We start from the raw sequence: 57671 nt of genomic DNA, 5'->3' as shown, positions 1-57671 counted from the left end.
TTAAGCACAAAAGCGGGTGTGATCCTTGCCCAAAGCGACACCACCATAGGTTTTTTTAGCCCCGATTGTCATCGCCTCAATGCCGCCAAACACAGCCCCAAAAACAAGCTCCTTTTGCAAGTGTGCCCCCATTTTTTGGATCTGCCAAGAGTGCCGCTCAAACAACGCCCCTTAGTGCGCCGCAAAAAGGCAACCTTTGTCTATAAGGGTAGAGAGCATGGGCGGGCTTTTAGAGTGGTGCAAGACCCTAGCGTGTTGGTGTTTTTAAAGAGGCTGGGCGTGGTATTTAGCACTTCAGCGAATTTGAGCGGACAAGACTACACACCTGAGATTGCCCTCGATTTGGCAGACACGATCGTAGAAGACGAGCGGGGCCTAACCCCTAAAGAGCCCTCCACCATCATTAAGTTGGGACACGCCCACAAAAGGCGGTTGCGTTAACCTCGCTTAGTGTTTTTTCTTGGCGCTAGCAGGTAAATTGAAGCCGTTTTTCTGTAAATCATCGTAGAAACTGCCGGATTGCAAGAGTGTTTTCCAGTGGTCCACGTAGTTATACTCTTCTTGGATCTCGGCCTCTAGATTTTTAATGCTGTCCTCTCGTTCCACCAAAGCCTTTTCTATCATGTTGAGCTCTTTTTTACGCTGAGAGGGACTCAATTTGGAGATGTTTTTGGCCAAAATGTCTTGGAAGTGTTTTTGGAACTCAGCCTTGTGCTTGGGAGTCATTTTGTTGTAGCGGTTTTTCATTTCGCTCAAGTAGATGATCATCTTTTTGGCCTCCACTTTGCCCGCCATGTCGAGCATTTCCTGATCGGGTTTGCTTTGGTATTCGGGGAAGACATTCAGCCCGATCGTTTGGGCATTGAGTGCGGCAAAAAGCACCCCTGACATGGCAACTAAGCGTAACAATTTCATAAGCATCCTTTTTATAAAAATGATAGACCCCCATTCTAGCCTTGAAAACCTAACAATTACTTAATGTGCATCGTGCGCATAGAATTTGCTAGGGCAATTAAAGTTACTCCCACATCCCCAAAGACCGCTTCCCAAAGGCTCGCCTCCCCAGCGACCCCTAAAATTAAAAACAACGCCTTCACGCCCAAAGCAAACACGATGTTTTCTATGACAATGCGCCGTGTCTTTTGGGCGATTTTAAAGATCTGCACAATGGAGCTTAGAGCGTTGTTGGTGATGACGATGTCCGCGCTCTCTTTGCTCACTTGGCTCGCACTGCCCATGCCCACACCCACATCCGCCATCGCCAAAGTGGGCGCATCGTTGATCCCATCCCCCACAAAGGCACTCAATCCCCTATGTGTGGCTTTAAAGTCCTCAAAGGCTTGGGTCTTTTGCTCGGGCAACAGCCCCGCATGGTAGCTGCAATCTAAGGCTTTAGCCACGCTTTTTGTGGCGTGCTCGTTGTCCCCGCTGAGGATACAAAAATGCTCCAGCCCCTCTTTTTTCAAGGCCTCTAAACTTTCTTTAGCATCCTCTTTGAGTGTGTCGGCGACCACGATGTAACCGACATACTCCCCATTGGCCGCCACATGCACGATCGTCCCCTCTAGGCTGCAACAAGGGTGGGGGATGTTGTATTTATGCAAGATTTGGTCGTTGCCCGCCACGATCAAATTTGCACAGCATTTGGCTTGCACGCCCATGCCACCGATTTCGTTAAATTCCTTGATGTTGTGTTCACAGAGATTTTGGCATGCCTTTTGGATGGACTTGGCAATCGGGTGTGTGGAGAGAATCTGCGCACAGCTAGCAAAACGCAAGACATCATCTTGGCTAAAATGGGGTTGACTCACCACATCCACCACCTCAAATTCTCCCTTGCTTAAAGTCCCCGTTTTGTCAAAGGCGATGTTTTTCACTTTGGTGAGGGTTTCTAAGGTGTGTACGCTTTTAATCAACACCCCCAGCCGGCTTGCCGCCCCCACGCCCCCAAAGTAACCTAGCGGGATAGAGATCACCAGCGCACAAGGGCAAGACACCATCAAGGCGATGAGTCCGCGATACACCCATTCGCTGAAGCTCCCATGCCCTAAGAGCGGGGGGAGTGTGGCGATGGCGATGGCGATGGCAAACACAGCGGGGGTGTAGTATTTGGCAAAGGTGGTGATGAATTTTTCTGTTTGGGATTTTTGGCTCACGGCATTGCTCACCAAATCCACGATTTTAGCCACAGAAGAGTCGCCATAGACCTTGCTCACCTGCACCTCTAGCACGGCTTTTAAATTAATGCTCCCCCCTAAAACGCCGCTGTTCTCACGCACATTCACGGGCATGGGTTCGCCGGTTAGTGGTTTTTGATCTAACAAGCTCTCGCCATTTAGCACCACCCCGTCTGTGGGGACTTTCTCCCCCACTTTAACGACCACAATGTCCCCGACTTGCAGCTCTTCAGGGTGCACCTGCTTTAAGCCCTCTGGAGTCTTGACAAAGGCAAAATTGGGAGCGACATCTAGCAGGGCCTGCAAAGACTTTTTAGACCGCTTGATGGCTAATTTTTGCAAAAACTCGCCCGTAGAGTAAAAGACCATCACCGACACCGACTCTTCATAAGCCCCCACACAAAAGGCGGCAATGGTCGCACTCAGCATTAAAGTGTTCTCATCAAAAAAGCGTCTATTTTTTAGGCTGTTAAATGCCCCGATAAACACCTCTTTACCCGAAAACAAATACACCCCCGCTAAAAGGGCGTAACAAAGCCCCCTTAAAAGGGGTGTTTGGGTGAAGTGCAACACCCCCACAGACACCAAAAACAAAACAATGCACGCCACAAGGGGCAGGGGGCTTAACACCTCCTGCTCCTCTGTCTGCTCGGCCAAAAGCTCCATTTCCGGCTCTAGCCGTTGGATGAGTGCTAAGACCTTAGAAAAGTCTTGGCAATCCAAATACAAGGTGTTCGTGTTGAAGGACACCTGTGCCGCCTTGACATAGCTTTGTTTATTGAGTTCCGCCTCTAATTTATTGGCGCAATCGGGGCAATCCAGCCCCTTAAAATAATATTTCTGCATGTTCACCCCACTTTTCTAAATTGCAATGCTTTGAGCATGTGTGCTTTGTTGATGGTGTTACACCTTTGTAAATCCGCAATGCTGCGCGCGACTTTTTTACTCTTGCTCACCGCCCGTTCGGACAAGCCAAAGCGCAACGAGGCTTGCTCTAGTAAATGCGCCGCCTCGGGCTCTAGGGGGCAAAAGGTGTCGATGTCGCCCTCTTGCAATTTGCCATTTAAAACCCCCTGCCCGCGCATTTTTTGCATTTTAAAGGCCTCGAGCACCTGCGCGTGCATGTCGGCTGAGGTGCGTGTGCTTTTGGCATCTTCGTCAATGAGTGCCATTTGCACGAATAAGTCTATACGGTCTAAAAAGGGCGCGCTCAAGCGGCTTTTATAGGCCAAAATTTCCCTTTCTTGGCAACGGCACACCTTAGAAGAATCCATTAAATTCCCACAAGGGCAGGGGTTCATCGCCCCCACGAATAAAAACGAAGTGTTGTACTCGATCTTGCTATGCACTCTTGAGATCACTAATTTATTGTTCTCCATAGGCTCTCTTAAACCCTCTAAAACTTCTTTTTTGAAGTGGGGCAACTCGTCAAAGAACAACACCCCATTATGCGCAAGCGCGATCTCACCCGGACTAGGCACACTGCCATGTGTAGAGCCTAAAATGCTGGACTTAGATGCGCTTTGATGCGGGTTTCTAAAACTCCTTAGGGGGCTGTAATTGCCCTCTTGGTGGCTTAAGATGTTGAGCTTCACCGCCTCGATCATTTCAGCCAGCGTGCTTGGGGGCAAAATGTAGCGCAAGCGTTTGGCGATCATGCTCTTGCCACAGCCAGGAGAGCCCTCAAAAAGTACATTGTGCATCCCTGCTGCGGCGATCAAAGCCGCCTCCTTAGCGACCTGTTGCCCCCGCACTTCTTTAAAATCTAGGGCAAAATCGGTACTGTAATAGTAACGCTCTTTGCCTAACTCTAGGCTGGCAAATGGTAGGTTTAAAGGGGGTCTTGTGGGGATGGTGGCGGGGTTTCTTAGCACCTGCAGGGCTTCTTGTAAATTTGCCACAAAGTGCAAATGCAAATTAGGAATCAGGCTAAAAAGCTCTTTGCCTAAACTTGGCACGAGCACATGCGCACCGGGCTCTTGCAAAGCGATGTCCAAAAGCATGGGAAAGATCGCCTCGTTGTGTTTGATGCGCCCATCTAGCCCCAGCTCGCCAAAGGCAAACCACTTGCCCTCCAAAGGCTGCTTTTGCAAGGCGACAAGCAGTGCCATGGGCAAGTCAAAATGACTCCCACTCTTGGGCAAGTCGGCGGGGGATAAATTGATGGTGATCTTTAGAGGGGGGAAGGTAAAATGGTTGTTTTGCAAGGCGGATTGTACCCGCTGTTTGGACTCTTGGATGGCGTTGTTGGCAAGCCCTGAGATGACAAAGGCGGGCAGGGCACGGGTGAAAGTGGCTTCCACTTCTACGATTTGGGCATTTGCTCCCGCCATTGTGGCGCAATAAAGCGCATTGACGACTTGCGTTTCCATTACGGGCTCTTTAGGTTTCTCTTAAATTCCTTTTCAAATTTTTTGCGCTTCAACATGGACAATTTATCCACGAACAACACCCCGTTTAAATGGTCTATTTCGTGTTGGATCGCCACGCTTAAAAGATCGCCAGCTTGCAACACCTTGGCATGGCCAAAGCGGTCTTGATAGCCGAGCGTGACGTTGGCGTGGCGCACGACCTCCTCGTAAAACTCCGGCACGCTCAAGCACCCCTCCCGCCACAACACCTCCCCCTCTGTCTGCATTAAAATGGGGTTGATGATCTCTAGGCAGTCCTCGGGGGGCTGGGTGTCGTCCTCTCGTGGCAAATGCACGAGCAAGACTCTTTGAGGCACGCCCACTTGGATCGCCGCCAGCCCGATGCCCTTGTTGGCAAGCATGGTTTCGTGCATGTCGTCTAAGAGTTGGTGCAGAGCCTCATCAAAAACCACGACCTCTTGAGAGTGTTTTCTTAAGCGTTTGTCCGGGTAGCGCACCAACTCCAAAAGAGCCATTAGCCTTGCTTTTGGCTTTTAGTGAGCACCGCATCGATCAAGCCGTAATCCTTTGCGTCCTCTGCGCTCATGAAAAAGTCGCGGTCGCTGTCTTGCTCGATTTTTTCTAGGGGTTGGCCGGTGTTGTCTGCCATGATTTGGTTGAGTTCGCTTTTGAGGCGCAAAATCTCTTTGGTGTAAATGGCGATGTTGGTGGCTTGCCCCTGGGTGCCGCCGATGGGCTGGTGGATCATGATCCTTGAGTGGGGCAGAGAAAAGCGTTTGCCCTTCGTGCCACAACTGAGTAAAAACGCCCCCATAGAAGCGGCTTGCCCCACGCAGATGGTGCAAATGTCGGGGTGGATGTAGTTCATGGTGTCGTAAATGCTAAGGCCGCTGGTAACAGAGCCCCCGGGGGAGTTGATGTATAAATTGATGTCTTTTTCGGGGTCTTCGGCCTCTAAAAACAAGAGTTGCGCCACGATGGCTGCCGCCACCGCGTCATTGATTTCGCCACTAAGAAGCACGATGCGATCTTTGAGTAGGCGGGAGTAGATGTCGTAACTGCGCTCCCCCCTGCCTGTTTTCTCAATGACGATGGGGACATAATTCATGCATTTGCCTCTTGGGGGAGTTGTTTGTCTAACAAGAAGGTCAAAACCCGATCTTCGACCATCGCCATTTTCACAGCCGGGAGCATGTTGTTTCGTTGGTACACCTCTAATAGCTGTTGGGGGTTTTGGTTTGCCATCATCGCCTCGTAATAAATGGCTTGGAACACTTCATTGTCCGCCACTTGGATGTTCTCTTGGCGGGCGAGCGCATCAATGATGAAGGTTACCTTCACGCTGCGGCGGGCTTGCTCCCTAAAACCATCGCGTTTTTTCTTGACCTTTTTGGGGTCGTCTTGTAATTCTTTGATCTCTTCGGGTTTCATGTTTTGCAGGGATTGGCGGAAGGCCAAATCTATTTCCTGTTCAATGATGGTTTCGGGCAAATCAAAGGCGAGGTTTTTATCCAGCTTGTCGATCAAAGTTTCTTTGAGTTGCTGGTTGTAGAGCTTGGTTTTTGCCTCTAAGAAGAGCTGATTTTTAATGCGCTCTTTAAGCATTTCGAGCGTGGGCTCTTTCTCTTGGTTTAAAACCATTTTGACAAACGCTTCGTCAATCTCAGGGATTTGGCGCAGTTGGATTTTATGCAATTTCACATGGAAGGACACTTCTTTGCCGGCAAGTGTGGCGTTGGCGTAGTCTTTGGGGAAAGGGACGGAAAAATACTTTTCATCGCCCATTTTCATGCCGACTAATTGCTTTTCAAAGCTAGGCAACAGCCGCCCCTCACCCACGACAAGGGCGAAGTTTTGCGCCCGATTGCCCTCAAAAGGTTGGTTGTCAAGCAAGCCCTCAAAGTCAAAAACCACGCCATCCCCATTGGCGGCGGCTTTGTCCTCGGGAGCGTCTGTGAAACTCGCCCTCTCTTTGGCTAAATGTTGTAAGCGTTCCTCAATCGCGCTCTCTTGAATTTCCTCTAAAGAGAAGCTAGGCACGCACTCAAACACCCCTGAAAGGTCGATTTGGGGTTTAAGCCCGATGTGCATTTCAATGTCAAAATGCTCGGCTTGCTTTTCAAATTTTTGGACCGTGGGGCTACCGATCATATCCTGTGGGGTGATCTCCAGCGCCTTGCTCCCCTCTTGCAAAATCGCATCCAACATTTCTTTTTCGCTCTCTTGTTGGATGTGTCCTTGGTAGCGTTGTTTGATGATGTCTAGGGGGACTTTACCTTTTCTAAACCCGTCTAACTTGGTGTTTTTGGCAATTTTTTGGGCGATGCTGTGGGACCTTTTTTCAAAATCCTGCACCGAAGGTTTGGCGCTGATAGACGCATTGGCGCTATCGAGCCGCTTGGTCGTTAAATCCATATAAAACTCCTTGGGGTTTAATGAAGTATAATAAACCTTGCATTCTACCTAAAGCTGTGTTAATCTAAAATTAAGCCTTAAGGAGAGTTTATGTCCCTAGAGATTTTACGCTCAAGATTGCAACGCCCAAGAGATTTGTCCCCCCGCTATGGCGTGGTGGTGAAAATCCTGTCCAACATGGTCTTTGTGAGCGGATTTTTGCCCTCTGTGGGGGATGTGGTGCAGGTGCAAAAGGCGGATGGGTCGGAGTGTTTAGGGATGGTCATCCTCGTGGAAAAAGAGCAATTTGGCTTCACGCCTTTTTCTTTTGTGGAGGGGTGCAGAGTGGGCGATCGGGTGTTGTTTGTGCGTGAGGGACTAAGCTTTCCGGTGGGCGAGGGGCTTTTAGGGCGGGTGCTTGATCCTCTAGGCAACCCCCTAGATGGGTTGGGTTTCGTGCGCGCAGATGCTTACGCCCCTGTGATGGTCGCCCCCATCAAGCCCTTAGATCGGGGGATCATTGATGAGCCTTTTGGCGTGGGGGTCAAAAGCATTGATGGCTTACTCACTTGTGGCAAGGGGCAAAAGCTAGGCATTTTTGCCGGCAGTGGAGTGGGTAAAAGCACTTTAATGGGGATGATTGTGCGGGGCTGTGAAGCCCCGATTAAAGTGATCGCCCTCATTGGCGAGCGCGGACGCGAAATCCCCGAATTTATCCACAAGAATTTACAAGGCAATTTAGACAACACCGTGTTGGTGGTCGCCACGAGCGATGACGCACCCTTGATGCGTAAATACGGGGCGTTTTGCGCCATGAGCGTGGCGGAATACTTTAAAAACCAGGGGCATGATGTGCTGTTCATGATGGATTCGGTTACCCGCTTTGCGATGGCCCAGCGCGAAATCGGGCTAGCCCTAGGCGAGCCGCCCACCAGCAAGGGCTACCCCCCCTCTAGCCTAACCCTCTTGCCCCAGCTGATGGAGCGGGCGGGCAAAGAGCAGAACAAGGGGAGCATCACGGCCTTTTTCACCGTGCTTGTGGAGGGCGATGACCTGAGCGATCCCATCGCCGATCAGAGCCGTAGCATTTTAGATGGGCATATCGTGCTGAGCCGAGAACTCACCGACCACGGCATTTACCCGCCGATCAATATCCTAAACTCCGCCTCAAGGGTGAGTAAGGAAGTGAGCAGCCACGAGCACATGCTCGCTGCTAGAAAGTTCCGTAAACTTTATGCCATGTTGAAGGAAAACGAAGTGCTGATCCGCATTGGATCTTACCAAAGGGGTTTTGATGATGAATTAGACGAAGCGATGGATAAAAAAGGCGCGATGGATGCGTTTTTAGCCCAAGAGGAAGAAGAGATCATCTCTAGCCAAGAGAGCATACAAATGTTGCAAGAAATCATGCAAGCCCCGTAAAATAGGGTCAAATCTAGCAAAAAGAGAGAAAATGCCAAACCTTAAAGTAAAAATAAAAGAGTTTTTAAAAAAAACACCATGGAGTTTAGCTTTTTATGACACATGCGCGCATGTCTACCACCGCTTTTTTAACCCAAACCATTTGGAAAATTATGTAGATGCACGCCTAGAAACTTACCGCTTTGGCAACCAAGTTTACACCGACCTTCTAAAAACCTACCAAAAAGAGTGTGCCCATTACGCGCATTACCCCCCCCACAGAGGTGCAAGCCTTGCTAGAGCAAAGGGGATTTAACGCCGCCTTTAAAGAAAAATTTAAAACGAGAAAACCCTTTGTGCTCTTTGCGGGCAATGACGAACACCAAGACAAGAGCGGGTTTATCCAAGATTTGGAAAAGCTGTGCGAAAAGCTGTATCTATTTACCAAAGCCGATGGGAGTTATGGATCGTTTCATTACGGCTATCAAAACGGCACCTATCGGTTTTACCACACCTGCGAAGCCAATTCTTATGCTAACACCACAAAGATTTTAGAGATTTTAGACGCTGCCCCCGCAAATGCCAAGCCCGATTTACTCATCATCCAAGGCTGGGGGTGGAACTACACGCCTAGAGATTTATTAAAGCTCAAGCACCGCCACCCGGATTTAAAAATCCTCAATTTGCAAATGGACGATCGCTTCGATTGGCATTTACATAAGCCCATTGGCACACACGCCATTTTGCCCTACATTGATTGCGCTTTAAGCACCGCTCCCGAGCGTATTGGGTGGATACTCAAAGAGGGCACGCCCGCTTTTTACATGCCCCTAGCCAGCAGTTTGGATTTTTACCACCCCCTAGAGGGGGTTGAGCGCATTTATGACATTGGCTTTGTGGGCGGTGCAAATGTGAGCATTAGAGAAGAGATTATTAAAGCCCTAGTGCAAGAGGGCTTTAATGTGAAGGCCCATGGCTATGGCTTTGGGGGGCGGCTGCCTTTGGAGGAAACGAATTTGTTTTTTAACCAATGTGAGCTGGTTTTAGGCGTGGGGCTTGTGGGCGTGGGGGATTTGGTCAACATGAAACTTAGGGATTTTGACGCGCCCATGAGCGGGGCAGCCTACATCACCAGCTACAACAAGGACTTAGAACCCTTGTTTAGCCCAGCTAGCGTGATTTTTTACAAAGACACCAAGGACCTCATCCAAAAAGCCCGCTATTATTTGGCACATAAAGAGGAATTGGTGAAAATTAGAGAAAACGCCTTTAAAGAGGCGAGTCAAAAACACACCTACCAACAACGCCTCAAAGAAATTTTTGAAAAACTAGGTTGCGCCTACTAGTTTATAAGAACTTTCGCTACAATCAGGCAATTTCTATAAAGGATTGCCTCTTGAGCCCACCACATGTCCCCATCGCAGTGGCCTTTGATAGAAACTATTTGATCCCCGCCGCTGTGGCGCTTTATTCTCTCTTTGAATGCTTGCAAAAGAGCAAAGTAGGGGGCAAAGAAACGACTTACACCATCCATATTTTTTACGCTGGGTTACAAAAGACGGATATGCAAAGACTGAAGGACTTAGCCAAGCCCTATGCCGATTTTGTGGGGTTAGACTTTATTGACATCGAGGGCTTTTTAGAGCAGTTCCATAACCCCTTTTCAGACGCATTTTTGGCCCGTTTTTCTAAAATGGTGTTGGTTAAGTATATGTTAGTGGATTTTTTTCCCCAATACGACAAGGTCATTTGGACTGATGTGGATGTGCTGTTTTTGCAAGACCCGACTTTGGATTTTATCAAAATGGATACAGCTCAGTCTGTCTATTTGCACGCCGTGTTGATTAATGAAACTAACCACGCCTTAGAGGGGTTTTGGTTTTGTAATTTAGCCTACATGCGCACACATCACTGGGTGCAAAAAGTCTTAGAGTGCATCCAAAAGCAGCAACGGCACTTAAATGAACCCGATTTGATCACCTTTGTTTGGCCAAATGAGATTGCCCAATTACCCCTAAAATATTGTGTCATGCCCTCTTACTATGAGGGTAGATGTATGGAAAACATTGATGCTATGGATTTATCTAACTTGCAAGAGAGTTTAGAACACCCCATCATTTTACATTATTGCGATTTTCAAGGGGTACCTAAACCTTGGGAGTTGCCCTTCAGCGCAAAGTCTGGTCTGTGGCTCGCCACCTTGTCTAAAACGGCTTTTGCTCACGATTTTTTTCTGGAGTGGGACAATCGCGACAAGCAGACTTATTTCATCCAAGAGATGACACATCTCAATTACTTTTCTGGCAAGCACAGCACCGCGAATTTGTTATTTAGGACCCCTTGGTGCTTTTTATGCGACCACTACAAAGCGGTTAAAGCTAGACTCTTTGCTAAAGGTGTGTTGGATTTGTTGCGCCGGGTGCAACACAAGATCTTTAAGAGGGGCTGATTGCCCCACAAAGCCCCACACCATTTAGCAAATTTAAAGGATAGCATAGTATCATCTTTATCCCTATGAGAAAGCGATTTAAAAACTTTTCCTCGCAAACTTTCATGCAATCGAAGGATTTTAACCATGTCTAACAGGATTTACTTAGACAATAACGCCACAACCAAGGTCGATCCTCGGGTGCTGGAGCTGATGCAGCCTTATTTTTGCGAGCACTATGGCAACCCCAATTCTTTGCATAAATTCGGCACAGAAACACACCCGATGATCACAGATGCCCTAGAAAAGCTTTATGCAGGCATTAATGCCCACGATGAGGACGACATCATCATCACCTCTTGCGCCACTGAGAGCAATAATTGGGTGCTTAAAGCCATCTACTTTGACGCGTTTTTAAAGAAGGGCAAGAACCACATCGTTACGACAGAGGTTGAACACCCGGCTGTGAGGGCCACTTGTGAGTTCTTAGAAAGTGTGGGGATGGAAGTAACCTACCTGCCCATCAATGCCCATGGCACCATCACCGCCGATCAGGTGAAAGAGGCGATCACGGATCAAACCGCTTTGGTGAGTGTGATGTGGGCAAACAACGAAACGGGCTTGATTTTCCCCATCGCCCAGATTGGGCAAATCTGTAAAGAAAGAGGGGTGTTATTCCACAGCGATGGGGTGCAAGCGATCGGCAAAATCCCTGTGGATGTGCAATTAACCCAAGTGGACTTGCTCTCCTTTTCGGCGCATAAATTCCACGGACCCAAGGGCATCGGGGGGCTTTACATCCGCTCAGGTGTGGAGCTCACCCCCTTATTCCACGGGGGCGAGCACATGCGCGGGCGGCGCAGTGGGACCTTAAATGTCCCCTACATCATTGGCATGGGCGAGGCGATGCGTTTAGCGGTGGAGAATCTAGCCTATGAAAAAGAGGTCGTGGGGGGCTTAAGGGATCGCTTAGAGGATGCGCTTTTGGAGATCAAAGATGTCTTTGTGATCGGCGATCGGGTGCATAGAGTGCCCAACACGACTTTAGTGAGTGTGCGGGGCATTGAGGGTGAGGCGATGCTATGGGATTTAAACCGCGCCAACATCGCCGCTTCTACGGGGAGCGCGTGTGCAAGCGAGGATTTAAAAGCCAACCCCGTGATGGTCGCCATTGGGGCGGATGTGGAGCTCGCCCACACAGCGATTAGATTGTCATTAAGCCGCTTCAACACCGTTGCAGAGATTGAGCGCACCATTGAGGTTTTTAAAAAAGCTGTGAAGCGCCTACGCAACATCTCAAGCTCTTACAGCCACTAAGGAGAATACATGGGAAAAAATAATTTACTAGGTGGGGCTTTATGGGACGCTTACTCTAAAGAAGTGAGCCGACGCATGGACAATCCCACACATTTAGGGGTACTCACAGAAGAAGATGCCAAAGTTAGGGGGGCAAGGCTCATTGTCGCCGACTATGGGGCGGAGTCTTGTGGGGATGCGGTGCGCCTTTATTGGCTCATTGACCCCAAGACCGATCAAATCATCGATGCCAAGTTTAAAAGCTTTGGGTGTGGTACAGCCATTGCCAGCTCGGACATGATGGTGGAGCTGTGCCTAGGCAAAAGAGTACAAGAGGCGGTGAAGATCACCAACTTAGATGTGGAGAGGGGGCTAAGGGATCACCCCGATGTGCCCGCTGTGCCCGGGCAAAAAATGCACTGTTCGGTGATGGCCTATGATGTGATCAAGCAAGCTGCGGGGCAGTATTTGGGCAAAAACCCCGAGGATTTTGAGGACGAGATCATCGTGTGTGAGTGCGCTAGGGTGAGCCTTGGCACCATCAAAGAGGTGATTAAATTAAACGACCTCAAGAGCGTGGAGGAGATCACCAATTACACCAAAGCGGGGGGCTTTTGTGGGAGCTGTATACGCCCCGGTGGGCACGAGGCACGGGAGTATTATCTGGTAGATATTTTGCAAGAGGTGCGCTCAGAAATGGAGGCAGAGAAACGCAAAGAAGTGGCGCAAAAATCTTTAGAGGGGGATTTGAGTTTTATCGAGATGACCATGGTGCAAAAGGTCAAGGCGATCGACAAGACCATCGATACGCACATCCGCCCCATGCTGATGATGGATGGGGGGAATTTGGAGGTCTTAGACATCAAAGAGGGTGGGGGGTTTGTGGATGTTTATATCCGCTACATGGGGGCATGCGATGGGTGTGCGAGTGCAGCCACAGGGACACTCTTTGCCATTGAGGGGGTGTTGCAAGAGCATTTAGACGAGAACATCCGGGTGTTGCCCATTTAGTCAGATTTATTTAGGAGGGGTTAATATTTACCAATCCATGCTAAAATGAAGCCTTACATTTTATTCTTTGGAGGTAATTTTATAATGCATAAAAATCTTGTTTTGTTAGGGAGTTTGGCGGGCTTGCTGATCACAGGCTGTGCAATGGATAGTGGTAACACCAGCGGTGCCAATGCGCCAGAAGCACCCAAAAAGCACAGGGTGGTGGCAAATAAGGGCGACACGATTTTAAATTTTAATTACCCTGTCAACATCGCTCAAGAGCCCTTGAATCACCACACCGTGGGGATTTTAGCCCCCCACATCCAGGTAACAGACAACCTAACGCCCTACATTGATCAGTTCCAAGACGCTTTGATCAACCAAATCGCAGAGATTTTCCAAAAACGGGGCTACCAAGTGGTACGCTTGACGACTGAAAAGGCCATGACCCCTGAGCAAAAACACAAAATGTGGTCTGTGCTCGACATGGGCGGCTGGATCGGGATTTTAGAAGATGTCAAAATGAACACTGACAATCCGGGGAAAGACAATGTGGATGTTTTTGTGGATCAAAGTTCAGGATCGGTGTGGTTTAAATTCTTTGAACCTGAAACCGGGCGCATCATCCACAACTTCGGCGTGGAAGTGGGCACAAAACAAGCCTTCACCCACCGCTACACTTACAAAACCACAAATTCCGGTGGGTTTTCTGGCCCTAACATCGCGAGCCAAACAGAATTAGATAAAAACAATGACGATGCCATCCGCAAGATCCTTAACGAAATGTACCCCTTGGTCATGAAAAAATTGGTTAATGAGCTCTCCGATGCCAACATCAACCGCTACCGCCAAGCGATCGAGCAGATCAAAAAATAGCCTTGACCTACCCGCTCTAGGATAGCCCTTTAAAGATAAGGAGGAGCTGATGGATGATCGATGACAGGTTGAGTGTTTCTCAAAAGCTTTTTGGGGGGTTTACCATTGTCATCATGTTGATGGTGGTGGTGGCTTGTGTGGGGACTATTAGGGTGCGTAGCATCAACAGTATCTTAACCGAGCTCACCGACTACAACGCTGTGAAGCAACGCTACGCCATCAACATGCGTGGCAGTGTACACGACCGCTCCGTTGCCATTAGAGATGCAATCTTAGCCCAAAATGCTGCTTATTACCAAACCCAAGTAAGTTTGATCCAAAAACTCAATGTAGATTATAGACAGAACAAAGAAAACATGGCAGACATGTTTGCACGAATCCCCGAAAAGGTGAACGATCGCGAACGGCAATTAGCAACAAATATCAATGTCATTGAAGCCCGTACCATGCCCAAAATCCAAGAAGCTCTCATTTTAGCGCGCAAGGATGAACGGGCGGCTGCAAAAATCTTAGAAAATGGTTTGGCTGCAGACTTCACAAATTGGCTTGCCGCCGTGAACGCTTTCATTGACTATGAAGAGTATTTAAACCAACAGCTCACCCCTAAGGCGCGCAACATCGCCAGCCGCTTCAGTTTTTTAATGTTTGTGCTCACTTTTGTGATGACAGCGGCGGGGTTTGGGATCGCCTTTTTGATCGCCCGCAACATAAGAGGCTCTTTGGGAGCCGAACCTACCCAAATCCGTAAAGTGGTCGCGGCCATCGCTAAGGGCGATTTGTCTAAAGAGGTGCAGACTCGTTTTAAATACAGTGCACTGGATGCGATCGGCGAAATGCAAAGCTCTATGGTGCACATCATCAAGCAAATCAGCCAATCCTCTAGCGACATATCCAGAAAGTCGTTGCTGGTGTCGGATTTGTCCAAGGTGTCTATGGACAATGCCAACAAACAAGAGGCCATGACCACCCAGCTCATCGCCAACATGCAAGATGTGCAAAGCAGCATTCAGGATGTGGAAGCGATTGTGGAGCAGACAGAGGCCAACTCTACACAGAGTGTGGAGCTGAGTAAAAAAGGCAAAGAGGCGATGGAGGACATGGCAGCGGGTATGGCACGAATCACCAGTGGGGTGGAGAACTCGGCCGCGCAAATCCAATCCTTAGATCAGCACGCCCAAAACATCGGGCACAGCACCGAGCTCATCCAAGGCATCGCCGACCAAACGAATTTATTGGCCCTCAATGCCGCCATTGAAGCCGCCAGAGCCGGGGAGCACGGCAGAGGCTTTGCGGTGGTCGCCGATGAGATTCGTAAACTCGCCGAACACACGGGCGAGGCCACCAAAGAGATCGATCACATCATCCAGCTCATCCAAGAGGAGACCAAAAAATCTGTCGCCAGCATGGAGAATATGGTGACAGAGGTGCGCAAGGGGCAAGAACATGTGAACGAGGCAGTGGGGGCACTAGAAACGATTTATGACAAAGCGGCAAACTCCCTAGAGGACACTAAAAAGGTCGTGGCACACTCGCACAACCAGCACAGCCAAATTGAGGAGATCGCCAAAAAGGTCGCCCAAATCGCCCAAATGGCGGCTGAGGTGTCCAAATCAATGGTGGGCAACACCAAAGAAGTGGGTGCGCTAGAAGAAACCGCCCAAAATTTACAAAAACTTGTGCATAACTTCACACTTTAGGTTTGGCGTGGGGCGGTTTATGCTATAATCAAGCTCTTATTTTGAAAGGAGTTCTTATGAAAATTCTTGTCATTCAGGGGCCTAATTTAAACATGTTGGGGCACAGAGACCCTAGGCTGTATGGTCCCGTAACCTTGGAGCAGATCCACGAAAACATGGAAAATTTTGCCAAACAAAATGAGTTAGAATTAGAGTTTTTTCAAAGCAATTTTGAGGGTGAAATCATTGATAAAGTCCAAGAGTGCGTGGGCAGCGATGTGGAGGGGATCATCATCAATCCAGGAGCGTTCTCCCACACTTCCATCGCCATTGCCGATGCGATCATGCTCGCTGACATGCCCGTGATTGAAGTGCATTTGACAAACATCTTTGCCCGTGAAGAATTCCGCAAGGTATCCCACACCGGTGCCGTGAGCGCGGGTGTTGTGACCGGCTTTGGGGCGTTTGGTTACCATGTCGCCATGATTGCGATGATGCAAATTTTGGCTGAAATTAAAGCGATTAAAGAAAGCCAAGCCAACCAACAACTTGAGGCAAAAGAGTAGGGTTTGGCGCATTTCACCACCGATGAAAACGCCCAATACTTCGCTTGCGGCTACAGTTGCGACCATGCGGTTTTTCTACAGCTTAAGGGAGAGGCGTTTTTCATCACCGATGCCCGCTACACTTTAGAGGCACGCGCAAACATTAAAAACGCTGAGGTGATCGAGGCTAGTGATTTGTGGCGGGCGGTGGTGGAGAAAATCCCAAGCAGTCTTAAAGAGCTTTACTTCGACCCCGCCCAAGTGAGTGTACAAGCTTACAGACACTTGCAAGAGGCACTCCCAAATCTTAAGCTTGTGGGCGATCCAGACCACCACCGTAAACAAAGGATCGTCAAGACTCCCGAGCAGGTGGCTTTGCTGAAAAAAGCGCAAGAACTCAACAGAGGGGCGTTTGATGCCTTTGCTAAATATCTGCACACCGCGGATACACCTAGCGAACATTTTTTACAATTCAAAGTCAAAGAGTTTTTAACCCACAGCGGAGAGTTTGACTTGAGTTTTGAGCCCATTGTGGCGGTGAACGCCAATGCCGCTAAACCCCACGCCTTGCCCTCAAAAGACCCCCTAAAAGAAGGGGATTTGCTCTTAGTGGATGTGGGCTTGAAGTATGAACGCTACTGCGCCGATCGCACCCGCACGGCACAATTTAACAAGGGTTTTGGCTTTTCAAAAGAGCAAAGATTTAAAGACCAAGAATTGCAAAAAATTTACGCTGTGGTGCAAAAAGCGCAAGAATACACCATTGAAAATTTAAGAGCGGGCATGACAGGCAAAGAGATCGACAGCTTAGCTAGAGGGGTGATTGAAAAGGCCGGTTATGGGGCGTATTTTGCGCACAGCACAGGGCATGGGATTGGGCTAGACATCCACGAATTGCCCTTCATCTCCCAAAGAAGCCAGACCATCATAGAGGAGGGCATGGTGTTTTCGATTGAGCCGGGGATTTATATCCCGGGCAAATATGGGGTGCGGATTGAGGATTTGGTGGTCGTGCAAGGCTCAAGAGCTGTCGTGTTGTGAGGGGTCTTTGTGCAAACCGTGGTCTACTCCCCTTTTTACCCTAAAAAATGCAAGCGGGTTTTGCGTTTAAAAAACAGCGTGGTGTGGGGCATTGGGAGCAATGAGGGCGCGTCTGGGGCGGTCTTGGAAAGATTATGGCGGTGGCTCTCTAACAACCGCATGTTTTCTAGCCTACATTCTTCGCCCCTTTACATCAATCCGCCCTTTGGCTACACGGCACAAAACGACTTTTACAACGCCACGCTGGTGTTCACGACTCGCTGGAGTTTAAACCAACTCTTAGGGCTTTTGTTTTATTTAGAACGCCGGTTCGGGCGCAAACGGCAACGCGCCTTTAAAAATGCACCGAGGACTTTAGACATCGACATGATCTTTTACAACCGCGTGGTTTACAAGCAGGCCCATTTGAACCTGCCCCACCCTCAATGGGACAAACGCCCCTCTGTAACTCTACCCTTATTCTTACAAGCCCTAGTATGGAGGCAAGCGTGAAACTCTACACTTACAGCGGAGAAACCACAGCCGAAGCCTTGAAGCTTGCCCAAAGCGAACACGGGCACAACGCCTTGGTGGTGAAAGCCAAAGAGATACGCAAGAAAACCTTAACCGAGCCCGGGCTTTATGAGGTGGTCGTGGCGGTGGATCAAGAAAACCCCCCAAAACCAACAACATGCAAGAAAAACTAGACAATGTCCGCCCCCCCAAGCCAAAGCCCGATGAGGGCGTGCAGGTGGACTTGTCCGCCACCATCCGCGAAATGCGTAAATTGGCCGGCGTGGATGAGGATGCGCCCATCAAGCCCGCCACGATCAACGCGTCTAAAGAGCTGGCAAAAATCGCCCAAGACAGCCTAAGAGATGCCCAGGTGCGCCAACCAGAAAGTCCGAGCAATCGAGAAAAGGAAAAAGAAAGGGAGAAAGCCGAGGGAGCGGCTTTGCACTCCATCAAGGGCGAGCTGAATAAAATCAACGACAATTTAAAGTTGATCCAAAACATGGTGTGGAGCGAGGAAAAAGAGCAGGGCTTGTTGATCCCCCACGAATTTGCCGAGATTTACCGCCTTGCCAAAAACAGCGGCATGCATAAAAACCACCTAGACGAGATCATGCGTTTGAGCCTAGAGCTCATGCCCGTGAAAATGCGCGAAAACTCGGTGACGGTGAAGCGCTATTTTCGCGAAGTGTTGCGCAAGATGATTTATTGCCGGCACGAGGGGCTGGATTTAAATTGTAAAAAGATCGTCATGCTTGTGGGCCCTACGGGGGTGGGCAAGACCACGACTTTAGCCAAACTCGCCGCCCGTTACTCCAAAATGCTGGATAAAAAATACAAAGTAGGGATTTTGACTTTAGACACCTACCGCATCGGGGCAGTGGAGCAGCTCGTGTGGTACGCCAAGAAAATGAAGATCAGCATTGAAACGGTGATGGATGCACAAGACTTCAATAAAGAGATGCAGGCTTTGGAGTATTGCGATGTGGTTTTGATCGACACCACGGGGCATTCACAACACGACAGCAAAAAGATTGAAAATTTAAAGAAATTTACAGAAAATGGATATAAAATTGACACAGCTTTAGTGTTGTCCTTGACGACAAAATACGAGGACTTGACCGACATTTACAACGCCTTTAGCCCTTTGGAGATCGACAGCCTGATCTTCACAAAATTAGACGAAAGCCGGGGATTTGGAAACTTGTTTTCTTTAGTCTATGAGAGCAAAAAACCCATCAGCTACCTATCTATCGGGCAGGAAGTGCCTATGGATTTGCTGGTGGCGAGCAATGATTACTTGGTCGATTGCATGCTCGATGGCTTCACACATCCGGGGAAACAAGCATGAAACACAACCAAGCCAGCGGTTTAGAACACATCATGGAGCCGCAGAGCATTTTTAACAAAAGGGGCAAGACCAAGTTTGTGGCGGTGACTTCGGGCAAGGGGGGCGTGGGTAAAAGCACGATCAGTGCGAATTTAGCCTACAGCTTGTTTAAAAGTGGCTATAAGGTGGGGGTTTTAGACGCGGACATTGGGCTAGCGAATTTAGACATCATCTTTGGCATCAAGACCACAAAAAATATTTTGCACGCTTTGCGGGGGGAAGTGCATTTTAGCGAGGTGATCTACCCGCTTGAAGAGGGCTTTTACTTAGTGCCCGGGGATAGCGGCGAAGAGATTTTTAAATATGTGAGCCAAGACATCTTGGATAGTTTCGTGGATGAAACCAAACTACTAGACGACTTGGATTATATGATCATCGACACGGGGGCGGGCATTGGCGAATTTACGCAAGCTTTTTTAAGGGCGAGCGATTGCGTTGTGGTGATCACCACCTCCGATCCAGCCGCGATCACCGATGCCTACACCACGATCAAAGTCAATTCCAAGACCAAGGACGATGCCTTTGTGCTGGTGAATATGGTCGATTCGGCAGAAAAAGCCTTGCAAATCTTTGGGGGGATCCAAAGGGTCGCTAAAGAGAACATCCCCCATATGAATTTAAACTATCTGGGCAATATCCAAAACAGCAATGCTGTAAGACGCTCCATCAAAGACCGCAAATTGCTCTGCAAGAGCGAGCCTTTCGACGCCTTTTCGCTGTCCATGGGGCAGATTGTGAAAATTTTAACCTTAAAACTTGAGCAGGGCGTGATCGAAACCCCCAAGGACAATTTCATCGGGTTTTTCAAACGCTTACTTAGGTATCTGTGAGGTGTGGCATGAAACTAGAAAACTTCGTCAATTTTTCCATTGTGGGTGGGTTTTTCATCGGGCTGGTTTTGTCCTTACTCAAGTTCGACCAAGCCGAATACATCTTATTTGGCACTTTAGTGTCCACCGTGGGTTTTTATTTGATCATCTTGCTCTTTGCTTCGGTGTATATGGGCTTCGTCTATCCACGCAAGAAATTCTTAAACAAGGCGGAGTTAGAGCGTAAATTGACCCACTTTAGCAAAGAGTTTGTACAACGAGAGAAAGAAGTGGAAGACTTGCTCAACTATGTTCGCAATTACGAGTATGAGTATAACGAGGGCTAATCTTTGAGCAGCACGCCTTATTTAGACCACATCCAAAGCTCCCAAGATGAGCTGGCGATCCAATACTTGCCCGCCGTGCGTTCGATGGCGTTCCGCTTAAAAGAACGCTTGCCCAGCTCTGTAGACTTTAACGATTTGGTTTCTGTAGGCACAGAAGAGCTCATCAAGCTCTCTAGGCGTTACGATGTCGCCTTAAACGACTCGTTTTGGGGCTATGCCAAGACGCGGGTCAATGGAGCGATGTTAGATTATTTACGCTCTTTAGATGTGGTGTCGCGCGCATCGCGCAAGCTCATTAAAAGCATCGACAACGAAATCACCAAGTATTACAACGAACACGGGCAAGAACCCGATGATGTCTATTTGGCAGAGGTCTTAAACGAGGACATTGCCAAAATTAGAGACGCAAAGGCGGCGTCTGACATTTACGCCCATGTGCCCATGGACGAGCAATTTAGTGTCCTAGAACAAGACAACATCACCAAGAAACTAGAGTTTGAAGAGTTGTTAAGTGCGATCCAAGCCACGCTTAAAACCATGACCGATCGCGAACAGCTCTTGATCCAGCTGTATTTTTTTGAAGAGTTGAATTTGAGCGAAATCCGCGAGATTTTAGGGATCACCGAGTCGCGTATTTCGCAAATCATTAAAGAGGTGATTAAAAAGGTACGCAAATCTCTAGGAGAGAGAAATGGCTGATATTTTAAGTCAAGAGGAGATCGATGCCCTTTTAGAAGTGGTGGATGAGGGCGATGATGTCAACACGCTGCAAAAACACGAAATCCTGCCCCAAAAACAGATCACCCTCTACGACTTCAAACGCCCCAATCGGGTGAGCAAGGAGCAACTCCGCTCCTTTAGAAGCATCCACGACAAAATGGCAAGGAGCTTGTCTAGCCAAGTGTCGGCAATCATGCGTTCCATCGTGGAAATTCAGTTGCACAGCGTGGATCAAATGACCTATGGGGAGTTTTTGATGAGCTTGCCCAGCCCCACCAGCTTTAATGTCTTCTCCATGAAGCCCGTGGGGGGCAATGGGGTCTTAGAGGTCAACCCCAGCATTGTCTTTCCCATGATCGATCGCCTGCTCGGGGGCAAGGGGAGTGCCTATGAGCAAATGCGTGAGTTTAGCGACATTGAGCTGAATCTCTTAGACACGATTTTAAAGCAGGTCATGCAAATCTTAAAAGACATTTGGAGTCCTGTTACGGAGTTTTACCCCACAATCGATGCCAAAGAGTCGAGTGCGAATGTGGTGCAAATCGTGGCACAAAATGAAATCGTCATCATGGTGGTGATGGAGATTGTGATCGGGCATTCTAGAGGCATGATGAACTTGTGCTACCCCGTGATCTCCATTGAGGGGATTCTCTCTAAAATGGGCAACCGCGATGTGATGCTCACAGAAACCAGCTCCAAAAAAAGCCGTAATAAAGAATTGCAAGCTCTGGTGGGGGGGGCGAGTGTGGATGTGTCGGCGTTCTTAGGGGGCGTGCAACTCACCTTAAAAGAAGTGCTGGATTTGGTCGTGGGAGACACGATTCGCTTAAACAAAGTGGCAAACGATGTGGTGGTGGTGAACATTGACAAAAAAGAACGCTATTTGGCCACAGTGGGCTACAAGGGTTACCGCAAAACCATCCAAATCAAAGAAGTGATCCAAACCGAAAAAGACAAGGTTAAAGAAATCTTAGAAGTGCTGGAAAACCAAAGAAAAATCAAAATCGGCAACATTAAGGAAGAAGAAGAATGATCAGCGATTTTTTAAAGCTCTTTGTGCAAGAGTTCACCACCACCATCAGCGGCTTGCTGGGCAAAACCCCCGAGGTGGAGCTGAAAAACGAAATCTCTGTGGGGGATTTTATCTTCATAGAACATGCTTCCGTGGCCATCCATGTTACCCCTAACGCAAACTTAACAATCACCTTAGCGATCCCTGTAGCGATGGCGACAGCCCTAGCGGATTTAATAGTTGGCGGGGAGGGGACTTCTAAGGAAACTTTAGAGGCGGACGACTTAGACGCGATCAAAGAGATCGGCGCAAATGTCTTTGGGGCTCTAAGCACGGCTTTAAAATCTCAAGAAACCCTGCCAAAACTGGGTTTTGAAACAGAGGGGGCGGTCTTTGCCCACGATGCGTCCTCACTCGATCCCTACAGCGATGGTTTTGAATTTGGCTTTAAACTAGACGCTTTGGAGTCGAGTTTCTTTATTTTCTGTGGGGGGGTGTTTTTAGACATTTTCAATAAAAAAGAAGTCCCTCAAAATGTCCCCAAAGGTCGCCCCGCCCCTGCAGCACCTAGTATCCCTGTAGTACAACGAGCGGAGCGCGCCGATGGCGATCACTCCTTAGAACAGCTAGAAATCCGCAACATCAACATGCTCTTAGACATCAAGCTCAATGTCAGGGTGCGCATCGGGCAGAAAAAGATGATCCTCAAAGATGTGGTGTCTATGGACATCGGCAGCGTGGTGGAGCTCAACCAAATGGTCAATGACCCCTTAGAAATTCTCGTAGACGATAAAGTGATCGCTAAGGGGGAAGTGGTGATCGTGGATGGCAACTTTGGCATCCAAATCACCGACATCGGCAGTAAAAAGGATCGCCTAGAGCAACTCAAAAACAGCTAGCTATTTTTTCACTAGGTCTTGCAACCATTGCTTGACCTTGCTGTAACACACTTCAAACACATTTTTATAAGGCTCGCTTTCAAACCCAAAACTTTCGTGTAATTGTGTCAAAAGCGTGCGTTGTTTCTCTGTGAGCTTTTCGGGGTAAAGGATTTTAAGCACAGCGACCAAATTGCCATAACGCCCCGTTTGGATGTCTCTCACCCCCTCATTTTTAAACACAAATTGCGCCCGGTCCTTTGTGTTTGGGGGGATTTGCAACTCCAGCTCGTTTTTCAAAGAAGGCACCATGATTTTAGAACCTAGCGGGATAGAAGTGAAAAACACAGGCACTTCGATGTAAATGTGTGCGCCATCGCGTAAAAAATGCTCGTCCTGTCCCACCACGGCTTCTAAATACAAATCCCCCCTAACCCCCCTTTGGTACTCATTGCCCCGATTAGGCACTCTAATGCGGTTTTTATTGTCAATGCCCTCGGGCACATCGAGCTCAAAGCTTTCTTTTTGCACCTTAAAGCCCTCCCCTTTACACGCCGTGCATTTCTCCACAGCCACTTGTCCGCTGCCCTGACACTTGGGGCAAGTACTAGCTAAGGTCATAAAACCTTGTTGCACGAAAGTTTGCCCCCGGCCTTGACATGCCTTGCAGGCTTGCATTTTATTGTCTTTCGCCCCACTGCCCTGACAATCCACACAAAAAGCTTTATATTCCAAATCCACGCTTTTTTTACAGCCAAAGACCGCCTCTTTAAAACTAAGCTCTAAGCCCACAAGTACATCTCTAGAGATTTTGCTCTGCTGGCGTTTGCCAAAACCAAAGGCGTTAGAAAAGAGCGAATCCTCCCCGAACAAGTCGGCAAAAATGTCGCTCAAATCATTAAAGCCCCCCATGCCACGCCCCTGCAGGCCCTCTTTGCCGTAGCGGTCATAGATTTGTCGTTTTGAATCGTCGCTAAGCACCCCATAAGCCTCGCTGATTTGTTTAAACTTCTCTTCGGCCTCTGGGTTGTCTGGGTTGTAATCGGGATGGTATTTACGGGCGAGTTGCTTAAATGCCTTTTTAATGTCTTCTTTGCTCGCCCCTTTGTCCACGCCCAAGAGTTCGTAATAATCCACTAAGACACCTCATCATTTAGTTTAAAAGGGGCTATTTTACCCTAAAATCTTTGAAAACCCCCAAAGGGGGTGCTTTTTAGGCGTGGTAGTTGGGGGCTTCCTTCGTAATATCCACATCATGCACATGCGACTCTTTAAGCCCTGCTGCGGTGATCTCCACAAACTGGGCGTTGGCGGTGAGTGTGGGGATGTCTAGTGCCCCTAAATAGCCCATAGACGAGCGCAACCCCCCCACGAGCTGGTAGAGGATGTCGGCGATCTTGCCCCGATAAGGCACCCGCCCCTCAATCCCCTCAGGCACTAACTTTTCAGACGCGAGCCCCTCTTGAAAGTAGCGGTCCGAACTGCCCTTGCTCATCGCCCCAATGCTGCCCATCCCCCGATAGCTCTTATACTGCCGCCCTTGATAAATCAAGGTGTCCCCGGGGGATTCTTCTGTGCCCGCAATTAAAGAGCCGATCATCACGCACGCCGCTCCCACCGCCAGAGCCTTAGCCACATCGCCCGAATACTTGATCCCCCCATCGGCGATGAGAGGGACATTGTGTTTTTTGGACTCTTGATAACAATTGTCGATCGCGCTGATTTGGGGCATGCCTACGCCGGCGACAATGCGGGTGGTGCAAATGCTGCCCGGCCCAATGCCCACCTTTATGCCATCAGCCCCTGCGCTGATCAAATCCTTAGTCGCCCGTGCCGTAACCACATTGCCCACCACCACATCAATGTCCAACTCCTTTTTAACCGCCTCTAGGGTTTTTGCCACATTGAGCGAATGCCCGTGTGCGCTATCAAGCACCAAAACATCCGCCCCCGCTTTGGCTAAAGCCCGTGCCCGATCGAGCTGATTGACCCCTATGGCTGCACCGACTCTTAAACGCCCTAAATGGTCTTTGTTGGCTTGTGGGTATTCGATGCGCTTTTGGATGTCTTTGATGGTGATCAAGCCCTTGAGGGTGTTGTTTTGATCCACAATGGGGAGCTTTTCAATGCGGTGTTCGTGCATGATCGCCTGCGCCTCCTCAAAACTCACGCCCACGGGGGCGGTGCGTAGGTTTTCCTTAGTCATCACATCTCCCACACGCCGGCTCAAGTCTAGCTCGAAGCGCAAATCCCGATTGGTTAAAATCCCTATGAGCTTTTTTTCAGCATCCACGACCGGTACGCCTGAAATTTTATAATTGTCGGTGATCATCTTTGCCTCAGCTAAACTCGCCTCAGCGTGGATATAAACGGGGTCGTGGATGATCCCACTCTCGCTCTTTTTCACCTTTTGGATTTGTTTGACTTGCTCCTGAGTGTCCATGTTTTTATGGATGATGCCGATCCCGCCCAAACGAGCCATCGCAATGGCGGTTTTGTACTCAGTCACCGTGTCCATCGCTGCGCTCACAAAGGGGATATTTAAGGAAATATTTTTACTCAGCCTTGAAACCACGCTGACCTCTTTAGGCAAGACCTCAGAGAAAGCAGGCAAGAGCAGAACATCTTCAAAGGTTAGGGCTTTTTGGACTAATTGCATGCCACGCCCTTAAAAGTGAGGTTTAATGCACCCTCAAGCCCAAAGGCGGTGTCTAAAACGCGCTGTTCTTCAAAGGCCGGGGCGACAAATTGCAAGCCGATGGGCAAGCCCTCCACACTCTTAGCCACAGGCAAGGATATGGCAGGCAGTCCAGCTAAATTCACCCCGACCGTGTAAATGTCGCTGAGATACATTTCTAAGGGGCTGGCATGTGCATTGAATTTGGGCGCAACAGAGGGAGCTACGGGGGCTAAAAGAATATCCACTTCGTTAAAAATTTGGGCGTATTGTTGACGGACAAATGCCCGTGCTTTTTGCGCCCTTTGGTAGTAGGCTTCGTAGTAACCGCTGCTAAGCACAAAGTTACCCAGCATGATGCGCCTTTTGACCTCAGCCCCAAAGCCTTCTGTACGGCTCTTGGTATACATCTCTTTAAGGTTGTTTGCACTTGCCCTACGCCCATAGCGCACTCCATCAAATCGGGCTAAATTCGAGCAAGCCTCCGCCGTGCTGATGATGTAGTAAGCCGCCGTGTCAAACTTGCCATTTGCCATCTTTTGAGAGACAATCTCATGCCCCATCTCTTCTAATAGCTTTGTGGTGTCAAAGTAGGCCTTCTGCACGCAAGGGTCGGCATCGTCTAAATAGTCTTCAAGCACCCCAATTTTAAAGCGTTTGTTGGCGTCTAAATTTTTAAAGGTGAGTAAGGGGTCTTGTTTGGCACTTGTGGAATCTTTGGGATCGTGTCCGCTGATGGCATCTAATAAAAGGGCGCAATCGGCGACATTTTGTGTGATGGGGCCGATTTGATCCAAGCTAGAGCTGTAGGCCACAAGCCCATAGCGGCTCACCCGCCCATAGGTGGGCTTGAGTCCCACACATCCACAGAAGCTTGCCGGCTGACGGATAGATCCGCCGGTATCGCTGCCTAAAGCCGCCAGAGCTAATCCGCCTGCCACCGCACTCGCACAGCCGCCTGAGCTGCCCCCCGCCACACGGCTTAAATCTCTAGGGTTTTTCACAGGTCCATAACAACTCGACTCGCTAGTGCTGCCCATCGCAAACTCATCCATGTTTGCCACGCCAAAGGCACACATGCCACTTTTATGCAAGTTTTCCACCACGCTGGCATGGTAGGGCGCAATGTAGCCCTGTAGAATGCGACTCGCACAAGTGATCTCCCACCCCTTGACATTGATGTTGTCCTTAATGAGAATCGGCACACCCCCAGCACTTGCGCCCTCGGTTTGGGGCGGGCGGATATAGGCGTTTAGCTCGCTTGTGGCGGCTTTTTGTGCGATTTGCTTTTTCAACTCTTCCAATTCTTGGGGGGCTAGTTCCATCGCTTGCGTGAGTGTCAGCATTGAATCTCCTGTTTTCGTTTATCTTAGCAAATACAGAGTAAAACTTTGTTATAGAAAAATCTAGCTTGGCGAAAACTTTTAGGGGTGTTTTGGTGTTTTTAGAGTGGTATGTTTATGTCCTTGTGGCTTTGGCGGCTTTTTGTGCGGGGCTGGTCGATTCGATCGCGGGGGTGGGGGCTCATCACGTGCCTACCCTACTAGCTCTTGGCATCCCCCCATTTAGCCCTCGCCACGAATAAATTACAAAGCAGCTTTGGGAGTTTCACGGCGGCGCTCAATTTCTGCTTAAAGGGCATGGTGTCTTTCAAAGAAGTGGCTTTTGGGGTGGCTTGCGTGGGGGTGGGGGCAAGTGTGGGCACAATCTTAATCTTGCACCTCAAGGCGGATTTACTTCGCCTTTTAATCCCCATCTTTTTATTGCTCATCTTTGTCTATACCTTGCTCTCGCCTAAAATGGGCGAGGGCGATCGCCCTGCTAAACTCAAAGTCCCCCTATTTTACGGCGTTTTTGGCGTGGGGCTGGGCTTTTATGACGGCTTTTTTGGGCCGGGCACCGGCTCGTTTTGGACTTTTGCTCTAGTTTCTCTCTTGGGCTTTAATCTCAAAAAAGCCACAGCACACACGAAGGTTTTTAACTTCACAAGCAATTTCATCAGCCTTGGCATGTTTTTAATCGGCGGGCATGTCATTTGGGCGGTGGGGCTTTTAATGGGCGTGGGGCAAATGTTGGGGGCGTGGGTAGGCTCTAATTTGGTGGTGCGTCAAGAAGTGAAGTTTATCCGCAAGGTGTTTTTAAGCGTGGTGGGGGCGACTATTTTAAAATTGTTTTGGGATTTTTTACATTGAAATTCATGGTGGCTTGAGGCGGAATCGAACCACCGACACGGAGATTTTCAGTCTCCTGCTCTACCGACTGAGCTATCAAGCCATAAACGCTCATTCTAAACACTATTATCTAAAATTTTACTTAAAATGTTATAATGAAGTCGATTTTTTGGTAAAGGGGTGCTATGCGCTTGGTTTCGTGGAATGTCAATGGGTTGAGGGCTTGTATGCAAAAGGGCTTTCAAGGCTTTTTAGAGCAAAGTGGGGCGGACATTTTCTGCATCCAAGAAACCAAAATGCACCCCGAGCAAGCAAACTTTGCCTTTGAGGGTTACCACGCTTTTTGGAACAGCGCGTTAAAAAAGGGCTATAGCGGGGTGCTGACCCTTAGCAAAGAAGAGCCTTTGAGCGTGGACTATGGGATCGGCGTGGCAGAGCACGACTTAGAGGGGCGAGTGGTGGTGTGCGAATACCCTAAGTTTTACTTAGTCAATGTCTATGTGCCCAACGCCCAGAGGGGGCTGGTGCGTCTGCCCTATCGTTTGGAGTGGGAGAGGGTGTTTAGAGAGTTTTTAAGCGGGCTTATGGCTAAAAAGGCGGTGTTGCTGTGTGGGGATTTGAATGTGGCGCACACAGAGATCGATTTAACCAATCCGCAAGCTAATCGCTACAATGCCGGCTTTAGCGACCCCGAACGCCAAGCCTTTAGTGCGTTGTTGCAAGTGGGCTTTATAGACACCTACCGCTACTTTTACCCCGAGCAAAGGGAGGTTTATACATGGTGGAGTTATATGAGTCAAGCGAGAGAACGCAACATCGGCTGGCGCATTGATTATTTTTTAGCATCTTGCAGTTTGCAAGACACGCTCAAAAACGCCCACATTTACGCCCATATTCTAGGCAGCGACCACTGCCCCGTAGGGCTAGAGTTGCATGCCTAAGAAACCTTTAAGGGATGTTTTCAAAGACCATAAAAAGCCCTTTGCTGTCCCCCTGCCCTATTTTAACTCCCAGAAAGCCCATATTTGCGTGGCGTGTGTGGGGGGGTGTGTGTCAAGCTGCCCGGAAAATATCATTGTCAAAGCACCAGATGAGCCTCCCCATTTAGACTTTAGCCAAAGCGGGTGTACCTTTTGTGGGGCGTGTTTAAAGGCGTGTGCTGAGTTGGGAGGGGTGTTGGAAGAGGATATAGGCATAGAAGCTGTGGCCTTGATAGACACCGCTGCATGTTTGGGGCATCAGGGGGTGGTGTGTTTGGCCTGCCAAGACGCTTGCAAGGATGGGGCGATTCATTTTTTAGGCATGCTCAAGCCCCGTATAGACTGGCAAGCTTGCACGGGGTGTGGGTTTTGCGTGGGCGTTTGCCCCACGCAAGCGATTTTATTTATGAAAAGGTCTGTATGAATATTTCAAGTGTGATTGTACGGGTAACATTAGAGGCGTTTGAGGGAGTTTTAGAGAGTCTTAACAACATTAAAAATGTTGAGGTGGGGGCGTTCGACAAGGATAAGGGAGTCATTATCGCCCTGATTGAAGCAGAAAATGTCAATGAGGAGGTGCGGGCAAATCGGGCGATTGAGCAGACTAGGGGAGTTGTTAGTGCACACATGCATTATAGTTACAGCGATGAAAACCCTCTGCCCCCAAATATACAAGCGAGCCTAGAAAAAATTGAGAACACAGACACTCGAAGTGTGCGCTATGGGGGGGATGTCAATAACTGGTTGAAGGATCAGTAGCTAGTTTGCCTTCCTAGTGTCGAGCCACTGGGATTTTAAATCTAGGGCTGTTTGCAAAGAGTTTTCAAGCTGGTTGAGCACACTCAACATTTGGCTGTAATCTAGCCCATCTTGATTGGCGTTTTTGACTTCTTTTTGTAAAGCGTTTGTGAGGCTTAGAGCTTTGTCTAAATCCACAGGGGGCTCGATGGCTTTTTTAAAGACCGCCCCTAGCCCTGTGGGTTTGGACGCGCCCTTGTTAGGGTTTAGCACCGCCCTTAAACCCTTGCTCTCTTGGTAGAATTTGTCAAGCTGCTTGACTTGTTGGTAATTCTTGCCCGCGTCGATCGCCCCCTCGAGCATTTTATTGCTCACGCTGACCAATTGATTTGCCAAATCCGCGCTTTTGGCTTGCTCTTCTACAAGGGCTTGTATGTCAATGCCCCAAAGGGGGAGAAATCCAAAGAAAAACAACAGGGGAGCTAAAAATGCACGCAATCGTAAATCCATTTTTCTAATCCTTCTAAATGCCAAATCTACATGGTGGAGCTGTGGGGAGTCGAACCCCAGTCCAAAAATTGCATCCTAAACATGGGCTTCTACATGCTTAGAGAAGTTAAAGGTCTTAAGGCTTCACAGGCTAACTTCTCAAAGCCCCAAAGAAACCCCTAGCTCTGGTCTTACCCTAAGAGGCGAGCGACTCTTAAAGGCAATCGGCTAAAGATGATGGAATGCCTAGCAAACGCCGATCGATCCGCTAGACTTCCAGCTCGCTACGCTGCTTTAGCGTAGTTGGGAGCGTAATTAGGATTGTTTACGGTTATTGTTTGTGTCGTTTTACAAGAGACACTTGGCATGCAACCCACGCAACGCAATTCCTGTCGAAATCCTGTTTCAGCCCCTTAACAAAATAAAACACAGGAGTATAGCATAATAAACTTTTTATAGTTTTAAAGTTTGACATACACCCCATAACTAAAGCTAGAGGATTGACTTTAGCCCAAAATCATGGCTTTAAGAGAAGCACTCCATTAGGGTTCACGATTACCAAGGTTGATGCCTAAAGCCCTAAGGGCAGATCTTTTGATGAATCCGCTCAGCCAAAGCTAGGGGCTTTAGGGTGCAAGGGGTGCAACCACCCTACACCAAACGCAAAAACTACAACATAACAAATGGGACAAAACCTTTAGGCAAACGCCTTGTGTTAAAATCACGGCCTTATGCAAATGCATGCCCAAAATGCTTGACAAAATGCGTGTTGGGAGTTTGCGTTTTTAAACTAAGAAAAGTTACAATGGCCTTTTGTAGACAAGGCTTAAAGTTGCAATTTTATCAAAGCATCTTACACTTCTTTTTAGACCCCACGCATGTGTTGCTCGAGCAAATCAGCTTAGAGATTTTGCAAAATGCCCCCTTTCGACTCTTGTGTAACCTTGCGATGGTGGTTGCGCTCATGCTATGGGCACTCAATCGGGTGCGCTTTGCCGACTTCTTTTTTTCAAAAACCTGGTTCTCTCTTTGTGCCTTTGCGCTGTTTTTCACACTCTTTAACTACGCCACACACAACCCCACAGCCTTTTACACACGGCTTAAAGAAATCTTTTTCTACGCCCCTAATGTCCTCACCCAAGTGGTGCAACAGGGTTTGCAAGCCTCCAGCCACGCCTTCAACACCGACTCCACGCATTTTAATTTGGAGTTCTTGCTCAACCAAGATTTCCACAGCCTAGTGCTTTTAAGCACCCAAAGCCCAAGTCTAGAGAGTTTTATGGCGGTGTTTAGTCTAGGGCTTGTTTTGGCACAAGGGGCGTTACTCACTTGCATTTTGGCTTTGACTTTAATCGTATCTATCGAGCTGTTGCTGTGGCTTTCTTTGGCGGTGTTTGTCTTGCCCTTGGGGTTGTTTGCGCCTAAGTTGCTGTGGCACTACGCCAAAAAGTGCTTTAACCTAGCCTTTTACCAGCCCCTGATTTTACTGCTCGCCTTTTACAACACCCAAATTTTGCAAAGCTTGATAAAATCCCTAATACCTGCACAGCCCACACCCTCAATCATCGGGGCGTATTTGATTCTCATTGTCAGCACACTTTTGATCCTATTTTTATTGTACCGCGTGCCTGCCTTCCTCAACGGCTTGTTTGCCACGCAGGGAGGCGTGCAAGACTTGAAAGGGATGCTGAGTGGTGGTAAAAACGCATGGCTACAACACAGCCAAAGCGTGTCGAGCACCGCCCCCCAAAGCACCCAAAGCCTAGAGCACACCCACAGCCAAAGTGTAAGCCCAAATCAAGCCTTAGTACAACCCTCTTTTCAAGTGCAAACTCTCAGCACCCCTAAAGTGCAAATCCACCAAATCAAGGACAAGCATGAGATTTTATAGCCTACTCCTAGCCCTAAGCCTGTCGGCTTGCACGAGCAAGTTTCACGAAATGCAAAAAAGCCCTTGTGCACTCATAGGTGAAAAAATGCGTGCAATTTTTCCAGCACCACCTCAGGGATCGCATCTTCGTGTATCTCTGTGAAAAAGGGGTGCGCGAATTGTGGGCTAGGCGCCTTTTTGTCTAGCCAAAAGTTTGTGTCCAAAGTGGGGATGGGCGCGTCAAACCCACAAAAATGTAAAGCATCTGCGCGCCTAAAGCCGATCTCCCAATGGTAATTGTTCGCGGTGTTTAAGATGGGCTGATACAGGCTTTCTTTGACTTTTTGTGTGCGCTCATCAAAAAGCAGACCCCTAACCTTTGAGTCCTTGTAAGAGCGCAACCAGTCGGCGTAATACATGCTCGCATTTTCAATGTCTTCATCGCTAAAATCCGCATTGCTCCCCACCGCTTGTGCGCTCATTTGCAAGAGCCGGAGTGGAGAGGGCAACTGGGTTAGGATATGCACATGCAAGGTGTTTGTGGCGGTGTTGACTAAAGAGCTGGTGCCCTCTTTCATGCCCTCATCTTGCATGAACACCTTGAGCGCATAACCTTGCCGCTTCTTTTCACCCATTTTGGCGACCAATTCAGCATTGTTCTTCAACTCTTCTTCAAGCATTTTATCAAAGCGCAACACCAGCACATCCACCTGTAACAGCGAAGCGACTTGTTTCATGTAGTTGCTGTAAAGCGTGGGGTCGTGCCACGGGTAGGGCTTGTGTTGCATGAGGACTTTATGGGCGTAGGCACGGGCATCGGCGATCAAGGTCGTTTTATTCTGTTCTAAAACTTCTCTTAAGGGGTTCATTTTAGCCTTTCTATATGGGGATGGGGTAGGTCATTATACTTGAAGCACATTAACCCGCCCTACTCACTTCAAAAGAGTGGCAAAAAAGCGCACAATGTGTTATCATATTACACAAAAACCAAATTGCATGGATTTTAGGCTTCTCAAGTCAATCACCGTAGCCCCTCGAGTCTTTGCGCTTTTTGGCCATTATTTTTAATTTTGATGGGGCATCACTTTTTGTAACTTTTAGTCTTTGGTTTGGTTATTTTAAGGTTTTTAAGAAACTAAGTGCATAACATGTTAAAATCCAAGCAGGTTGCTTTGCTTAAGGAGAAAAATGGCAGCACCAAGTCCAGTTACCAAGAAACTTTGCGCCCTTTTAGGGTTACTCTCCTTCAATGAGACATGCTTTGCTTACGACTACAAATTGAGTGGGTTTGCCAACCAGGCCTCCACCATCGGTTTTAACCAAAGCCCCATCAACACCAAAAAGGGCATTTATCCCATGCAGCAATACGCGACGATTGCCGGGTATCTCTCTTTGGGCTTTTCTTTATTACCAAAAAATTTAGAAAATAAGGGGCATCATTTTAAGGGGCTCGTGGGGGCATGGTCGGGGGCGTGCTCTTTGATGGGACCAAGCACTTTGCGGGCGGTTCTGTGGTGTACCAGCGGTTTGCCTTTTATGATGGGTTTTATGGCGGGGGGGCCGATGTTTTGCAAAGCGACTCAACTCCAGTCAAAAACAGCAAACTTTCTCGCTATAGCCATTTTTATGTGTGGAGTGATGCCTATTTAGATTACACCTACAAAAACTACTTTGGGATCAAGGCAGGGCGTTACCGCTCCACAGCGGTCTATGAAACTGGGCAAACAGAAGGGTTTGAAGCGTGGGCGCAGTATAAGCGAATCAACCTTTGGTGGTTTAGCTCTTGGGGGCGGGCTTACTCCACCGGGCCTTTAATGCGCGATTGGTGGGCACCTAGGGTGGTTTACAGCGGAGGATACACCAAAAACGCCCTAGGGGGCTACACCCCACACGGACACAAAGCTTCTTTAGGTACACACGCCATACAGCTCACCTACAAAAAACACCACTTATTGCTAGAAGGCTTTTACTACTTTTCGCCCGAAATGTTCAACGCCCCGGGTTTTAGGGTGGGCTGGGACACGGACCCTAATTTTAATGGACAGGGTTTCCGCTCCAACACGATTTTGATGACCACCTTTGCTTTTTACCCCCCTTGGATGATGGTAAACAGCAAGGGTGGGGCGATTTACCGCTATGACAACCCCGTAACCCCTAATGGGCAGAGCTTGATTATACGCCAGCGCTTTGACTTCAATGAATTTTACATTGTGGGGACTTTTTATAAGGTTTTTAGAAACGCCAACGCTTGGGTGGGCAACACAGGCAACCCAGCCGGTATCGAGCTTTACAACAACAGCACCTGGGCGGGGTATAATGGCACGGGCTTAAAGGCGGATGCGGTGAGCGGACAATTCGCCTATGGAGGTGTGCATTTTAAAAATAAATTTTCTTGGCGCATGACTTGGCAGTGGAGCAGCGCGCCCGTGTCCTATGAAGGACGGGCAATTTTGTCTTTAGGCTACCAATTCACGCCTTATTTAAAAGGCCTGATCGACCTCGCCTACTACGGCGTACACACCAACAGGGGTTATCAAGCAGGTTTAAACGCCTATTGTAACCCTCACCTCACTTACTGTGGAGGTGGCTACCAAGACAGAAGTGCGCTTTACACGCAACTCATTGCCACTTTTTAGTCCCTTTAAATGGGGGTTAGCTTGGGGGACTTGCTTAGGGAGCGGGGATTTTTGGCGTTTAAAGCGGGGGGCATTAGGGCTTTAAATAAAAACTTTCCCCCAAGCCATAGGTTAAAGAAAACTCACTCCCCTCAAAGGGCTTGACATCTAGCACCATGGGCATGGAGCCTTGGGCTTGCTCTTGAGTGGCGTGTCTGTATAAGCGCACCCCCTCAACCTCCCCCACGCATAAATCATTCTTACCGATTTTAAAATCCTCTTTGGCATAGACCAAAACCGCCCCGCCCTCACAGCAGCCGCAAGAGTGGTAGAGGATAAAGCCCTCGGGGTGCGCCTCTTTAAGCTTGTTTAGCAAGGTGCGGGCTTTGTCGGTGGCTTGCAGCATTAAAAAAAGCCTAGCTTGTTGGGGCTGTAACTCACCAAAATATTTTTGGTTTGTTGGTAATGCTCGAGCATCATTTTATGGCACTCCCGGCCGATTCCGCTTTGTTTATAGCCCCCGAAAGCGGCGTGGGCGGGGTAAAGGTGGTAGCAATTCGTCCAAACCCGTCCGGCTTTAATGGCACGCCCCACACGATAAGCGCGGTTGATGTCGCGCGTCCAAATGGCTGCCCCTAGCCCAAACATCGTGTCGTTGGCGATTTCTAGGGCTTCTTTTTCGTCTTTAAAGGTCGTTACCGCAAGCACGGGGCCAAAGATTTCCTCTTGAAAGATACGCATTTTATTATGCCCTTTATAGATCGTGGGCTCAACATAACAGCCATTTTCAAGCCCACTGATGTGGTTCTTGCCCCCGCCAATCAAGCACTCTGCCCCCTCTTCTTTCGCCACTTGCATATAGTTTAAAATGGTGTGCACTTGGTTTTCATCGACTTGTGCGCCCATCATCGTGTCTAAGTCTAGGGGGTTACCCACTTTAATGGCCTTCACCCTCTCTAGGACTTTTGCCATGAATTTATCGTAGATTTTTTCGTGGATTAAGGCGCGTGAGGGGCAGGTGCAAACCTCGCCTTGATTGAGCGCAAAGAGCACCAAGCCCTCAATGGCTTTGTCTAAAAACGCGTCTTCGTGCTCGTAGATGTCGGGGAAGAAAATATTCGGGCTCTTGCCCCCAAGCTCTAAGGTGCAGGGGATGATGTTTTCTGTGGCAAATTGCATGATTTGCCGCCCCACCGCCGTAGAGCCCGTGAAAGCGACTTTAGAGATTTTGGGGCTGGTGGCTAGGTGTTTGCCAATTTGCCCCCCATTGCCATTGACGATATTGACGATCCCCGGGGGGATTAAATCCCCGATAAGCTCCATTAATACCAACACGCTAGCGGGCGTGGGCGAGGCGGGTTTTAACACCACCGCATTGCCCGTTGCTAAAGCGGGGGCTAATTTCCAAGAAACCATCAGCAGGGGGAAGTTCCAAGGGATGATTTGCCCCACCACGCCCAACGGTTCGTGGAAGTGGTAGGCGACTAGATCGGGGGCAATGTCGCTAATGCCCCCCTCTTGTGCCCTTATACAGCTGGCAAAGTAACGCCATTGATCGATGGCTAGGGGTATATCTGCATTTAAGGTTTCTCTAATGGGCTTGCCATTGTCCCAAGTGTCGGTGTAGGCGAGCTTTTCTAAATTTGCCTCCATGCGCTCGGCAATCTTTAAAAGGACATTTGCCCTCTCTTGAATGGGGGTGTTTGCCCAAGTGTCCTTAGCCTTGTGGGCGGCATCTAATGCCTTTTCAATGTCCTCGCTGCTAGACAAGGGTACTTCACAAAGCACCTCTCCATTGATGGGGGTTTTATTTGCCTTATACTGCCCTTTAGCGGGTTTGACCCACTCTCCGCCCATGTAGTTTTCATAGCGGGCTTTAAAAATTTGGCTCTTGTCTTTATAAACGCTCATCGCAATCCCTTTCTTTAAGTGAGATAAGGGAAGTTTAGCCCCCAAAGATTAACGCCCATGCCCCTTTGCCCCAGAGGCACTCAAAAGGGCGTGGGTTTGTTACCAAAAGTTATTTAAACAGAGTTTTTAAGAAATAAAACAGCCCGGCAAGTAGGCCTAAGCCCACTAAAAAGCCTATGGTTTTAGAGAGCGTGAGGCTTGCCACTAAAAAGGCGAGCATGGCGCATGCGGCGGTGAGTGTGGCGTAGGGCAGTTGGGTTAAAAAGTGGCTTTGCACACTGCAGCCCGCCCCCGTGGCCGATAAAATCGTGGTGTCGGATATGGGCGAGGCGTGGTCCCCATAGACAGAGCCGGATAAAATCGCTGAGAGCACCAAGACAATGTCTCCCCCAACCACGCTCACCATCCCCGCCCCAATGGGGAGCATGATCGCAAACGCCCCCCAGCTGGTGCCCGTGGTGAAGGCGATGAAACCTGAGATCAAAAAGAGCAATAAGGGGATGAGTAAAAACACCCCTTCAAAGTGCTGCAAGAGGCTGGCTAAATACACCCCCGTTTGCAAATCATCCCTAATCATAGGGCCTACCGCCCATGCCAAAACCAAAACCCAAATCGCCCCAGCCATGCTCAAAAAGCCTTTTTTGCATAGCCCAAAGAAAGAGTTTTTGGGCAAATAAGGGCGGGCTAAGAACACACACAGCCCCAAAGAAAACAACCCCCCCACAAAGAGCGAAAACGCGCTGTCTATGTGCTTTAAAATGTCTAAAATCTCTTTGCTTTGGCTATGGGTATAGCCCGTGTAAAACATTAAAGCGGTGATGCTTATAATCAAACTTATGATACTGACAACGAGTAAGTGCACGGGCGCACTTTTGCCTTCTTTGAGAGGCATTTGCAAATCTTGCACGCCCACATTTTGGTATTTTTGCATGGCGGGCAAATTGATTTGCCACACAATGGCTAAGAACACCGCGAAAAGCGCAAACCACGCATAGTAATTGCTCCCAATGCTGGCTAAAAGCAGGGCAAAGCTGTCTTTAAGCAAGGGCGAGCCTTCATTTTGCATCACGCCCACAATATACGCCCCCCAGCTAGAGATGGGCATCAGTAGGCACACGGGCGCGGAGGTGGAGTCGATGATATAGGCCAATCTCTCACGGCTAGATTTATGCATATCGCTTAAAGAGCGGCTAATTTGCCCCACAATGAGGGCATTAAAATAATCATCAATGAAAATCACAAGCCCAGCAAAGAGCGCCACGCCCTCAGCTTGTCTTGCGCCCTTGACATAGTTTTTCGCCCAATGCACGAAGGAATTGATCGCCCCTGAGCTGGCGATCACTTGGCTCAATACCCCTAGCGTGATGAGAAAGCCAAAGACGCATAAACTGCTTAACTTTGGCGTAAAGCCACTAGGGCTTTGTGTGTAAAACACCGCGCTGATTTTAGAGTAAATGTAGTTGAGCAGTGAAATTAAACTCCCATCGGTGATCAAAAGCGCACCTAGAACGATCCCACTAAAGAGCGAAAGGGCGACTCTTTGGGTGAAAATGACCATAAAAATGACAAGAAAGGGGACAGCTAGACTATAAATAGAATGACCCATGAAATCCTATCGGTGAGAGAGTGGCCGGGAGAGAGGGATTCGAACCCCCGGAGGTGTTACCCTCAACGGTTTTCAAGACCGCCGCTTTCAACCACTCAGCCATCTCCCGCTAATCGTAGAAAATAAGCAAAATCACATGGAGGCGACGCCCGGATTTGAACCGGGGAATCAAGGTTTTGCAGACCCATGCCTTACCACTTGGCTACGTCGCCACTGGTGCCCAAAGCCGGACTTGAACCGGCACGGTATTGCTACCGAGGGATTTTAAGTCCCTTGTGTCTACCTATTCCACCACCTGGGCTGCTCGCAAACTAAACTTTCAAAGTACTTTTTAGGGCTTTTAGGATTAGTCGTGGCCATTTCCATCGAAAATCACGAGCTTTTTTAATTATGGAGCGGGAAACGGGGATCGAACCCGCGGCCCCGACCTTGGCAAGGTCGTGCTCTACCACTGAGCTATTCCCGCAAAAAGTGCAATTCTAGCACGATTTATTGTATAAGTCAAGAGTTTTATCAAGGCAGATTAAAAGACCCCAAAGACACCAAAAGGTGTTAGGATTGTCTATCTCAAAACAAGGAGTGTCTATGGTCATTGTCATTACCGGGAGTGCCAGCGGGATTGGTCTAGGTGTGGCGCAAGCTTTTTTACAAGAAGGGCATCAAGTGGTTTTTTCTGACTTAAACCAAGAAGCCTTGAGCCAAGTCGCCGCCACCACGCCCTCTAAAAACGCGATCTTTATTCCCTGCGATGTGTCTAGTGAGTCTGCATGCCAAAACCTCATACAAGAGAGCCACAAGGTGTTTGGCTCTGTAGATGTACTCATCAACAACGCCGGCTTCCAACATGTTGCTTTGTTAGAAGACTTCCCTACAGAAGTTTTTAACAAAATGCTACAAGTAGAGTTGGTGGGGCCTTTTATGCTCACCAAATGCGCTTTTCCCCTAATGAAAGCGCAAAAATTCGGGCGCATTCTCAACATGGCCTCGATCAATGGCCTAGTGGGCTTTGCGGGCAAGGCTGCCTACAACAGCGCTAAACACGGACTCCTTGGACTGACCAAAGTTTGCGCTCTCGAGGGCGCGCTCTTTAACATCACGGCTAACGCTATTTGTCCGGGCTATGTTGACACGCCCTTAGTGCGCAACCAATTAGCCGACCTAGCTAAGACCCGTCAAATGAGTGCCCAAGAAGCCCTAGAAAAGATCCTCTATCCACTCATCCCTCAAAAGCGTTTGATCGCCATTGAAGACATCGCCAAGCTTGCCCTCTTTTTAGCAAGCGATGCGGCTAAGAGCATCACGGGCCAGCCCTTTGTGATCGATGGCGGCTACCTAGCACAATAAAGGAGAGCCATTTTCTAAGCACCGCCCAAACGCTCTACAAAGGGGCTTTAACACCCTTTAGCGGGTTTTAAAGCCTTGTTTCTAAAAGCTCTTTGGTGTAAGGGTGCTTGGGGTGAGAAAAGACCTCAGCCACTTTGCCGCTCTCCACCACCGCCCCCTTATGCACCACCAAGACACGATCGCACATGCACTCAATGACATCTAAATCGTGGCTGATAAACACATAGCTTAGTTGCAACTTTTCTTGCAATTCTAAAAGCAAGGCAAGCACGACCTTTTGTAGGCTCTTGTCTAATGCCGAAGTGGGCTCGTCCATCACCACCACTTGCGGACGGGTGAGGATCGCCCTTGCAATGGCGACCCTTTGGCGCTGCCCTCCGCTCAGCTCAAAGGGGTAGTAATGCAAATGCTTTGCCTCCAACCCCACCGCCTCTAAACTCTCTTTAACCTGCGCGATGTCTCCCTTAAGCCCTGCGCCCACAAACGCCTCTAATAAAATCTCTTGCACGCTCCAGCGGGGGTTGAGCGAAGCAAAGGGGTTTTGGAAGACCATTTGTAAGGATTTGCGATAGGGCTTGAAACTTTGGCGGCTTAAGCCCCCCACATTCTGCCCCATCAACACCTGCACGCCTTGACTTTGGGCTAATTTCAACAAGCCCATCGCCAAAGAGCTCTTCCCGCTCCCACTCTGCCCGATAATGCCTAGCGTTTCTTGTTTGCGTAAATTAAAATTTACGCCCCTAATCGCCTCAAAAATGTCTTTTTTAAAGAATTTGGACTTGGTGTAAAACACCCTGAAATCTTGGACGCTTAAAGTGAGCGGATCTAGGGCTTTGGTGTGCTTTTTTTGCAACTGCCTCGCCTGCAAGAGCATTTGCGTATAAGGATGCTTGGGGGCGTTAAAGAGTTCTTTGGTGGTGTTGTGCTCGCAAATTTGCCCCTGTTGCAAGACATAGATTGTGTCGGCAAGCAAGCCCACCGCCCCCAAATCGTGGCTGATGAACAACAACGCCATTTGGTGTTGCACGCTTAAACTCTTCAGCAATTCTAAAATCTGTAATTGCACCTGTGCGTCTAGGGCAGTGGTGGGCTCATCGCAAATCAACAGCTTGGGGCGGTTGATTAACGCCATCGCTAAAGCCGCCCGTTGGTTCTGCCCGCCACTGAGCTCATAAGGATACCTTTGGCACAAATCCATCGGCAAGCCCACTTGTGCCATAACCGCCTCTAGGCGTTCGTGTGCCTCTTGCTTGCTGGGCTTGGCGTGCAAATACAAAGCCTCTAAAATCTGCTTTTGGATTTTATGCAAGGGGTTTAGCGCGCTTAGGGGCTCTTGGGCGATGTAGCCGATGTGTTGCCCCCTCAAAGCCCGCATTGCCCCCCCGCTTAAACGCAATAAATCCTGCCCCTTAAAGGAAATTTGTCCGCTGATGGGCGCAATGCTCGGGCTTAGGCGTAAAATGAGGCTAGCTAGTGAGCTTTTGCCACTGCCCGATTCGCCCACTAAAGCCACTCTTTGCCCCACGCCCACGCTTAGATGAATGTCCTTAAGCAAGAAATCCGCCCCCACACGGGCGTTTAAATTCTCAAGACGGAGTAGGGGGTTATTTAACACTTGTGGCGCTGAAGGCATCTCTCACCCCCTCCCCGATAAAGACCAAGATAGATAAAAGCAAAGCGGTGGCAAAAAAGCCCACTAAGGCTAAATGGGGGGCGTAAAGATTGTTCTTGCCCTGATTCAAAAGCTCGCCTAGGCTGGCAGAGCCTACGGGCATGCCAAAGCCTAGAAAATCTAGGCTTACCAAAGTGCCGATACTGCCCGCCATCACAAAGGGCAAGTAGGTGATGGTGGCGACTAGGGCGTTAGGCAAAATGTGATAGAAAATCACCCGTGCATCGCTCACGCCTAAGGCGTAAGAAGCCTTGACATAGTCCATGTTGCGTCCCCTTAAAAACTCGGTGCGTACCACCTGCGCTAACCCCATCCAAGAAAACGCCAGCACCAGCCCCAAGAGCCACCAAAAATTAGGGGTGAATAAATTAGAAAGGATAATGAGTAAAAAGAGCATGGGAATAGCACTCCAAATCTCAATACAACGCTGTCCTAGTAGGTCTATGAGCCCCCCATAGTAGCCCTGAAGGGCCCCGATTGCCACGCCTAGCCCCACACTAAAGACGCTTAAGATCAGCCCGAATAAAATAGAAATGCGGTAGCCATAGACTAAGCGCGCCAGCACATCGCGGGCTTGATCATCCGTGCCAAGAAGGTGCTTTAGGCTCGGGGGCGTGGGGGCAGGGCTTTTTAAGTCCATGATGATGGTGTCGTAAGAGTAGGGGATTAAGGGCCAAATCACAAAGGCATTTTTAAGGAGGTGGTTTTTGACATAAGGGTCGGTGTAGTCCGCACTTGTGTAAAAATCCCCCCCAAAGGCGCTCTCTGGGTAGTCCTTGAAAATGGGGAAGTAGGCTTTATGGTCTTTGTAAATGAACAGAGGTTTGTCATTCACCCAAAGTTCAGCCCCCAAGGACAACACAAACAACACCACAAAGACCACCAATGCCCAAAACGCCCGTTTATTCGCTTTAAACGCCCTTAAACGCCGTGCTTGTAAATCCAAACGCCATCCTTGCACTTTGTAATGAAAGGGGTATTTTACAGCAAAAAGTGCATAAGGGGCTTAGTTAGCTAAAGACTAATTTTTATGTTAGGTTTTTGGCACCACCGATTGAAGACATTTGCATGGGGTGCAACACATCATAGACGGACAACAGCGCACCACCACGCTGATTTTGTTGCTAAAAGCCTTTTACAACAAGGCTTACAAGGACAAGAGCAAAAAACAAGCGACCCAGTGGGCGTGCTCGAATCTTGTCTGTGGGATAGGGACGACATTAGTGGCAAGCCCGATTACAAAAAACGCACCTAAGCAGTCAAGTGGCGACTGATGAGGAGGTTTGGGTGCTAGAAAATATCCTCACACCCATGAGCTTTCTCAAAGTACTTCTTCTAAGGTTTCGCTTTCTAGGGTTTCGCTGTATGAGAAAAATTACCGCTTTTTCCCCCATTGAGTGTGAGGGGGCAATGAAGATAAGAAATTAGAAAACGCCTTGTGGATTTTCAACACCCTGACAATCGGGGCTACCTCTTGGGTGCAAAACTCTAAAAAGTCTTTTTTAGTAAAAAACATGGTTTTGGTGTGCGCTTGGCTGTAGTTGCCCGCGATGATCCGTTTGCAAAACTACCCGCCATGCGTGCGCTCGATGGCGTTTAAGGATGGTGCTTTTGCGCCCTTGTCCATGTCCTCAAACAAGGCTTTCACATCCGCCTTCTTTAAACCCAATGGCTCTCGCTCATTTTGTAGGTCCTGTAAAGGATTCGCACTTCATTCGCGCCGACCTCAAACCCTACGACCCTAAGATTTTAACCGGTGCCCGGGGCTGTGGGGGGGGGCAAGACAAACAAGAGGGGGCGTTCGTGCCCCTTAAAACCCCGCTTGTGGCCAGAAATCCCAAAGCCGACACCAAAGAGGGCTTAATGGGGATCGACTTTGGCACGACCAACACGATGGTGGCACACCAAGAGGAAAACGCACAAGTCTATTTCATGCGCATAGGTACAGAAAATCCCACCATCATCAACTTTAATGACCTTACCTGCTTTTTAGAAAACCACAATGCCCAAGCGAGACGGCCTAACACCAAGTGGGCAGATGTGAGTGTCGCCCATCGTGTCTGCGATGACATGAATCAACCACCATCGATCTTTGATAATCTCTTTTAATGAACTAAAAGCGTGGACGGGCAATGAGCACCAAAAATACAACTTCGCCGATAAGCAAAAAGCCCACTTGGCTAGTGAGCACCTTTGAGGTGCTCTAAAACCTCTAAAAGCATCTCTTTGCGGACATGCCCCCAAAGGCTAAAGTGTGGTTTCCAAACAACTCATTTGCCCCGAAGGCATTTAAATCCACGCCCTGGGCGTGTCCTCCCTGCTGTCTTTAAATAATAAAGGGCTTGTGCCCCCAAGCAAAGCAAAGCCAAAACAACTCCATAGCTGGCTTCTTGCTTGCCTTGCACAAGCCCATCGTGGATTTTAAGTTGTTGTCTATTTGCCTAAAGTGTCTTCTCAAGTGGGCAATACCCCCCTTGCAAAAACGGCGACTCCTGCGCCACTTTAACAGACAACCTCTACATAAAACCCTTTTCGTCAAACATGCAAAAACGCACACCCCGTGCGCCAAAAGAATCGAAAGTTTGTTTTTTGGCTTTTTAATCTACCTTCAAGATCGCCAAAAACGCCTCTTGGGGTAGGTGGACTTTGCCAATGGCTTTCATGCGCTTTTTGCCCTCTTTTTGTTTTTCTAAGAGTTTGCGTTTTCTGGTGATGTCGCCCCCGTAGCACTTGGCAGTAACATTCTTGCCGACCGATTTGACCGTTTCTCTGGCGATGATTTTATTACCGATGCTCGCTTGAATCGCCACTTCAAAGAGTTGGCGCGGGATCAAGGTTTTCATCGTTTCGGCCAAAGCTTTGCCCTTTTCATAGGCTTTAGAGCGATCCACAATGATGGAGAGCGCATCCACGACTTCATTAGCCACCCTTATGTCTAGCTTGACCAATTGCCCCTCTTTGTAGCCGATGGGCTCGTAGTCAAAGCTGGCATAGCCCTTTGTGCAAGATTTGAGCTTGTCGTAAAAGTCCATCACAATTTCGTTGCTGGGCAAATCGTAGGTGAGCATCACGCGGTTTTGGTTGAGATACTCCATTTTCTCTTGCACCCCCCGTCTGTTGCTTAGCAAGCTTAAAAGATTGCCTAGATACTCGCTAGGGGAGATGATGCTCGCTTTCACATAGGGCTCGTAAATGCTCTCAATCGTGCTCTCAGGGGGCAGTTGGCTGGGGTTTTGCACGGCGACAATCTGCCCGTCTGTCAAATGCACCTCATAGACCACCGTGGGGGCGGTGGCAATGAGATTTAAATTAAACTCCCTTTCTAGGCGCTCTTTAATGACCTCCATGTGCAGCAAGCCTAAAAAGCCCACCCGAAAGCCAAAACCTAGCGCCACGCTGCTTTCAGGCTCAAACTGCAAGGACGAGTCGTTGAGCTGGAGTTTTAATAAAGCCTCGCGTAATTCCTCAAATTGGTCGCTTTCTATGGGGTAAAGCCCGGCAAAGACAAAGGGTTTAGCCGGTTTAAAGCCCTCTATGGGCGCGGCTGTGGGGGTTTTAGCATCGGTGATGGTGTCGCCCACGGCGATGTCGGTGAGGTTTTTAGAGCCCAAAGACACAATGCCGATCTCACCGCATTCAATCGAGTCGGTGGGGATTTTGTGCAAAGGGTTTGGGTAGTAAAGGCCGAGCACTTGGTGGGTTTTTGCGCTCCCCATCACCAAGACCTCTTGATTGACTTGCAAACGCCCTTCTTTTAGGCGCACCAACGCCAAAGCCCCTAAGTAGTTGTCAAACCAAGAGTCGTAAATTAAAGCCTTTGTGGGGGCTTCTTTTACGCCTGTTGGGGGGGGGATTTTGGTGATGATGGTCTCTAAGAGCTCATTGATGCCTAGCTGTGTCTTGGCACTCACACAATTAGCCTCCGTGCAATCTAGACCTATGGTGTCCTCAATGTCCTCTTTCACCGCCTCTATCTCAGCGTTTGGCAGGTCAATTTTATTCAACACGGGCAAAATTTCTAAGTGGTTGTCTAGGGCGATGTAGACATTGGCGATCGTTTGGGCCTGCACGCCCTGGGTGGCATCCACGACCAACAACGCCCCCTCGCAAGCGCATAGCGAGCGGGACACCTCGTAGCTAAAATCCACATGCCCGGGGGTGTCTATGAGATTTAAAATGTACTCCTGCCCCTTGTAGCGGTAGGTCAGGCGCACAGATTGCGCTTTAATGGTGATTCCGCGCTCTTTTTCAATGTCCATGGTGTCTAGGACTTGGCTGGTCATTTCACGCACACTTAACGCCTTGCAGGCTTGGATCAAGCAATCGGCGAGCGTGCTTTTGCCATGATCGATGTGGGCGATGATGGAGAAATTGCGGATATGCTCTTGCATGGCCTCCCTTAAAAAGCGTTTTTAAACTTAGGATATGCAATAATACCCTATTGTGCCAGAAACGGAGTTCTTAAAGTGAAGATTTTTATCAGTTGCCGCTCTTTGTTGCTTGGGCAAGTTCTAGAAAGCTACCTGCAAGAGTTCTTGGCCACTGAAGAAAATTGCGACTTCATCTTAAGCGACCATCCCGTTAAAAACCCCTACAAAGCAACTTGCCTCATCGGCTCAGACTCAAGCGCATACATTTTAACCCCTTTCACTAAGGCGGAGTTGCTCCAAAAGTTACAAGAGTTTTACGCCAACAAAGCCCAAAGTGAGAGTTTGGAGCATAAGGTACAATCTTTATTGCAAGAATACACCTACAAATTGCTTGATTTATTGCAGGATTACAAACGCTGATGCCCCCTAGTTTAAAGATTTTGGGCGGAGCGTGCAAGGGACTAACTTTGCAAATGCCCGCCAAAACCACCACCCGCCCCACAAAGGCGATCGTCAAAGAATCCCTCTTTAATGTCTTACAAGGTTCGATTTTGCAGAGTACTTTTGTTGAAGGCTTTGGGGGGAGCGGGTCGATGGGCTTGGAGTCTTTGAGCCGTGGGGCTCATGAGGTGTTGATCTTTGAAAAAGATAAAGAAGCCTTCCAAATCTTACAAAAAAACGCCAGAGCTTTAAAAGAGCGCATGCCCACAGCCCGCCTAAGAACTATCCAAGCGGATCTATTCAGCGCCCTAGCAGGGCATTTAGAAGGGTTAGAGCCGAGGGGTTTGGTGGTGTTGTATTTAGACCCCCCGTTTTTGGAGGGCATTTATGAAAGGTGCTGGGCATTCGTGGCAAGTTTAAAGGGTTTGGAGCGGTTTTTGCAACACGGCTTTTTATTGGTGTTTGAGCATTTAAGTGGGGCGTGTATGCCAAATGTGGCAAGCTTTAGTATAATCAAAGCTAAGAAATGTGGCAGGACGACTTTAAGTTACTATCTTTACACAAAGGAATGAAGCATGGCAGATGAAGCCAAAGAGCAACCTAAGAAGAATCGAGCCCTTTTGTTGGTGATCGCAGGTACGATCGTGGTGATGATTGTGTTGATGGGGGTGATCGCCATTTTGTTGCTGAATAAAAACAGCGAAAAAGACGGAGCGAAAGGGGGCATTGTGAACGACAAAATGCGCCAAATGAGAGAAAGCTCCAAGCTCAACGACAATAGAGGGCAGTCTGATTTGATGGTGCGCTCTTCAGATTATTTATCTTTAGGGCCACTCTTTCCCATAGAAACCCCCTTTGTGGTGAATTTGATCACCCAAAACGGGCGGCGTTACTTAAAAACAAGCATCACTTTGGAGCTGAGTGATGCAAAATTGCTAGCAGAGGTCAAAACCAAAGAAACGGCGATCAAAGACACCATTATAGAAATCTTGTCCTCTAAATCCATTGAAGAGATCAGCACCCTAAAGGGCAAAAACAAGCTCAAAGAAGAAGTCCGCAACAACATCAACAGCTTTCTCATTGACGGCTATGTGAAAAATGTCTTTTTCACAGACTTTGTGATTCAATGATCGGGCTTGACATTGTCGCTATCGAGCGCATAGCGTGCAGTGTCCGCCGATTCCAACAACGATTTTTAAACCGCTTTTTATCTCCACAAGAACAAGCCCTTTTTAACAAGCCCGCTAGCCTCGCCGGGGCATGGGCGTGTAAAGAAGCCTGCGCCAAGGCGTTGGGCGTGGGCATTGGATCACAGCTTAGCTTTTTAGATATAAGGCTTGCCAAGAGCGCATTGGGCGCGCCCTTATTAAGCCTTAGTGTGGACAAGCAAAGAGAATTTAACATCCACAGCTTGCACGCCAGCATCACGCACGATGGGGGGTTTGCCGCCGCTGTGGTGTTTGTGCAATTTCAGGCCCAAACCCCTCCCTTTTTCACCAAAACCCAAAAAGCCCTAGATTAATATACATTTTAGTAGTTGTAGTAGGGCATGTGAATTTGTGCCCAAAGCCTTGCTAACCCCGCTGTGTAGGGCGTTTGTGGCTCGGGGAAAAAATCACTTTCAGGCACATGTTGGCACAAAAAAATGAAAAAATGGGGCAAAAACACACTTAAAAAACGGGTTTTTGGGGCGTTTTAGGCACATGGGCACACTGCTTTAAGCACATGGGCACAAAACATGTGCCTAAACTTTTCACACACATGTGCCCAAAGCCCTTAAAAACCCCCACAAACCCCCTATACAAGGGCATTAGCGCATGTGCCCAACATGTGAATAAAGCGTGAATGACATGTGAATAAAGCCCTTTTTGTGCACATATTTAAAGTGTATGGGCTGGGCTGGTGTTGGGGTTAATTTTGGGGCGTAGAGCCCCACGCAAATTTTTCTTTGAGGACTTTAAAGTAATTGCGCTCTAGGGGCTGCAGTAAGATGGCGTGGCGTTTGGCGCGCTGGATAAACAGGCTCTGTTTGGGCCTTAAGGTGTGGCGTACCTGCCCGTCAGCCACCACAATGCACGCCTGGTTAGACACCACTTTTAAGCAAGCCCTAGCCCCCAAGATCAGCGGCCTTTCGCTTAAAGAGTGTGGGGCAATGGGTGTGATTAAAATATTTTGGCACAAGGGGTCGAGCACGCTCCCGCCCACGCTGATGTTATAAGCGGTGGAGCCCAAAGGCGTGGCAAAAATGAGCCCATCCACCTTGTAGGTGTTGGCTAAAACCCCATCGATGAAAAGTTGCAACTCCAGCATGCCATAGTAGTCTTTCTTGCTCACCACCAAATCGTTGGCGGCCAAAATGTGCTGATTGCCCTTTTGACCCTCCAGCATTAAATGCCTGTGGGCTTTGTAATCCCCCCTCTTTAGGGCTTTTAAAAACTCCAGGACACCTTCTAAGTTCGTGGCGGTTAAAAACCCCAAATGCCCCACATGCACGCCAAAGCAGGGTAAATTTAAAGGGTGGCGCAGAGCGGCTAAGAGGGTGCCATCCCCGCCCAAACACAGCAGGGCTTCGCTAGGGTTGCAAGCAGTGGGTGGCTCTAAGCTGTAGGGCATCTTCGCTTCTTTAAGGCAGTGCTCTAAAGTGTGTAAAAGTTTAGGCTCTAGGGCGGGTTTGGAGAGGACATAAACATGGCTTATGGGTTTGGGGCACATCAGGCAACCACTGAAAACTTAAAAATGGAGGAGGCCCCCAGGGAAACCCTAGGAGCTAAAAAGGAGGGGGGACTGAATTTTGGCACAAAAAAACTTAAAATAAAATCAAAAGACACACTTTTTCAAAACAAGAAAGCCCCAAGAAACCTAAGTTCCTTGGGGCCAAAAAGGAGGGGGAATGTAATACTAACCTATACAAGCTTAAAATTAACTTAGAAGGCATAGCGCATCCCCACATTGCCCGTGATGTTGATGTCTTGATAATCCAGCCCAAAACGCGCCCCGATGCTGGCATTGATGTAGAAAGACCTAAACAAGCGAATCTCTCCCCCCGTGGTGAGCCCCGCAAAGGTGTTGTACATCCCCCCATTGCGATAACTTAGCATGTCATCCCCGATGAAGCGCACAACCTTATCGCCCATAGAATGCACGAACAAATCCCGCCCGATGCTCGCCAAGACAAAGTAGTAAGAGTTTTTATTGAAGTAATGGCGACTCTCTAGGGCTAAATTCAAGGTTAACACGGATTTATTGGCCGGGTCGGCATTGGCTTTAAATTGGTTGTAAAAGGGGTTGTTCATCGTGCCCTGCAAGCCGGACAAGCCAATATAGTAGTAAGCCAAGCCGATTTGGGGTTTTAAAATCACCCTTTTGTTTTTAAAGAAAAAGTCATAGCCATAGTTGGCGCGTAGGTTGGTCGTCCATGTGCTGTAGTTGTAGCGTTGATTCACGATGGATAAAATCGGGTCTGTGGCGTTGATGTAGGCATTGTTGTACCCCCAAGTTTCGTTCGCGCTGCCCGTGATTTCATGGCGTCCCTTTAAGAACGCCCGGCTGTAAACCCCCACATTGACATTGTTGGACGCAGAGTTGGTGATGTTGCCATAAAAGCCGCTGTAGCCATAGGCGGCATATCCGCCCACAATCACGCCTTTGATGAAGCGGTCGTAACCCATGTTCACCCCATAGAGCGTGCCCGTGCCTCCAGCCACGAAGCTCGCCCCTCCCACGCCTGTGATCCATAGGTTATTTTTCAATTTATTGCGTTGCGAATAGGCGGTGATGATGTCCATGTCATTAGGTACCGCGCTGGCAAACTTTTTGCCCTTTAGGCTCACTAAAAAGTCGTGAAAGTCGGGGAGAGTGTCGTTGCTCGCAAAACTAGAGAGTTTGGCTAGGCGACTCATTTGTTGTGTGAAGGTGTTGATTTGCAAGAGCCTAGAGGTGGTGGCTTTTAAAGTGGGGCTGGCCACCAAGTCTATGCTGTTGGCGATGTCTTTAGCGATTTTTACTAAGTTAGCTTGGGAGTTGTCCTCTAAGTAGTAGGCGGCAAATAGGGGTGTGTTCTTGGTGTCGATGAGCAATTGGTTTAACCAGCCCATCACCCCGGGACCTCCAGCGGCGTAAACCGCCCTCACGCTGCCCTCGCCTTGGATGTGGGCAATGTATTGCTCAATGTTTGGCATGCCGACATTTAAATTTTTATTGACCCCTAGCTTGATGTTGTCAAAGGCGATGGAGGCTTGGATGGTTTGGCCTTGAGCGTTTTGATAACTCACCAACAAGCCCCGATCGGCGATCTTCACCGCCTGCCCGTTGTAAGTCAATCCATTGCCTTGTTTATTGAGCTGCATGCTCTTGCCATTGATGTTTAGATAGGTGTAGAGGGTTAAATAATCCTTCCAGCTGTTGGGGTCGAAGTTTTGTTGATATAAGCCATAGCGCATCCATTTTTGGCTGTCTAGCAAGGTGTAGGTGTTGGCCGCATCGCCTTGGAAGGTGATCATGGTGTTGCTGCTGGCATCTAGCGTGGCGATGCCCTGCACTTGCACTAAGGGCGTGTTGGGGGTTATAGGTGTGTTGCTTGCACTGCTCGCACCACTGCTGCTATTTGCACTTTGGTTTTGGCCGTTGTCTGCACCGCTTGTATTGTCCGTACTTTGGCTGTCTGCCCCGCTAGCACTTTGGTTGTTTGTACCACCGACACTAAGGGCACTAAAGCCCGTATTTTGCACCGCCACACTGCTTGTGCTATTTGCGCTGCTATTTGCGCTTTGGCTGTTTGCACTGCCAATATCTGTGCCCGTGCTAGCACTTTGGCTTTGGGAGTTGCCCGCATTTTGACTCATGCCCCCACTTGCACCTGCACTGCTCGCGCTTTGCACTCCGGTGTTGCCGCCACTGCTATTTGTGCCCGTGCTTGTGCCGCTCTCTGCCCCGCTTGCACCACCGCTTGCGCCCTGTGTGCCGGTGTTGCTTGTAGCGGTGTTGCCGCTGTTGGGGTTGAGGTTAAAGACATAACTACCCTGACTATTTAGTGCTCCGCCGACATTGATGCCCTGCGCCTGTGTGGTCAAGGTCGCACCCGAGTAGAGGGTCAAATCGCCGCCTACATTGATCGCATTGGTGCTTTGGTTATCAAGGGCTTTGGCGATGCTTAAGTTATTTGTTTTTAAGGTGCTCGCCCCTTGTAAATTCATCGTGCCGATGACATTAGCCCCCGTGATGCCTGTAAGGTCTATGAGTCCGCCCGTGTCGTTGATCGTACCTAGGAAGTTAAAGTTTTGCGCACTCACGGCCAGCGACTCGTATTGGTTGAGCGCAATTGTACCTCCAGCGATATTGAGGTTCTCAAATTGGGCGTTTAAGTTCAGCCCATCTGTGGCGTTGAGGCTGGTGAGATCAATGTTAGACTGCTTGTTAGAGAAGAAATTGAGCGTGCCCTGATAGTTGCTAAAGCTGATGTTGTTTTTGCCGCTGAAGACGATTTGGTTGCCCGCAATGAAGCTTAAAGTTCCCCCCGTTTCATTGCTGTAATTGCTGTTGTTGCTCAGCACATTTTCGTGGGCGGCGAAGCTGAAATACCCCTTTTCCCAAAGCGCGCTAAGCCCTTTGGGCGCTAGGAGAGCCCCCACACCTGCTTTTTGCAGGACTTTTTGGATATTGGGGGGCAGCACACTTCCTAGCCCATTGGCCCACAGCGCGCCCAGCCCCTTGTTGTCAATGATGCTGTCTAGGATATTGCTGATGGCCTTTTGGTTGGTCAAGTTTTTCAGGGTGTCCATCGTGTTGGCACCTAGCACCTGATCTAAAATTTTGATTCCCACATCCTCGGCCATGTTTTGCAGGGCTTTTAGGGGGTTGAGCGCGTCCGCAATCGCCATGTCCATGATGTCGGTTAGGATCTGAGGACCTAGCCACGACACGGTTTTGTTGATGAGTCCGCTGTTTTGTATGATTTGGCTAAAGACTTGCCCAAAGGTCGTGTCGTTTAAGAACTTTTGCATGGCCGCTGTGGCTTGCGGAGAGTTGGCTTGCGAGAGGGCTTGATTCAAGGTCATGCCCGTCATGGGTGCGATTTGATCGATTAAGGTTAAAAGCGTGTCTTTGGAGTAGAAGGTGTTGATGAGGTGCTGGACACCTTGCACGCCCCCCGCAACGCCGAGCCCCGCTTGTGCTGCGGCTTTGGCTGCGGGCGATAGGGTGTCTAGCCCTTTCTCGATCTCGTTAGAGAGCATGCCATAGATTTTATCCTGCTCGCTTTGGCTCAAACTGCTGATGAGCCCGCCGCTGCCAAGCAGAGAGCCCACGGTCTTAGAGCTCAAGATGTCTTTTAAGATGTTTGCCATGCCAGGGATCGTGAAGACCTCGCCTAGGTCCTGGGCACTAAAGATTTGCCCTAAAGTTTCGTTGGCGATGGAGCCGGGCAAGGACAGCCCTTGGGGTACAAGGCTCTCGCCTAAGCTTTTTTGATAAATCAAATTGCCTAAAACTCCGCCAAGCCCGGGCTGGCTTAGGATTTTATCCAAGCCCTGCGCGCCAAGCAGGGGGAAGATTTGATCCGTACCCTGCGCCTCGATGTTGGCTTGATTCAACACCAAATTTGTAGCGCTGTTGAAGCTCACTTCAGCAGAGCCCCCGATGTGCCACGAGTTGCCGCTACCCACAGTCCCTGTAATGTAAATGTTCTTGGCGTTGAAGTTGGCCTCAATGTAGCCCAAATCCACCCCTGTTGAGCCAAACAACTGGCCTAGGTAGGTGTTCCTTAATTCCTGACAGCTAGGCCCGCTCGTGCAAGTACCGGCATAGCCATTGCCCCCAAACCACACCTTGCTGGTGCTGTTGACCTGCCCTAGCTCTGTGCCCCCCACGACTAAATTGCCGTTTTGGAAGGTTTGGTTGATTTTGCTGTCAAAGCCGGCGATGACATTGAGCAACTCCTGCTTTTGTGCAGGGGTTAAATTGATCTGCACGCTGCCTAAGGCCTGCATCACTTTGGCTGGATCGCTCAAGTTGTTTAGCACCCCAGAGGCCAAGAGTTTTTCTAGGGCAGGCCACAGAGTGGAGGCGATGCCCATTAGAGGTCCAAAATCCGCTTGGCTGATCCCCGCATTGTAGATGTTGAGCGGGTCTAGGGGTTGGTTGTAGCCATCATAAGTGCCCGGAATCTCAGGTTGGATCGGGTTGATTTTGGAGGTGGCGGGGGGGATGAACACCCCTTTAAAATTGCTGTCTAAAAAGAAAGTCCCCACCCGATCATCGCTGTAATCATAGTCTGTGCCTGTGATGTTTTGCTTGGATTGTTTGTAATAGAACAGCTCGGGAGCGATGTTGAAAAGGTTGGTAGCGATGGGGTTTGGATTGCTCGAGATGGTTACGCTCAAATCCCCGTTTTCAATGCGCTCTGTGATGAGCTCGGCTCCATTTAAGGGGTTGGCAAAACTCCAGCTGTTATTAGTGGCGTTGTAGGTGGCGTTTTGGATTTGCATGCCATAAAAGTCAATTTTTTGGTAGCCATCCGCCCCACTGATCCCCTGAATGCTCCTAGCGTCCACGATGTTATAAACTTTAGGCGAGGCCCCAAGGGCTGTGGACAAATCCACATTAGAGAGGTCTAGGATGCCCGTTTTGCTCAAATCAAAGGTGCCGCCCACTTTGACTAGCGGAACGCTAGAGGGGTTGCTCGCCCCTTTGAAATTCAAAACCCCGCTCACGCCAAAGTTCTGCCCCACACTGAGCGGGTCTGTCCCATATAGGCTTAAATTCGTGGTCCCGCTGCTGCTGGCCCCCCCGCTGATGTCAAAGCTGGATGTGCCTTGCAGGGCGAAGTTGGCGCTGTTTAAGGTGGCGTTGCCCCCCACGCTTAAAGCACTGTTGTTGAGGTTGACATTGCCCCCGTTGAAAGTGGCCGCACCCTTGATGGTGGCGCTCGCCCCGCCATTTAAGATCATGTGTGTACCCGCATTGAAAGTGGCCGCGCCCAAAGTGGCGCTCGCCCCCGTCCCGTTGACATTTAAGCTAGAGGTGTCGTTGAAGGTAACCGCACCGCTGAAGTTGGCCTGAGAGCCCTGATCAACATTGACATTCGCATTGTCGGCAAAAGTGGCGGCTTGCAAGTTTGCCACGGCGTGGTTGATGAGGCTTAGCACCGCCCCATTGCTAAAGCTGGCATTGCCACTGACACTTAGGGTGCTGTTGTCGGCATCTAGGGCACTATTGCCGGCAAAAGTGCCCCCACTGCCAAAGCTCGCGCTCGCGCCATTGTTGAGCAACACTGTGCTGTTGTTGAAATTGGCGTTTGTGCCAAATGTGGCGTGGCTTTTCTCATTGAGGCTAAAGGTGCTGCCTGTGGCGCTGAGAGTCCCCCCGCCTCCTTGATTGCTGTTTTCAATGTTTAAATTGCTGCCCTGCCCCAAATAAAAATTGGTGTTGGTGAGGGCCACATTGGGCGAGTCTAGCGTTACGGCCGTTTCGCTGCCCTGCACCTGGCTGCCCGTGAAGTTCAAATTGCCGTTGTGGGCACTGAAGCTAAAAAGCCCCCAGCTCGCATCGTTGAAGTTAGAGTTGAGGATGGACATGTTTTTGTTGGCGATGAAATAGGCGCTGGAGTGCTGGCTGGCGTTTGTTTGCATGCCGGGAAAGACCGTGGCGATTTGGTCGTAGTTGAGTCCATCGGCGGTGAGATTGTTGCGGGCGGTGTAGGTCATGCTCGCCCCCCCGCCTAGGGCAAACTGCCCTATTTTAATGGTGTTGGTGAGGTAGACATTGTAGGCGTTGAAGGTGTCAGTGATGGTCCCACAACCTATCACGCAATGATCATCCCATTGGGCGGTGTTTTGGATGCCAAACCAAATCGTGCCTCCCGTGGCCGCTGCGTTGGTGTTATTGCCAATGATTAAAGTCCCCTGCCCCTCTACATCGTAATTTGCCCCATTGGCGGTGGCGCTGTAGGTGCTTAAGAGCTTGCCACCCGGGTTGCTGTAGGGGTAGGCCCCGTTTTTTAAATTCGGGTCAATGTAGGCGACATAGTCGGGGTTGTTGTTCGTGTTGTAGGTGTAGGTGTAGTTGCACTTGGAGTTGGTGTAAGGCGTGCACCAGTGCGCGGGGTCGGCCCTCCAGCCTGTGGTGGTCATTTGGTGCACATCCGGCCAAATGTCTTGGATTTGGCTGATTAAAGTGAGTTGGATTTCATTGTTGTTAAAGGTTTCTTTCACTTTAATGGGCGTGCTGAGACCCCCAAATTCCACAATATAAGAGTCGTTGCCCGTGCTTTGCGCGCTGATCGCGCTCATCCCCTGGTATTGTACCAAGCCCCATAGCTCTTTGGCGTAGCTGTCATCACGCCAATTAATGTGAGAGCCTGAGACCAAAGTGTAGGTTTTGTTATAGGTCAGGGGACTAGACACATCAAAGCGCGCATTAGATCCCAAAGTAACATTCCCGCCCAACGACTTGAAGGGGCTATTGGGGTTGTTGCTTAGATCCGTGGTGGCGATCGTGTTTGTGCCTAAAAAGGTCGTGTTTTGTGTGCCACTAAAGCTATAAGTGCTGCCGATCCCCTCAAAGGTGTCGTTGTTAAAGGTGAGGTGATTGACTTTAAATTGAGAGGTGGTGTTGCTTGTGGGGTCTAGAGTGAAGCTGGTGTTGTTGAAGGTCGCCGTTTGGGCACTTACATTCAAGGCCTTAGCGTTGATTGCACTAGTGGGGACTTCGGCCGTGCTAGGCGCGCTGTCTGCACTTGGCCCCATTGTGAGGGTGTTTGTAGCGTTTAAATTAATCGTGCTCATGCCATTGTTTAAGTTTGTGTTGGTGAGGCTTAAAGAATTGCTGGCATCGATGTTGATTTGGCTGCTGTCCCCCGAAAAGGTGGAGTTTGTGAAGGTGTCGTTTTGGCCGTGGAAGTTAAAGACCCCCCCCGAATTATCTACAAAATTGCTATTTGTGGCGGTGATGTCCCCGCTAGACACAAAGCTAGCGTTGGAGTGTTGGGTCCCGGCCTTGAGGTTTTGGTAATTGAGCCCGTCTAAGGTGATGTTATTTGTAGCGGTGAAGCTCACATTCGCCCCACCCCCCGTTTTCGCCGCATTGCCTGTTTGGAAGGTGTTGGTCATAAAAATATTGGCGGCGTTAAAGGTGTCTGTGATGTAGCCCACATCGATTTTATAAATCCCGTTAATCCCCCCCAAACGCACAATGCCTCCCGTGGCCGCTTGCTTGGTGTCGTTGCCAATCACTAAAGTGTTGTTGGTCCCTTGTACCTGCAAGTGCATGCCATTGCCTGTGCCTGTGTAGGTGCTTAAAGTGTTGCCATTGCTCCAGCCCTCTGCCTCTTGGTGTGTCGGGTCAATATAGGCGATTCCATTAGTCCCCACATTTGGACTATAAGTTTTATAACCCCCATGGACAATGTCATACCAATGAGGCCAACCGATACACCCCCCCCCAGCTGCTGGAGAACACCCAGGTGTCATGGTATAGACATCCCCCCAAACATCTTTTTCTTGATTAAGCAACGACAAGGTTAAAGACTTCGCTCCGAAAGTTTCCTCAATGGTCTGCCCGTCTAAAGACACATAGTAAATGCCATTTTGCCCCTGTGTAGCCCCCTGTGGCAGGCCTTGTGTCGCTAGGGTTGCGCTCTGTCCGCCAAATTGCACCATTTGCCATAGATTTTTAGCGTAGGCGGTGTCGCTGGCATAATCGATGTTCTTGCCGCTTAAGAGCGTATAAGTGTTGTCATCTTGCAGGGCGTTTAAAATCTCTTGCGTGTTGCTTAAATCCAACAGGGCTTTAGATCCAAAGCTGACATTGCCCGCATAGGTGCTAAAGGGGCTTGTCGCCACATTGCTCTTATTTAGGTAGTTGTTGGTGGCAATGGTGGTGGTGCCCTGCAAAGTGAGGCTGTTTGTGTTGAAGTGGTATTGCGAATAGCCCTCAAATTTATTGTTGTTTAGGGTGATGGACGCACCCGCTAAGGTCATGTTTTGCGGGCTATTGGCATTTTGCAGAGGGTCGTTAAAGAGGGTGTTGGCGACACTCAGGGCCCCGCTGGCTTGTAGGTTGATGTTGGTGTTGTTGCCGATAAAGGCGCTTGTGTAAGAGCTGTCGTTGGTGGGGTTTGCGCTGCTGGCACCGATGGTGAGGTTTTGCCCGCTTTTTAAACTGATGTTGCCCCCCGCCTGTTCTTTAAAGCTGGTGCTGGTGGCGCTGATGTTGCCGGTGGTGGAGGCGATGGCAATGTCTGTGTTGTTGCCGCTAAAGCGCACCGCCCCGCTGGCGGGGGAAGTGCCGGTGTATTTTGTGCCTTGAATGCTGGTGCCTAAATCAACACTGCTGCCATTGATGAGGATGTGCCCCCCGGCCTTTTCGCTAAAGGTGGTGTTGGCAAAGCTCATTTGCCCGGGGGTGATGTTGTTGGTGTTGGGGTTATTGTTGACAACACTAGGGTTTGTCTGGTTGAAGGCATCAAAGCCGATGGTCGTGCCATTACCGCTGAATTGGGCGTTGTTGACGCTGGCCGTGGGGGTGCTAAAGTAGAGCGCACCCCCTCCATTAGCAAATTGGGAGTTTTGGATATTCAAACTGCCTAAAGATTTAAACTTGTCCCAAGAATAGTTGCTGATCGCGCTGCCTGTACCGCTGTAAGCAGTGAATTGCAAGCCATCCATTGTGAAAGTTTTATTGGCGGTGATCCCAATGTTGCCCGTGCCATCCGTGCTGCTCGTGCGCCCAATGAAAAAGTTATTGGTCATGAAGACATTGTCGGCTTGTAGGCTGGTTTCGGAATGCTCCGTGCCGCTTTCACTAGGATCGAGCCAAACAACGGAGCGGGGGTCGTTTAGCCCCACAGCCTTAATTTGGTCGTTGCCGATGACTAAAGTTGCATTGTTGCCCTGTACGGCAGTGCTAGAGCCGGTGTAGTTATGAGGGGGCCATGCTTGGTAAGTG

Annotated in this window: 48 protein-coding genes, 5 tRNA genes, 1 other RNA gene and 3 pseudogenes (2 of these 57 only partly in view); 32 read left to right on the top strand and 25 right to left on the bottom strand. The window is 49.2% G+C overall.

The genetic code is table 11. The features are described from left to right. Nucleotides 1-441 carry the 3' portion of a N6-threonylcarbamoyl adenosine t(6)A37 modification in tRNA gene (locus tag K6J72_RS07880; protein WP_221279518.1) on the top strand. The gene continues 15 nt to the left of window position 1, outside the view, so the window shows 441 of its 456 coding nt (coding positions 16-456); its start codon lies beyond the left edge, outside the window; its stop codon occupies nucleotides 439-441. A gap of 6 nt (nucleotides 442-447) precedes the next feature. Here the strand turns inward: K6J72_RS07880 and K6J72_RS07875 are convergent, their stop codons facing one another. Genes K6J72_RS07875 through tig form a run of 6 tightly spaced genes read right to left on the bottom strand, consistent with a single transcriptional unit; the run spans nucleotide 448 to nucleotide 6964 of the window. Continuing rightward, nucleotides 448-915: a DUF1104 domain-containing protein gene (locus K6J72_RS07875; protein ID WP_221279517.1), complete on the bottom strand. Its 468-nt coding sequence runs from the start codon at nucleotides 913-915 to the stop codon at nucleotides 448-450. 56 nt (nucleotides 916-971) lie between these two features. Then, the gene (locus K6J72_RS07870) at nucleotides 972-3023 is read right to left on the bottom strand and encodes a heavy metal translocating P-type ATPase (protein ID WP_221279516.1); all 2052 of its coding nucleotides are present in this window, start codon (nucleotides 3021-3023) and stop codon (nucleotides 972-974) included. A gap of 2 nt (nucleotides 3024-3025) precedes the next feature. Beyond that, complete coding sequence (locus tag K6J72_RS07865; RefSeq protein ID WP_221279515.1) at nucleotides 3026-4549, bottom strand: YifB family Mg chelatase-like AAA ATPase; 1524 nt, start codon at nucleotides 4547-4549, stop codon at nucleotides 3026-3028. Beyond that, nucleotides 4549-5064 (bottom strand): peptide deformylase, encoded by a 516-nt coding sequence (gene def / locus K6J72_RS07860; protein WP_221279514.1) that lies wholly within the window; start codon nucleotides 5062-5064, stop codon nucleotides 4549-4551. Before def ends, K6J72_RS07865 begins: the two co-directional genes overlap by 1 nt. Next, nucleotides 5064-5657: an ATP-dependent Clp endopeptidase proteolytic subunit ClpP gene (gene clpP, locus K6J72_RS07855; protein WP_221279513.1), complete on the bottom strand. Its 594-nt coding sequence runs from the start codon at nucleotides 5655-5657 to the stop codon at nucleotides 5064-5066. The genes def and clpP overlap by 1 nt, the downstream gene beginning before the upstream one ends. Beyond that, on the bottom strand, nucleotides 5654-6964 hold the full coding sequence (gene tig / locus K6J72_RS07850) for a trigger factor (RefSeq protein WP_221279512.1): 1311 nt from the start codon (nucleotides 6962-6964) through the stop codon (nucleotides 5654-5656). The genes clpP and tig overlap by 4 nt, the downstream gene beginning before the upstream one ends. 90 nt (nucleotides 6965-7054) lie before the next feature. Here tig and fliI point away from each other — a divergent pair, with 90 nt between their 5' ends. From fliI to fliY, 17 genes and pseudogenes are all read left to right on the top strand, one after another. Continuing rightward, nucleotides 7055-8365, top strand: a complete 1311-nt coding sequence (gene fliI / locus K6J72_RS07845) for a flagellar protein export ATPase FliI (protein WP_221279511.1) — start codon at nucleotides 7055-7057, stop codon at nucleotides 8363-8365. 31 nt (nucleotides 8366-8396) lie between these two features. Next, nucleotides 8397-8660: a hypothetical protein gene (locus K6J72_RS07840; RefSeq protein ID WP_221279510.1), complete on the top strand. Its 264-nt coding sequence runs from the start codon at nucleotides 8397-8399 to the stop codon at nucleotides 8658-8660. After that, on the top strand, nucleotides 8596-9690 hold the full coding sequence (locus K6J72_RS07835; protein WP_260320586.1) for a glycosyltransferase family protein: 1095 nt from the start codon (nucleotides 8596-8598) through the stop codon (nucleotides 9688-9690). The genes K6J72_RS07840 and K6J72_RS07835 overlap by 65 nt, the downstream gene beginning before the upstream one ends. Before the next feature lie 50 nt (nucleotides 9691-9740). Beyond that, nucleotides 9741-10793 carry a glycosyltransferase family 8 protein gene (locus tag K6J72_RS07830; protein WP_221279509.1) on the top strand — a complete coding sequence of 351 codons (1053 nt, stop codon included), beginning with the start codon at nucleotides 9741-9743 and terminating at the stop codon, nucleotides 10791-10793. A 126-nt stretch (nucleotides 10794-10919) separates the two neighbouring features. Continuing rightward, nucleotides 10920-12089, top strand: a complete 1170-nt coding sequence (locus K6J72_RS07825) for a NifS family cysteine desulfurase (protein WP_221279508.1) — start codon at nucleotides 10920-10922, stop codon at nucleotides 12087-12089. A gap of 9 nt (nucleotides 12090-12098) precedes the next feature. Next, on the top strand, nucleotides 12099-13079 hold the full coding sequence (locus tag K6J72_RS07820; RefSeq protein WP_221279507.1) for an iron-sulfur cluster assembly scaffold protein: 981 nt from the start codon (nucleotides 12099-12101) through the stop codon (nucleotides 13077-13079). Nucleotides 13080-13163: 84 nt separating this feature from the next. Continuing rightward, nucleotides 13164-13937 (top strand): HpaA family protein, encoded by a 774-nt coding sequence (locus K6J72_RS07815; protein WP_221279506.1) that lies wholly within the window; start codon nucleotides 13164-13166, stop codon nucleotides 13935-13937. A 53-nt stretch (nucleotides 13938-13990) separates the two neighbouring features. Beyond that, nucleotides 13991-15634 (top strand): methyl-accepting chemotaxis protein, encoded by a 1644-nt coding sequence (locus K6J72_RS07810; RefSeq protein WP_221279505.1) that lies wholly within the window; start codon nucleotides 13991-13993, stop codon nucleotides 15632-15634. Nucleotides 15635-15690: 56 nt separating this feature from the next. Further along, entirely contained in the window at nucleotides 15691-16179 is a 489-nt protein-coding gene (gene aroQ / locus K6J72_RS07805; protein WP_221279504.1) for a type II 3-dehydroquinate dehydratase, read from the top strand. 3 nt (nucleotides 16180-16182) lie between these two features. Then, nucleotides 16183-17199, top strand: coding sequence for an aminopeptidase P family protein (locus K6J72_RS07800; protein ID WP_221279503.1), 1017 nt, complete (start codon nucleotides 16183-16185; stop codon nucleotides 17197-17199). 9 nt (nucleotides 17200-17208) lie between these two features. Continuing rightward, nucleotides 17209-17691, top strand: a complete 483-nt coding sequence (gene folK, locus K6J72_RS07795; RefSeq protein WP_221279502.1) for a 2-amino-4-hydroxy-6-hydroxymethyldihydropteridine diphosphokinase — start codon at nucleotides 17209-17211, stop codon at nucleotides 17689-17691. Continuing rightward, a pseudogene (gene flhF / locus K6J72_RS07790) lies at nucleotides 17688-19042 on the top strand (flagellar biosynthesis GTPase FlhF). Before folK ends, flhF begins: the two are co-directional and overlap by 4 nt. Continuing rightward, a complete protein-coding gene (locus tag K6J72_RS07785) occupies nucleotides 19039-19911 on the top strand; it encodes a P-loop NTPase (RefSeq protein WP_221279501.1) in 873 nt (290 codons plus the stop codon). Before flhF ends, K6J72_RS07785 begins: the two are co-directional and overlap by 4 nt. Nucleotides 19912-19919: 8 nt before the next feature. Further along, a complete protein-coding gene (locus K6J72_RS07780) occupies nucleotides 19920-20237 on the top strand; it encodes a hypothetical protein (RefSeq protein WP_221279500.1) in 318 nt (105 codons plus the stop codon). Nucleotides 20238-20240: 3 nt separating this feature from the next. Further along, nucleotides 20241-20936 (top strand): RNA polymerase sigma factor FliA, encoded by a 696-nt coding sequence (locus K6J72_RS07775; protein ID WP_221279499.1) that lies wholly within the window; start codon nucleotides 20241-20243, stop codon nucleotides 20934-20936. Continuing rightward, the gene (gene fliM, locus K6J72_RS07770; RefSeq protein ID WP_221279498.1) at nucleotides 20929-21990 is read left to right on the top strand and encodes a flagellar motor switch protein FliM; all 1062 of its coding nucleotides are present in this window, start codon (nucleotides 20929-20931) and stop codon (nucleotides 21988-21990) included. Before K6J72_RS07775 ends, fliM begins: the two co-directional genes overlap by 8 nt. Next, the gene (gene fliY / locus K6J72_RS07765; protein ID WP_221279497.1) at nucleotides 21987-22868 is read left to right on the top strand and encodes a flagellar motor switch protein FliY; all 882 of its coding nucleotides are present in this window, start codon (nucleotides 21987-21989) and stop codon (nucleotides 22866-22868) included. The genes fliM and fliY overlap by 4 nt, the downstream gene beginning before the upstream one ends. Here the strand turns inward: fliY and dnaJ are convergent, their stop codons facing one another. From dnaJ to gatA, 3 genes are all read right to left on the bottom strand, one after another. Further along, entirely contained in the window at nucleotides 22869-23984 is a 1116-nt protein-coding gene (gene dnaJ / locus K6J72_RS07760) for a molecular chaperone DnaJ (protein ID WP_221279496.1), read from the bottom strand. Nucleotides 23985-24060: 76 nt separating this feature from the next. After that, nucleotides 24061-25506: an IMP dehydrogenase gene (gene guaB, locus K6J72_RS07755; RefSeq protein ID WP_221279495.1), complete on the bottom strand. Its 1446-nt coding sequence runs from the start codon at nucleotides 25504-25506 to the stop codon at nucleotides 24061-24063. Continuing rightward, the gene (gatA, locus tag K6J72_RS07750; RefSeq protein WP_221279494.1) at nucleotides 25497-26870 is read right to left on the bottom strand and encodes an Asp-tRNA(Asn)/Glu-tRNA(Gln) amidotransferase subunit GatA; all 1374 of its coding nucleotides are present in this window, start codon (nucleotides 26868-26870) and stop codon (nucleotides 25497-25499) included. The genes guaB and gatA overlap by 10 nt, the downstream gene beginning before the upstream one ends. 92 nt (nucleotides 26871-26962) lie before the next feature. Between gatA and K6J72_RS07745 the strand changes: the two are divergent. After that, nucleotides 26963-27716: pseudogene (locus K6J72_RS07745) on the top strand (TSUP family transporter). A gap of 6 nt (nucleotides 27717-27722) precedes the next feature. Here the strand turns inward: K6J72_RS07745 and K6J72_RS07740 are convergent. Continuing rightward, nucleotides 27723-27798, bottom strand: a tRNA-Phe gene (locus K6J72_RS07740). A gap of 82 nt (nucleotides 27799-27880) precedes the next feature. On the opposite strand from K6J72_RS07740, the gene K6J72_RS07735 reads away from it, so the two are divergent. Genes K6J72_RS07735 through K6J72_RS07725 form a run of 3 tightly spaced genes read left to right on the top strand, consistent with a single transcriptional unit; the run spans nucleotide 27881 to nucleotide 29434 of the window. Beyond that, the gene (locus tag K6J72_RS07735; protein ID WP_221279493.1) at nucleotides 27881-28636 is read left to right on the top strand and encodes an exodeoxyribonuclease III; all 756 of its coding nucleotides are present in this window, start codon (nucleotides 27881-27883) and stop codon (nucleotides 28634-28636) included. Next, on the top strand, nucleotides 28629-29099 hold the full coding sequence (locus K6J72_RS07730; RefSeq protein ID WP_221279492.1) for a 4Fe-4S binding protein: 471 nt from the start codon (nucleotides 28629-28631) through the stop codon (nucleotides 29097-29099). The genes K6J72_RS07735 and K6J72_RS07730 overlap by 8 nt, the downstream gene beginning before the upstream one ends. Then, on the top strand, nucleotides 29096-29434 hold the full coding sequence (locus tag K6J72_RS07725) for a chaperone NapD (RefSeq protein ID WP_221279491.1): 339 nt from the start codon (nucleotides 29096-29098) through the stop codon (nucleotides 29432-29434). Before K6J72_RS07730 ends, K6J72_RS07725 begins: the two co-directional genes overlap by 4 nt. Here K6J72_RS07725 and K6J72_RS07720 read toward each other — a convergent pair whose 3' ends face one another. Further along, nucleotides 29435-29923, bottom strand: coding sequence for a hypothetical protein (locus K6J72_RS07720; RefSeq protein ID WP_221279490.1), 489 nt, complete (start codon nucleotides 29921-29923; stop codon nucleotides 29435-29437). Nucleotides 29924-29954: 31 nt separating this feature from the next. Further along, nucleotides 29955-30315: a transfer-messenger RNA gene (ssrA, locus tag K6J72_RS07715) on the bottom strand. Nucleotides 30316-30734: 419 nt separating this feature from the next. On the opposite strand from ssrA, the gene K6J72_RS07710 reads away from it, so the two are divergent. After that, the gene (locus K6J72_RS07710) at nucleotides 30735-31793 is read left to right on the top strand and encodes a hypothetical protein (protein WP_221279489.1); all 1059 of its coding nucleotides are present in this window, start codon (nucleotides 30735-30737) and stop codon (nucleotides 31791-31793) included. A 71-nt stretch (nucleotides 31794-31864) separates the two neighbouring features. On the opposite strand, the gene K6J72_RS07705 is transcribed toward K6J72_RS07710, so the two are convergent. Further along, entirely contained in the window at nucleotides 31865-32641 is a 777-nt protein-coding gene (locus tag K6J72_RS07705; RefSeq protein WP_221279488.1) for a hypothetical protein, read from the bottom strand. 409 nt (nucleotides 32642-33050) lie between these two features. Between K6J72_RS07705 and K6J72_RS07700 the strand changes: the two are divergent. Further along, a pseudogene (locus tag K6J72_RS07700) lies at nucleotides 33051-34408 on the top strand (outer membrane family protein). A 73-nt stretch (nucleotides 34409-34481) separates the two neighbouring features. Here K6J72_RS07700 and K6J72_RS07695 read toward each other — a convergent pair. From K6J72_RS07695 to K6J72_RS07665, 7 genes are all read right to left on the bottom strand, one after another. Beyond that, complete coding sequence (locus K6J72_RS07695; RefSeq protein WP_221279487.1) at nucleotides 34482-34793, bottom strand: DUF779 domain-containing protein; 312 nt, start codon at nucleotides 34791-34793, stop codon at nucleotides 34482-34484. Next, on the bottom strand, nucleotides 34793-36298 hold the full coding sequence (locus K6J72_RS07690; protein WP_260320585.1) for an aldehyde dehydrogenase family protein: 1506 nt from the start codon (nucleotides 36296-36298) through the stop codon (nucleotides 34793-34795). Before K6J72_RS07690 ends, K6J72_RS07695 begins: the two co-directional genes overlap by 1 nt. Before the next feature lie 109 nt (nucleotides 36299-36407). Continuing rightward, nucleotides 36408-37904 (bottom strand): Na+/H+ antiporter NhaC family protein, encoded by a 1497-nt coding sequence (locus tag K6J72_RS07685; RefSeq protein ID WP_221279486.1) that lies wholly within the window; start codon nucleotides 37902-37904, stop codon nucleotides 36408-36410. A gap of 21 nt (nucleotides 37905-37925) precedes the next feature. Next, nucleotides 37926-38013 (bottom strand) — tRNA-Ser (locus K6J72_RS07680). A gap of 28 nt (nucleotides 38014-38041) precedes the next feature. Next, nucleotides 38042-38116: transfer RNA gene (locus K6J72_RS07675), tRNA-Cys, on the bottom strand. Nucleotides 38117-38118: 2 nt separating this feature from the next. Continuing rightward, nucleotides 38119-38205, bottom strand: a tRNA-Leu gene (locus tag K6J72_RS07670). 90 nt (nucleotides 38206-38295) lie between these two features. Further along, nucleotides 38296-38370 (bottom strand) — tRNA-Gly (locus K6J72_RS07665). A 119-nt stretch (nucleotides 38371-38489) separates the two neighbouring features. Between K6J72_RS07665 and K6J72_RS07660 the strand changes: the two genes are divergently transcribed. Continuing rightward, nucleotides 38490-39248: a 3-hydroxybutyrate dehydrogenase gene (locus K6J72_RS07660; RefSeq protein WP_221279485.1), complete on the top strand. Its 759-nt coding sequence runs from the start codon at nucleotides 38490-38492 to the stop codon at nucleotides 39246-39248. Between the two features lie 67 nt (nucleotides 39249-39315). Here K6J72_RS07660 and K6J72_RS07655 read toward each other — a convergent pair whose 3' ends face one another. Together K6J72_RS07655 and K6J72_RS07650 are read right to left on the bottom strand one after the other, a co-directional pair. Further along, a complete protein-coding gene (locus K6J72_RS07655; protein WP_221279484.1) occupies nucleotides 39316-40881 on the bottom strand; it encodes a dipeptide ABC transporter ATP-binding protein in 1566 nt (521 codons plus the stop codon). Then, nucleotides 40853-41866 carry an ABC transporter permease gene (locus K6J72_RS07650; RefSeq protein ID WP_221279483.1) on the bottom strand — a complete coding sequence of 338 codons (1014 nt, stop codon included), beginning with the start codon at nucleotides 41864-41866 and terminating at the stop codon, nucleotides 40853-40855. The genes K6J72_RS07655 and K6J72_RS07650 overlap by 29 nt, the downstream gene beginning before the upstream one ends. A 127-nt stretch (nucleotides 41867-41993) precedes the next feature. Here K6J72_RS07650 and K6J72_RS07645 point away from each other — a divergent pair, with 127 nt between their 5' ends. Together K6J72_RS07645 and K6J72_RS07640 are read left to right on the top strand one after the other, a co-directional pair. Then, nucleotides 41994-42194 (top strand): DUF262 domain-containing protein, encoded by a 201-nt coding sequence (locus K6J72_RS07645; RefSeq protein WP_221279482.1) that lies wholly within the window; start codon nucleotides 41994-41996, stop codon nucleotides 42192-42194. A 394-nt stretch (nucleotides 42195-42588) separates the two neighbouring features. Then, on the top strand, nucleotides 42589-43029 hold the full coding sequence (locus K6J72_RS07640) for a hypothetical protein (protein ID WP_221279481.1): 441 nt from the start codon (nucleotides 42589-42591) through the stop codon (nucleotides 43027-43029). Between the two features lie 488 nt (nucleotides 43030-43517). Here the strand turns inward: K6J72_RS07640 and lepA are convergent, their stop codons facing one another. Continuing rightward, the gene (gene lepA / locus K6J72_RS07635; protein WP_221279480.1) at nucleotides 43518-45311 is read right to left on the bottom strand and encodes a translation elongation factor 4; all 1794 of its coding nucleotides are present in this window, start codon (nucleotides 45309-45311) and stop codon (nucleotides 43518-43520) included. A 75-nt stretch (nucleotides 45312-45386) separates the two neighbouring features. On the opposite strand from lepA, the gene K6J72_RS07630 reads away from it, so the two are divergent. From K6J72_RS07630 to acpS, 4 genes are read left to right on the top strand one after another with little or no spacing between them, the layout of a single operon-like run. Continuing rightward, on the top strand, nucleotides 45387-45710 hold the full coding sequence (locus K6J72_RS07630) for a hypothetical protein (RefSeq protein ID WP_221279479.1): 324 nt from the start codon (nucleotides 45387-45389) through the stop codon (nucleotides 45708-45710). Next, a complete protein-coding gene (gene rsmD, locus K6J72_RS07625; RefSeq protein WP_221279478.1) occupies nucleotides 45710-46303 on the top strand; it encodes a 16S rRNA (guanine(966)-N(2))-methyltransferase RsmD in 594 nt (197 codons plus the stop codon). Before K6J72_RS07630 ends, rsmD begins: the two co-directional genes overlap by 1 nt. A 3-nt stretch (nucleotides 46304-46306) precedes the next feature. Next, a complete protein-coding gene (gene fliL / locus K6J72_RS07620) occupies nucleotides 46307-46861 on the top strand; it encodes a flagellar basal body-associated protein FliL (protein WP_221279477.1) in 555 nt (184 codons plus the stop codon). Further along, complete coding sequence (gene acpS / locus K6J72_RS07615) at nucleotides 46858-47253, top strand: holo-ACP synthase (RefSeq protein WP_221279476.1); 396 nt, start codon at nucleotides 46858-46860, stop codon at nucleotides 47251-47253. The genes fliL and acpS overlap by 4 nt, the downstream gene beginning before the upstream one ends. Nucleotides 47254-47642: 389 nt before the next feature. Here acpS and K6J72_RS07610 read toward each other — a convergent pair whose 3' ends face one another. Then, a complete protein-coding gene (locus tag K6J72_RS07610; protein WP_221279475.1) occupies nucleotides 47643-48443 on the bottom strand; it encodes an NAD(+)/NADH kinase in 801 nt (266 codons plus the stop codon). Between K6J72_RS07610 and K6J72_RS07605 the strand changes: the two genes are divergently transcribed. After that, entirely contained in the window at nucleotides 48420-48659 is a 240-nt protein-coding gene (locus K6J72_RS07605) for a hypothetical protein (RefSeq protein ID WP_221279474.1), read from the top strand. The genes K6J72_RS07610 and K6J72_RS07605 overlap by 24 nt on opposite strands. Here K6J72_RS07605 and K6J72_RS07600 read toward each other — a convergent pair. Continuing rightward, nucleotides 48656-57671, bottom strand: partial view of a vacuolating cytotoxin domain-containing protein gene (locus K6J72_RS07600; protein ID WP_221279473.1) — the 3' portion only. It continues 1112 nt past the right edge of the window; only the last 9016 of its 10128 coding nucleotides appear in the window; its start codon lies off the right edge, out of view; its stop codon occupies nucleotides 48656-48658. The two genes, K6J72_RS07605 and K6J72_RS07600, sit on opposite strands and share 4 nt — an antisense overlap.

This window comes from Helicobacter sp. NHP19-003, assembly GCF_019703305.1.
GTDB lineage: Bacteria > Campylobacterota > Campylobacteria > Campylobacterales > Helicobacteraceae > Helicobacter > Helicobacter gastrocanis.
This window is presented reverse-complemented; position numbering and strand designations above follow the sequence as displayed.

Excerpts from the sequence above, each read along its gene's own strand:
- K6J72_RS07875 (WP_221279517.1), bottom strand. The coding sequence starts at position 915 with ATGAAATTGTTACGCTTAGTTGCCATGTCAGGGGTGCTTTTTGCCGCA.
- K6J72_RS07870 (WP_221279516.1), bottom strand. The coding sequence starts at position 3,023 with ATGCAGAAATATTATTTTAAGGGGCTGGATTGCCCCGATTGCGCCAAT.
- K6J72_RS07865 (WP_221279515.1), bottom strand. The coding sequence starts at position 4,549 with ATGGAAACGCAAGTCGTCAATGCGCTTTATTGCGCCACAATGGCGGGA.
- def (WP_221279514.1), bottom strand. The coding sequence starts at position 5,064 with ATGGCTCTTTTGGAGTTGGTGCGCTACCCGGACAAACGCTTAAGAAAA.
- clpP (WP_221279513.1), bottom strand. The coding sequence starts at position 5,657 with ATGAATTATGTCCCCATCGTCATTGAGAAAACAGGCAGGGGGGAGCGC.
- tig (WP_221279512.1), bottom strand. The coding sequence starts at position 6,964 with ATGGATTTAACGACCAAGCGGCTCGATAGCGCCAATGCGTCTATCAGC.
- fliI (WP_221279511.1), top strand. The coding sequence starts at position 7,055 with ATGTCCCTAGAGATTTTACGCTCAAGATTGCAACGCCCAAGAGATTTG.
- K6J72_RS07840 (WP_221279510.1), top strand. The coding sequence starts at position 8,397 with ATGCCAAACCTTAAAGTAAAAATAAAAGAGTTTTTAAAAAAAACACCA.
- K6J72_RS07825 (WP_221279508.1), top strand. The coding sequence starts at position 10,920 with ATGTCTAACAGGATTTACTTAGACAATAACGCCACAACCAAGGTCGAT.
- K6J72_RS07820 (WP_221279507.1), top strand. The coding sequence starts at position 12,099 with ATGGGAAAAAATAATTTACTAGGTGGGGCTTTATGGGACGCTTACTCT.
- K6J72_RS07815 (WP_221279506.1), top strand. The coding sequence starts at position 13,164 with ATGCATAAAAATCTTGTTTTGTTAGGGAGTTTGGCGGGCTTGCTGATC.
- K6J72_RS07810 (WP_221279505.1), top strand. The coding sequence starts at position 13,991 with ATGATCGATGACAGGTTGAGTGTTTCTCAAAAGCTTTTTGGGGGGTTT.
- aroQ (WP_221279504.1), top strand. The coding sequence starts at position 15,691 with ATGAAAATTCTTGTCATTCAGGGGCCTAATTTAAACATGTTGGGGCAC.
- K6J72_RS07785 (WP_221279501.1), top strand. The coding sequence starts at position 19,039 with ATGAAACACAACCAAGCCAGCGGTTTAGAACACATCATGGAGCCGCAG.
- K6J72_RS07780 (WP_221279500.1), top strand. The coding sequence starts at position 19,920 with ATGAAACTAGAAAACTTCGTCAATTTTTCCATTGTGGGTGGGTTTTTC.
- fliM (WP_221279498.1), top strand. The coding sequence starts at position 20,929 with ATGGCTGATATTTTAAGTCAAGAGGAGATCGATGCCCTTTTAGAAGTG.
- fliY (WP_221279497.1), top strand. The coding sequence starts at position 21,987 with ATGATCAGCGATTTTTTAAAGCTCTTTGTGCAAGAGTTCACCACCACC.
- guaB (WP_221279495.1), bottom strand. The coding sequence starts at position 25,506 with ATGCAATTAGTCCAAAAAGCCCTAACCTTTGAAGATGTTCTGCTCTTG.
- gatA (WP_221279494.1), bottom strand. The coding sequence starts at position 26,870 with ATGCTGACACTCACGCAAGCGATGGAACTAGCCCCCCAAGAATTGGAA.
- K6J72_RS07735 (WP_221279493.1), top strand. The coding sequence starts at position 27,881 with ATGCGCTTGGTTTCGTGGAATGTCAATGGGTTGAGGGCTTGTATGCAA.
- K6J72_RS07730 (WP_221279492.1), top strand. The coding sequence starts at position 28,629 with ATGCCTAAGAAACCTTTAAGGGATGTTTTCAAAGACCATAAAAAGCCC.
- K6J72_RS07725 (WP_221279491.1), top strand. The coding sequence starts at position 29,096 with ATGAATATTTCAAGTGTGATTGTACGGGTAACATTAGAGGCGTTTGAG.
- K6J72_RS07720 (WP_221279490.1), bottom strand. The coding sequence starts at position 29,923 with ATGGATTTACGATTGCGTGCATTTTTAGCTCCCCTGTTGTTTTTCTTT.
- K6J72_RS07705 (WP_221279488.1), bottom strand. The coding sequence starts at position 32,641 with ATGAACCCCTTAAGAGAAGTTTTAGAACAGAATAAAACGACCTTGATC.
- K6J72_RS07695 (WP_221279487.1), bottom strand. The coding sequence starts at position 34,793 with ATGCTGCAAGCCACCGACAAAGCCCGCACCTTGCTAAACAAGCTTAAA.
- K6J72_RS07690 (WP_260320585.1), bottom strand. The coding sequence starts at position 36,298 with ATGAGCGTTTATAAAGACAAGAGCCAAATTTTTAAAGCCCGCTATGAA.
- K6J72_RS07685 (WP_221279486.1), bottom strand. The coding sequence starts at position 37,904 with ATGGGTCATTCTATTTATAGTCTAGCTGTCCCCTTTCTTGTCATTTTT.
- K6J72_RS07660 (WP_221279485.1), top strand. The coding sequence starts at position 38,490 with ATGGTCATTGTCATTACCGGGAGTGCCAGCGGGATTGGTCTAGGTGTG.
- K6J72_RS07655 (WP_221279484.1), bottom strand. The coding sequence starts at position 40,881 with ATGCCTTCAGCGCCACAAGTGTTAAATAACCCCCTACTCCGTCTTGAG.
- K6J72_RS07640 (WP_221279481.1), top strand. The coding sequence starts at position 42,589 with ATGGCTCTCGCTCATTTTGTAGGTCCTGTAAAGGATTCGCACTTCATT.
- lepA (WP_221279480.1), bottom strand. The coding sequence starts at position 45,311 with ATGCAAGAGCATATCCGCAATTTCTCCATCATCGCCCACATCGATCAT.
- rsmD (WP_221279478.1), top strand. The coding sequence starts at position 45,710 with ATGCCCCCTAGTTTAAAGATTTTGGGCGGAGCGTGCAAGGGACTAACT.
- fliL (WP_221279477.1), top strand. The coding sequence starts at position 46,307 with ATGGCAGATGAAGCCAAAGAGCAACCTAAGAAGAATCGAGCCCTTTTG.
- acpS (WP_221279476.1), top strand. The coding sequence starts at position 46,858 with ATGATCGGGCTTGACATTGTCGCTATCGAGCGCATAGCGTGCAGTGTC.
- K6J72_RS07605 (WP_221279474.1), top strand. The coding sequence starts at position 48,420 with ATGGCTTATGGGTTTGGGGCACATCAGGCAACCACTGAAAACTTAAAA.
- K6J72_RS07610 (WP_221279475.1), bottom strand. The coding sequence starts at position 48,443 with ATGTGCCCCAAACCCATAAGCCATGTTTATGTCCTCTCCAAACCCGCC.